The organism is Pseudomonas sp. MSSRFD41, from assembly GCF_014230245.1.
Classification (GTDB): Bacteria; Pseudomonadota; Gammaproteobacteria; order Pseudomonadales; family Pseudomonadaceae; genus Aquipseudomonas; species Aquipseudomonas piscis.
Genome location: NZ_JACKZK010000014.1, coordinates 110,735 through 166,609, shown reverse-complemented (window position 1 = coordinate 166,609; position 55,875 = coordinate 110,735). Strand labels below are relative to the sequence as shown.

The following is a 55,875-nucleotide window of genomic DNA, read 5'->3' as shown; positions in this document are numbered from 1 at the left end:
CGCGACTTCCTGCCCAAGGCCCGCCGCCTGCTGGATGACTTCGACGATTCGATCCTCAACATCCGTGAGCTGGCGGAACGCCAGATCGGTCAGGTGACCCTGGCCTGTATCCCCACGGCGGCCTTCTACTTCCTGCCGTCGGTGATCCGCCTGTACAACCAGCGCTACCCGAAAATTCGCATCCGCCTGCTCGACCTCAGTGCCAACGAGGGCCTTGAAGCGGTGCTGCGCGGCGAAGCGGATTTCGGCATCAACATGATGAGCGGCCAGCACCCGGACATCGAGTTCGTGCCACTGGTCAACGAACCCTTTGTTCTGGCCTGCCGGCGCGACCACGAACTGGCCGGACGCCGTTCGGTGACCTGGTCGCAACTCAGCGACTATCGCTTGATCGGCGTTGGCCGCCTGAGCGGCAACCGCATGCTGCTGGACCATGCCCTGTCCGGCTTGAGCTGGCGGCCCCAGTGGTTCTACGAAGTGCAGCACCTGTCCACGTCGCTGGGCATGGTCGAGGCCGGGCTCGGGGTTTCGGCGATGCCAAGCCTGGCCATGCCCGCCGCCGATCACCCGACCCTGGTCAGCGTTCCGCTGACCGAGCCGGTGGTCAACCGCACCCTGGGCCTGGTGTACCGCCGCGGCGCATCGCTGTCGCCGGCCGCGGAAAAATTCGTGGCGATCCTGCTGGAGCAGTGGCCACATTGACCGGCCGGCGCTCCAGCGTCCCCCATATACTCCGACGTGCCTTGCTGGGCACGCCGCCAGTCTCAGAACACCCATGCCGTTTTTATCCGGGCGCAGGCTGGCGATAGCCATCCGCTCATCGTCATCGACGAGCCTCTATCATCACCTGCGCCCCGTTCTACCAGGAGTCCCCCCGATGCCCCATGAAGGCAACCTGCTACAAGCCGCCGTCGTGTTTCTCTGCGCCGCGGTCGTCACCGTGCCCCTGGCCAAGCGCCTGCAACTGGGGGCCGTGCTCGGCTACCTGCTGGCCGGGGTGCTGATCGGCCCGTCGGTGCTGGGCCTGATCGGCAATCCCCAGAGTGTCAGCCACATCTCCGAGCTGGGGGTGGTGCTGTTGCTGTTCATCATCGGCCTGGAGCTGTCGCCGCGACGCCTGTGGGTGATGCGCAAGGCGGTATTCGGGGTCGGCCTGGCCCAGGTGCTGCTGACCGGGGTCGTGATCGGCAGCGTGGCGCTGTTCCTCTTCGGCCAGACACTCAATAGCGCGGCGGTGCTGGGCCTGGGCCTGGCCCTGTCGTCCACCGCCTTCGGCCTGCAAAGCCTGGCCGAACGCAAGGAGCTGACCAGCCCCCACGGGCGCCTGGCGTTCGCCATCCTGCTGTTCCAGGACATCGCCGCGATCCCGCTGATCGCCATGGTGCCGGTGCTGGCCGGCGTCGATCACCACACCAGCAGCGCCGAGGACCTGCGCCATGGCCTGCAGGTGCTGGGCAGCATCGCCGTGGTGGTGGTCGGTGGCCGCTACCTGCTGCGCCCGGTGTTTCGCATCGTGGCCAAGACCCGCTTGCCGGAGGTCTCCACCGCCACCGCCTTGCTGGTGGTGATCGGCACCGCCTGGCTGATGGACCTGGTGGGCGTATCCATGGCCCTGGGCGCCTTCCTCGCCGGCCTGCTGCTGGCCGACTCGGAATACCGGCATGAGCTGGAAGCCCAGATCGAACCCTTCAAGGGCCTGCTGCTGGGCCTGTTCTTCATCAGCGTCGGCATGGGCGCCAACCTCAGCCTGCTGCTCAGCGCGCCCCTGGCCGTGCTGGGCCTGACCCTGCTGCTGATCGGCCTGAAGCTGCCGCTGTTGTTCGTGGTCGGGCGCCTGGCCGGTGGCCTGGACCGCGAGCATGCGATCCGCCTCGGGGTGGTGCTGGCGGCGGGCGGGGAGTTCGCCTTCGTGGTGTTCAAGATCGGCCGCGACCAGGGCCTGTTCGACGCGCGCCTGCACGACCTGCTGGTGCTGACCATCACCCTGTCCATGGCCCTGACCCCGCTGCTGTTGCTGGCCTGCTCGCGCCTGCTCAAGCCCAAGCCGAAAGCAGTGGAGATGCCCGCCGAATACCGCCGGATCGACTCCGACCACCCGCGGGTGGTGATCGCCGGCATGGGCCGCATGGGCCAGATCGTGGCGCGTATCCTGCGGGCACAGAAGGTGCCGTTCGTGGCCCTGGACACCTCGGTGGAAACCATCGAGCTGATCCGCAGCTTCGGCGGCGGCATCCCGGTGTTCTATGGCGACCCGTTGCGGCCGGAAATCCTCAGTGCGGCCAAGGTCGGCCAGGCGGAGTTCTTCGTCATCGCCACCGACGACCCGGACACCAACATCAAGACCGCCGAGCAGGTGCGCAAGCTCTATCCGCACCTGAAGGTCATCGCCCGCGCACGTAACCGCCAGCACGTGCACCGCCTGGTGGACCTGGGCGCCCAGGCCGTGCGGGAAACCTACTACTCGAGCCTGGAGATGAGCCGCCGGACCCTGATCGGCCTCGGGCTCAGCCAGGTCCAGGCCGACTCGCGGATCCAGCGCTTCACCCAGCACGACCAGCAATTGCTGGCCGCCCAGCATGAGGTCTACGACGACGAGGCCAAGGTCATGCAGACCGCCCAGGAAGCCCGTGCCGAACTGGCCCGCCTGTTCGAGGCCGACGAAGAGGACGAACGCCTGGAAGAGAACCTGCTGCCGCCGATGCGCTGAAGCACTCTCCTGACAGATTCTGTCAGCCGCCCGGTCTAGATTGGGCGGCATCCCTCCCCAGACAGGAACCCTCGATGAGCGACGCTGCCCCTGCCCTCAAGGAAATCTTCAACCAGCAACGCCTAATGCATATCGCCGACGCCATGCGCGAGGTGTATCCGGCGTTCGACCACCCGGGCTTTCTCAAGCGCGCCAGTCAGGGCCTGGCCGAGCTCTCGGTGATGCAGCGCCTGGCGCGGGTCAGCGACAGCCTGCACCAGGTGCTACCCGGGCCCTACGAGCACAGCCTGGAACTGCTGTATGCCCTGGCGCCACGGCTCGACAGCCGCTTCGTCTGCATGTTCCTGCCGCACTTCGTGGCCAGCCATGGCGCCCATGACTTCGCCCGTTCCATGGCGGCACTGAAGTTCTTCACCGGTTTTGGCTCCTCGGAGTTCGCCGTGCGCCCGTTCCTGGTCAACCAGCAGGCGGCGACCCTGGAGCACCTGTACGACTGGGCGCACGATCCGGACGAACACGTGCGCCGCCTGGCCAGCGAAGGCAGCCGCCCGCGCCTGCCCTGGTCGTTCCGCCTGGAACGCCTGCAGGCCGAACCTGGGCTGGCGGCGCCGATCCTCGAGCGACTGCGCAACGACCCGAGCCTGTATGTGCGCAAGTCGGTGGCCAACCACCTCAACGACATCACCAAGGACCATCCGCAGTGGGTGCTGCAACGCCTGCAAGGCTGGCCGCTGGAGCAGCCGCACACCGCCTGGATCGTCCGCCATGGCCTGCGCAGCCTGATCAAGCAGGGCGAGCGCCAGGCCCTGGCCTTGATCGGCGCCGGGGCCCGCGCCGAGGTCCAGGTAACGCACTTCAGCGTCACGCCCGCGGCCTTGCGCCTGGGCGAGCGCCTGGAATTGGCGCTGGAACTGGTTTCCAGCAGCTCGCAGCCCCAGCGCCTGGTGGTGGACTACGCCATCGACTACATCAAGGCCTCGGGCGCCGCCAGCACCAAGGTGTTCAAGCTCAAGACCTTCACCCTGCCCGGCCAGGCGCGCCAGGCACTGGCCCGCCAGCAGCAGATCCGTGAATTCACCACCCGCCGGCACTACCCCGGGCGCCATCTGGTGCACCTGTTGGTCAACGGCGAACGGCTGGCCAGCGCGCATTTCGACCTGCTGCCCTGAGCCCCTCTCAAACCCCACAAGGAAGACCCCATGGCAATCATCAGCAGGTGGGCCAAGTCCATCGCCAAGGTATTGGAAAGCAGCTTTGCGGTGAGCAGCAGCATCGCCGACCACAAGACCATCCTGGGCGACGCCCGGGAGAGTTTCATCCGTGATGTGCTGCAACGCTTCCTGCCGCGCAACATCAGCATCGGCTCGGGGCAGATCGTCGATGCCGAGGGCGGGATCTCCAGGCAGATCGACCTGATCATCTACCGCAACGACTTTCCCATCCTGCGCACCTTCGGCTCGGCCGATGTGTACCTGATCGAAGGCGTGGTGGCCACGGTGGAGGTCAAGTCGCAGCTCAACGAAACGCAGTTGTTCCAGGCCCTGGAGAACGGCAAGTCGGTGCGCAACCTCAAGGTGTCGATCACCCCGGAATCCATGGACCACTACAGCCAGTTCATGTACCGCAAACCGTTCGCCGAACTGCCCCCGGCGCAATCCTTCTCGGTCCGCGACCAGTTGCTGCCGCCAACCTACATCTATGGCTACAACGGCTATACCGCCAGCAGCCTGGACACCTTGCGCCAGAGCCTCAACGCCTGGCATGGCGAGCTTGGCCAGGGCGAGCAGGACGTGACCCTGATGCCGGAGGTGATCGCCACCCAGGGCTGCGTGACCCTGAAGAACCTCAACAACATCCTGGGCCTGCCTCGGGTCGCCGGCGAAGAACTGGAAGCCTGCCGCCAGGCCTTCAACCGGGCGCTGGGATTGAGCCTGAACAAACGCGAGTTCCTCGGCTATTTCCGCGAGCGCGACGACCAGGGCTTCGACTACGGGATCGGCCTGAAAACCTGCGAGGCGCCCTTGCAGTACCTGATCTCCAGCCTGCTGCAGACCCTCACCAGCCGGGTCGGTCATCCGCAGCTGGGCAGCACCGCGATCCAGTACGACCTGAGCCGCTATCACCTGAGCGAAGAGATGGAGGGTCGCTGGTCGGGCGCCGCGGTGAACCTCACGCGCATCAGCGACCCACGGCTGGACTTCGCCCGGGCCAACGGCTTGTGAAACCTGCGCGGCGGCCACGTGCAACTCGGCCGCCGTGCACCGGGCTTCAGTCCTTGGCGGTCGTGGCCGGCAACGCTATCAGGTGGTCGTCGCAGCCAAAGCCCACCACGTGCTCGCTGCCCCAGGACACCTCCACCACCGCAATGCACGGGTCATAAGACTCGCCCACCAGGCTGCCATCGGCCTTGAACACCCGCAGGTAGCCAGCGGTGGAGTAGCGCGAGCTGTCGCCATCGCCGGGCATAGTCATGGTCGCAATCCTGGCGCGCCAGCTGAACAGCCGGTACTTCTGGTAGTAGAAGGCCCGGTCGTCACGGTAGTAGCGATCCTGGTAGGGCGTGCCGTAGTAGAACCAGCCATAACCCTTGTACGCCAGGAATACGGCCAGTACTGCGCCGAGCAGGCGTTTGCTGTGTTTCATCGGGGTTGTACCGAGGAGAACTTCAGGGCGGGGTCACGCCGAGCATCCGCAGGCAGGCCTGGACGATGGCCTCGGCCAGGGCCTGGCCATCTTCCTGGCGGGCGGCGATCACGTCATCGGTGGCGCCGTGCACCCCGGCATAGATCAGCGAGGCGATCACCGTCGGCTGTTCCAGGGGCCAGCAACCGGCTTGCCGCCCTCCTTCGAGGATGCCCTGCAACTGCTGCAGGATCGCATTGCGCTCCGGGTTGCCGCGCTCATGGTGGTGATGGTTGGGGTAGACAATATCGTGCAGGCGGTAGGTGGCCAGGTAGGCCTGGACGCTGGCGCGGATCCAGCTGCCGACCTTCGCCACCCAGTCATCCTCGGCGCAGGCCGCCACCGCCTGTTCCAGGCACTCGAGGAAGTCCCGGGTATAGCGTTCGCCCAGGGCCGCCAGCATGTCGTTCTTGGATTGGAAGTAGTGATAGAAGGTGCCCTTGGCCACTCCGGCGCGCTCGACGATCTGGCTGATGGTGGTGGCCTCCACTCCCTGCTCCAGGAACAGGCTGCGGGCGGCGCCCATCAATTCTTCCAGGCGCACTTCGGCGGGTTTGGTCCGCGGCTGCGGCAGGTCGCTGGCAGGTTCCTGGGCCTTGTGGCGTTTCACGATCATGAACGATTCCGGGCGGTGACAAGGGCCGCCAGTCTAGGGCAATTGCCGGGCAAAAGAGAGTTGAGAATATTTATCATTCTCCATTGACCGACGGTCAGTCGAAATACTAACCTGAGTGCCTCGCCCCTCTCCAGCCCTCCACGGGAGATGTTTCATGGAACGCTATCGTCGCCCGGCCCTGGTGGCCGCCGCCTACCTCGGGACCTTCCTCGCCTCGCTGGACATCAGCATCGTCAACGTCGCCTTGCCGACCCTGCAACAGGCCCTGGCCACCGACCTGGCCGGCCTGCAATGGGTGGTCAACGCCTATGCCATCTGCCTCTCGGCCTTCATGCTCTCGGCCGGCCCCCTGGGCGACCGCTTCGGCCACAAGCGCTGCTGGCTGGCCGGGGTGCTGTTGTTCACCTTGGGTTCGGCGCTCTGTGCCCTGGCCCAGGAGCTCGGGTTGCTGCTGGCCGGACGGGCCGTGCAGGGGCTGGCCGGGGCACTGCTGATTCCCGGGGCGATGCCGATCCTCAGCCACGCCTTCCCCGACCTGCGCCAAAGGGCCCATGTCATCGGCGGCTGGTCGGCGTTCAGTGCCCTGGCGCTGATCCTCGGCCCCCTGGTGGGCGGCCTGCTGCTGGAGTCCGTCGGCTGGCAGAGCATCTTCCTGATCAACCTGCCCATCGGCCTCCTGGCCCTGGTCCTCGGATGCTGGGGCATCAGCGAGCGCAAGCACCCACAACACGCCGCCCTCGACCCACTGGGCCAGGCCCTGAGCGTGTTGTGGCTGGCGGCCCTGACCTATGGCCTGATCCTCGGCGGCGAAGAAGGCTTCGCCAGCCGTGGCCCCCTGCTGACCTTGCTGGTGGCGGCCGTGGGGCTGTTGGCCTTCACCCTGGTGGAGCGGCGGGTGCAGCGACCGCTGGTGCCCCTGGACCTGTTCCGCCAGCGTCCGTTCGCCGTGGCCAACCTGGCCTCGTTCATCCTCGGTTTTTCCAGCTACAGCAGCCTGTTCTTCTTCTCGATCTTCCTGCAGCAGATCCAGGGCTGGTCCGCCGCCGAGACCGGCCTGCGCCTGCTACCGCAATTCACCGTCACCGGCCTGGTAGCCATCGGCTTCGGGCGCATCAACCAGCGCGTGCCCCTGCCCTGGCTGATGGTGGCCGGCTACGGTCTGGTCGGCTTGACGATGACCGCCATGACCCTGTTCGACGCCCACACGCCCTACTGGCTGGTGGGCTCGCTGCTGGGGCTGCTGGGCCTGGGCATGGGCCTGGCGCTGCCGGGCACCGGCCTGACGGTGATGGCCTGCGCACCGCCGGAACGCGCCGGGATCGCCTCGGCCAGCATGAACGCCCTGCGCCAGACCGGCATGAGCATCGGCATCGCCCTGCTCGGCAGCCTGATGGGCGCCCGGGCCATCCAGGTGCTGAGCGAATCGGCCCGGGCCAGCGGCATGGCCGATGCCGGCGAACTGGCCCGCCAAGCAGTGACCGAACACCAATTGCCCCTGGACAACCCGCTGTTCGGCGAGCTGTACCGCACGGCCATGACCAGCGGTTTGCACCTGGCCATGCTGCTGGCGGGTGCCTCCGGCCTGCTGGCCATGGGCTTGCTACTGGCCGTTCGCCGACAAGCCCGCGCGGAGCAGCCCGCTGGGCATGGCAACGCCCTGCCCCAAGGGGTCGAAAACAGGTGAACGATGCCCATTGTTCGGGGCTTTTCTCCTCGTCTAGTATGGTTGCCGGACCGCGCATACCGCTTGGACCCGCGCCTTGCAGAACGATAAGAAAAACGCCATCGCCATGCCTGCATCCCGTCCCGTCGGCGCCTATGTGCGCCGCCTGAAGCTCAGCCCCTTGCTCGAGTACCTGCAAGAGCGGCAGCTGCGCCTGCCATCGCCCTGCCAGGCCCGGTGGCAAGGGCTCAAACCCGCGGACCATATTCCCCTGGATCACTACCTGGGCTTCTTCGAAGAGGCGGCCCGGGCCCTGGACGACCCGCTGCTGGGCGCGCGCATCGGCCTCGCCAGCCGCTCACCGGTGCTCTCGCCGCTGCGCGAGCTGTTCCTCAACGAAGCGACCCTGCACGGCGCACTGCTTGAGCTCAACCTCAGCACCACGGCCTTGCAGGGCGGCACCCGCACCCAACTGCGCATCGACGGCGAGCAGGTGCGGATCAGCTACCAGTTGCCCGCCTACCCGGCCAGTGCCTGCCGCCAGGACGTGGAGTTCAGCCTGGGCATGCTGATCCATGTCTTGCAGTTGCGCCTGGGACAGGACTGGCGAGCCCAGCGGATCGACCTCTGCCATGAACTGACGGCCAAGGACCGCGAGGCCCTGGCCGGGTTGCTGGATTGTCCGGTACGGGATGCCGCGCCGAGCAACGGCATCGTCTTCGCCAGCCATTGGCTGGACCACAGGTGCCCTGGCCAAGGCTGCGATGCCGACGTCCTGCTGTTCTTTCGCGAACACATCCAGGGCCTGTGCGCCGAACAACACAGTGGCAGCTTCCATGAGCGGGTGCGGCGCCTGCTGGAACAGCAATTGGGCGAACAGCCGCCCTCCCTGGAACGCATCGCGCGCCAGCTGCACCTGTCGCCACGCAGCGTGCAGCGCAAGCTGGCCCTGGAACAGCTGGTGTTCTCCGAGCTGCTGGAGCAGGTGCGGCACAGCCTCGCCCTGGAACGCATGCGCCATCCCGGCACGCGGATCGACGAACTCGCCGACAGCCTGGGCTACGCCGACAGCGCGGCGTTCTCCAAGGCTTTCAAGCGCTGGACCGGGGTGCCGCCGCTGCGCTATCGGCGGCAATTCCTCTAGCCGGCCCGGGCCTTCAGAGCGGCGAGATGCCTTCGGGATACGCCGTCTCGCTCAGCAGCCGTACCCGCGCGCCGATGGGCACGTTGAACCAGGTCCCATCCACCTCGCCCAAGGCCATGCCGGTATTGCGCCAGGCATGGGTGTCGAGGACGAAGACGATCGCCACATCCACCGCCTTCTCGCGAAAGGTCACCAGGTACAACTGCTCGCGCAGCTTGAAATAACTGGCCTCGTCGCAATCGCAGTCACCATGGCGCACGCCGCCATGGATCTGATACGCATACCAGCGGCTGTTGAGATAGACATGCTCCACCGCCGTGTCCTGGCTGTAGAGGTTGAGCACGCGCTTGCCGATCAGCTCATCGCTGCGCTCGGGCGGTGCACCGGCCGGCCGGCCATCCAATCCGGCGTGATGCAGCGCCTGGCCGACGTTGGAGGCCAACCCGCGAGCCTTGCGCTCGGTATCCAGCCAGGAATGCACCAACAAGGCCCGGGATCGCTGCTCGTCGATGATCACCACCAGGCTCTGGCGCTGCGCCGCCGGCAATGGCAGGTCGATGAAAAACAGCCCGGCACAGGCCTGCACCACGTTGGCTTGCCCGCCCCCCGCCGCCAGTGCCAACGGCAGGCCCTGCCAATGGGCCTCGCCCTGGTCATCGAACGCCAGCTCGCCCCGCTGCTCGGCGAACCCCAGGACGAAGCGCCGCCCGCGCAGCGCCGGGCTGTCGGGCAGGCGGTTGAGGCGCAACTGCGCGGCAAAGTCATCGAATCCGGGAAGCGCCTGTTCCAGCGGGTTCATGGCCGCACCTCCCGCTGCTCGCCAGCCAGGGCTTGCTGGATCAGCCGCTCGCTGAGCGTCCACAGTTGCCGGGCCTGGGCGACATCACGCACCCGGGGCATGACGCCCAGGTGATCCAGGGGATCGGCGTTGCTCAAAGCCACCTGGCAATCCTCCAGGTAGTAACCGCCACAGCCCTCCAATTGCGGATGCAGCAGGGCCCAGAGAATGCTCGCCGCACCCTCCTCGGTGCTCTTGCGCCGGGTCAACCGGCGCAGCCCGGGCTGGCGTTCGAGCAAGGGCACGAAGTCGGCGTCGGTCAGGTGATGGTGCAGGTTGGTCCCGGCCACTACCCCCGGGGCCACCGCCAGGGCGCGGATGCCCTCCTCGGCCAGGTGCAGGTCCAGGCCCACGGCGAACAGCACGTTGGCCGACTTCGACTGGCCATAGGCCGTCCAGCGGTCATAGGCCCGGTGCTCGAAGTTGGGATCGGCGAAATCGATGCCCGCCAAGCGATGGGCGCCCGAGGTCAGCAGCACCACCCGGGCAGCGGCCGCCTGGCGCAGTAACGGCAACAGCCGGGTGATCAACCGATGGTGGGCGATATGGTTGATGCCGAACTGGCGCTCCAGGCCATCGTCGGTACGAGCGAAATCGGTGGCCATGATCCCCGCACTGGCGATGACGCCGTCCAGGTGCGGCAACTGCTCCAGCAGCCTTGAGGCCAGCCGGTCGACGTCGCGCAATGACTCCAGGCGCACCGCCTCGAAGTGCAGCGACTGGCTGCCGGTGGCGGCCCGCAGCTCGGCCAGCGCGGCGTTGCCGCGTTCGGCGCTGCTGCCCAGCACCAGTACCCGGGCGCCACGGGCAGCGAGGCAGCGGGCGCATTCCTTGCCCAGCCCCGAAGTGCCGCCGGTCACCAGGTAGATCTTGCCGGAGAGGTCCAGGTCCCGGACCAGGTCCCAGGCTCGTGTATGGGTATCGAATGACATGTTGCTACTCCTTCCTTCATTGAATGAACAGGCTGGCATCCAGCTCCAGGGCCGCACCGGGTGCCTCCAGGGCCTTGACCCAGAGCAGCGCCACGGACAGCTGCAACGCCGCCACGGGCCCCAGCTCACGCTGCAATTGATGGCTGAACGCTTCCAGCAAGGGCTGGCTCGCCAGGGGGCCGGCCTCGATGCCGGGACACTTGAGCAACACCTGCAAGGCCGCCGGCTGGCCACCGGTGTCGAGGCGCCTGGCCAGGGCCCCCGCCGCCTGCTCCACGCTCGCCAGCGACAAGCTGCCGGCCTCGCCGCACGCCAGGCTGACCCAGGTTGGCCGCGGGGCTTGCGGGCGCAAGGCCAGGCCATCGATCTCGATCTTGAAATCCTCCAGGACCATGCCGTGGCCACGTAGCACGCACAGTTGCAGCGCCTCGGCCACCCTGGCATCGGCCCGCTGGCGCACAGCCTGCGTTACCAACTGTCGGGCGTGCTGCGGGTCCTGGTCGGCGCGCAGGTACAGGGTCAGGCGGGCCAGGTCGGAGCAGTCGGCGTCCAGGGCCCGGAGGCTGTCCTGGATCTTGTCCAGGATCACCTCCACCTGCTCCGCCAGACCGGGACGGACCTGCAGGTTATCGGCGCTGAAGCCACGCTCCGGCGCCAGCAGTTCCAGGGCCTCGAAACCGGTGAGGAACACCTGGCCGCGATACTCCAGGGCCCGCGCCACATCCATCGGCAGGTCGTCGAACAGGGCCCGCCGTGCCGGCGTGGCATGCCTGGCGAATACCGCCTCGAGCGCCACCAGCGCCCCTTCCCGGGACAGGTGTGGCACCCGGAAAATGGTGCCGACGCTGGGCTCCCGGACCAGCCCGGGGGCCAGGGCATGGCACTGGCGATGGAATGCCTGGATCGCCGCCAGCGGGTCCACGGCGCCATTGCGAATGGCAATGCTGTGCTTGAGCATCGCACCCAAGTTCAGCCCTCGTTCGGCCAGGGCTGCAGCCATGGTTTCGAGCAAGGCGGCAAGTTGCTGTTCCAGGTCACCGTCCACTGCCGCCTGATGCCAGTTGCAGAAGATCAGGTCCTGGGTTTGCACAAGGTTCATCGGGACTCTCCTCAAGGGATCAGTGGCGCCAGCCCAGCAACGGGTCGAGGGCGAAGTTCAGGCCCAGGCCGAACAACCAGCCGCTGGCCGGACGCTGTTCGGCGAAGGGGTTCTGGTAGCGACTGGGTTGCAGCACGTAGTTGATGAAGGGATCCAGGGTCACGCCGCTGCCCAGGACGAAGCGCCCATTGAGCTCGGCGACGAAACTGTCCCGTGGCTGCTCGTAGGCACTGCCCGACAGGCGTCCGGCATCCTTGAGGCGGGCCTGGTAGTCCTTGCTCACGCGAAACCAGCTCAGGCGTGCGCCAAGGCTATCCAGCGGGCGGCCCGGAATGACGTTGAGGGCATTGACCCCGATGAAGCCGAAGGCATCCACCCCACCGGTGACCCCGGGAGTCAGCGACGAGCTGAGCCCGCCTTCCAGGGTCAGGCTGCGCGGGTTGGTATCGAACGGGCGGCTGCCACCGTCGGCGCGGTACACCGTCTTCTGCCAATTGAAGAGAATGCCGTCGGCATGGTCCTGGACCTTGGGCGCGGAGCCTCGGTCGAGCAAGGTCGAGGTACCGGCCACCGTGCGGCTGGGGTTGGGCTGTTTCTTGGTGGAGCGATACAGGGCCAGCTCGAAACGACTGGGATAGAGCGCCTCACCAAAGCGGGTCTGGGTGCCGACCTGGGCCAGGAAGAAGCGCCCGTCGTGGCGTTCCTCGCGCCAGTTCCAGCCGGACTCGAAGGGGATCTGCCCATTGAGCAACCAGCCGCCCACCTGGGCAAAGCGGTTGTCGTCGAAGTTGTAGCGGGCCGTGGCGCTCCAGTAGGCGAACGGATAGGCGAACACCGAGCCGTTCATCAGCGTCAGCGGGTTGAAACAGGTGAACACGAAGGCGCAGGCCGGCTGCATGAACGAGGTCGCGGGGTTGCTCCGGCCCAGCTCCAGCTTCAAGGCATCCTCCAACAGGCGCTGCTCGTAGGACAGCTGTACCAGCCGCGCCTTCTTCGGCACGAAGGGCGCCACCGCGCCATAGATGTCCCCCAGCGCCGGACCGTAGTCGACGTTGCTGGCCACCGGGGCATAGCTCTGCTTGAGGTGCACGCTGGCCCCCTTCACACCCAGCAGCTTGTGCAGGTCGAAGTCGGCCGCCAGCATCAGGAACAGGTTGTTCTGGTCCTGGCGGCGCCCCACCCCGTAGGTGTTGTACAAGCTGTACCAGCTACCGAAACCGTGCACGGCGATGCCCTGGGCATCCAGCTGCTCGCCAAGGCTCGGTGCCCGGGCCGGCGCGACCGGGTTCGCGACCGTGCCGGGCTGATCCGGGCCGGCCAGCGCGCACCCGGCCCACAGGGCACAGCACGCCAGCACAGCCCCACGTTGGACGAAGAATCGATTGTTGTTATTGGAAGGATTCATGGTCGGACCTGTATGGGCGATGGACTCAAGGAGCAGGCACCCGCTGCAGTTGCCGGGCCTGGATTTGCACGCGCTGGCGGTGCAGGCGGTCGAAGTCGTCCGCCAACCGCTGCTGTTCGATGAACTCGATGAAGGGATCGCGGACCGGGGTCTGCAGGCCGGTCAGGGCCTCGATGGCGGCGATCGCGCAGAACGGCACGTAGACCTCCGAGTAGCCGCCCTCATGGACCATCACCAGGCGCCCATGGCCGAGGCGCTCGGCCACCGCCACCATCATCCGGGTCATCTCGCGGAAACTGCCGCTGTGCAATTGCATGTGGCCGAGCGCGTCGTAGGTGCTGGCGTCGTAGCCGCTGCCGATCACCAGCAGGTCCGGGGCGAAGCGCAGCAACGCCGGCACCACCAGCTGCGCCATGGCATGCAGGTACTGCTGGTGGCCGCAACCGGGCAGCAGCGGGATGTTGAGATTGCACCCCTGCCCAGCGCCTCGCCCAAGTTCGTCGGCGCCGCCGGAGCCTGGGGGAAAGCAGTTTTCCTGATGCAGGGAAATGGTCAGCACGTCCCCGCGTTCGTAGAACAGCGACTGGGTACCGTTGCCGTGGTGCACGTCCCAATCGACGATGGCCACGCGCCGTGCACCGAGCTCGGCAATGGCGTGCTCCACGGCGATGGCCGAGTTGGCCAGCAGCGTCGAGCCCATGGCCTGGTCGCGCAAAGCGTGGTGCCCGGCCGGGATGCAGGCGGCATAGGCCCGCTGGTACTCGCCGCGCATCACGCCCTCCACCGCCGCCCTGGCCAACCCGGCGGACAGCGCCGCCAGCTCGAAGCCGCCGGCGGCGAATGGCGCCGCCAATCCCAGTTCTCCCCCTTGCTGCTCGCTCAACCGGCGAAAGCGCTCCAGGTACTCAAGGTCATGGACCCTGGCCATCTGCGCCAGGGAGGCCGGCGCCGCGGACTCCACCCGCAACTGCCGGCTCAGGCCGCTGGCGTCCATCAATGCCTTGAGTCGCCGCAGGCAATCGGCCGAGGCCACGCCCGAGCCGCTGGCCAGCGGCTGGACCCAGCCGCCGACCGGGGCCGCCAGGGCCGAGGCCCGGCCGGAGTGGAACCACAGGCAGCGCTCGTCGAACAGGAACGCACTGGCGCCCGCTGAAGGATGCAATTCAGGCTTCATGGCAAAGACTCTTGGATGGCAGATGGAAGTGCGCGAGGTTGATCGCCGCGGCGGCCAGCAGGGCCAACAGCGCGCCGCAGCCGAACATCGCCTGGTAGGAAAAGGTTTCCAGCAGGTAGCCGCACAGCGCCGGGCCGCAGGCCAGCCCCAGGCCGAGGACCAGGTTGGTCAGGTTGATCAAGCCGCCCTCGCGGTCGTGCAGGCTGATCACCGTGAGCATGAAGGGCACCAGCAGGGTCCAGGTGAACTTGAACACCAGCACCGCGATGAAGGCCGCATCCGCCCGGGGCACCGCCGCCATCACCAGCAAGGCCAGGACCAACGCGGAGAACCCCAGCAGCAGGCATGCCCCGCGATAGCGATCACGCCCCAGCCAGGTGGCGGCGCCGGCGCCGAGGATGCCCAGCGCGCTGGACAGGGTCAGCAACTGGTCCAACTGCCCACGATCCATGGCCGTGGGCGCCTGCAAGGCACTGATGAAGGTCCAGACTCCGCCCAGGCACACATACAGCAGGAAGATCGAGGCCACCCCCAGCAGGCCATGCCTGGAAGCCCCCAAGCGACGGCGCCCACCGCTGGCAGCTAGCTGCGGGACCCGGACGAAGTGCCGGCACAGCGGCACGCAGGCCAGCATCAACAGCGCCTGCAAGGCGAAACACACCCCGGGACCAAAGTGCTGGAAGGCGCCGGGCAACACCGCCAGCCCCAGGGTGCCGAGGATCAATTGGCCGAAGATGATCGAGCCGAACGCCCGCCCGCGCTCGTCCAGGTGCGCGACGCTGCGGGTACACAGGATCAGCAGCGAACCGGCCGCCAGTGCAGTGACGCCCCGAGCCGCCAGGAAGGCGTCGAAATGGCGCTCCAGCAGCAGCGCCGAAGCCAGGTTGCCGCCGATGTACAGGCCCATGAACAGCAAGGCCCAGCGCTGCCAGTGAGCCGAGCGCAGCCAGTAGATGGCCGGCAAGGTGGCCAGGCTGCTGAAGATCAGTTCCAGGGAAAACATCGCGCCGATCCGACTCGGGCTCAGGCCGATCTGCGTGGTCAATTGCATGGACAGGGCCGGGGCCCAGAGGAAGGTCGCCGGTAGCACCGACGCACAGAGGGTGATGGTGATCAGCAGCCAGCGATGACTGGCCTCGCCCGGCAGGGCTGCAGGTTCGGCGGTAGCGCTCACGATAGGCACCTTCGTTATTGATTGTTATGGGTGAGGTGGCACGGCAACGGCTGCCAATCTAGCAACGGCCCTGGCGACGACCGGCTTCAATTGATGACGACTTTTTGTCTTTTCACGCCAATGTCCGCAGGCGCTATCAGGTTGGCCAGGCGCCCCGGCGAGCCGGGGCATTGACAAGCTCGATGGCGGCTTCGACCATCGGCGCCGCAACGGCCGCTGCCGGCCCATGACTCAGAAGATCAAGGATGAAGAGGCTTTCGCTGGCGCTGTGCCTGATGGCAGGCGTGGGCCCGGCTGGCGCGCAGGACCTGGCGGCTGCACGCCAGTCCCTGAAGAACTATGGCCTGGCCTACTGCATGGCCAGGCAGTTTCCCGAGCGCTCGGCCATGGGCGAGGACGTTGGGCATGCCATCGGCATGTATGGCGTCTTGGGCGCTGGCCTGCATCAGGTCCTGCAGGACGAAGACACACTCACGACCCTGCATGACCCCTATGACGCCACCACCGACTACGTCTTCAAGGCTTATGACCAGGTCGCGGCCAACAGCAAGCACCGCCCTGGCAAGGTCGTGCTGCACGCTTGCTTGCAGGTCTACAACTCCAGAGCCTTCGACCGGTTCATCCGGACCCAGGACTCCTACATCCGCCAGCAAGACCTGCAAGCTGCCGGCCCCAACTCCTGACAGCGCTCGATGTGCCAATGGCGACAGACTCGCCCTGGCCTGGCCGCGCACCGACAGCAACCGGTGGCAGGTGTCGCTTAAACACCGGTCGAGGTCGAATCCAGCGCTCGGTCAGCGGTGCCACTGTCCATACTCAGGCACTTGTCCCCGGTAATGGAATACGCCCGTGAACCTGCCGCAGCCGCCCGCCCCTTGCCTGGTCAATCCCCTGCCCCTGGACCCGCAACAGCGGCGGCTGTTCCACGAACAGGGCTACCTCAAGCTGCCGGGATTGCTGACCAGCGCCGCCATCGAAACGTTGCGTCAGCTGGTGGAGCAGCAACTGCGCCCGACCCAGGCCAGCGCTGGCGAGGGGTTCAACCGCCTGACCCACCGCCTGGAGCAGGACGGCATTCTCCGGCAACTCCAAGGCCAGCCGGCATTGGCCCAGGTACTGACTTACCTCACCGACAGCCGGCTGATCCTGTGCGAGGCCCAGGGCTTCGAGCTGGACCAGGGGCGCTCGGGTTTCGCCTGGCACTACGATTCGCTGAACTTTCGCTACATCCGCCCCCAAGACCCGGCCTACAGCCTGTGGCTGCCCCTGCAACCGGTACGCCCAGAGGCACAGGGTGGCGGCATGGCCTGGGTGCCGTTGTCGCTGTGCTCGGCCCTGGGCAACTTCCAGTTTTCGCGAATGCTGGCCCAGCAGTTGGCCCTGGGCGAGTCGATCGCCGAGCTGTCCGAGCTCTTGCGCCAGACCTACGCCAGCCCGGGCCCCTTGACCGAGCGTTTCGAGCGACAGCGCATCGAAGAGGCCTTCGAGCCCGGCGATGCCCTGCTGTTCAGCAAGTACCTGTGGCACCGCTCCAGCCCCTTGCTCGCCGGTGAGCTGCCACGGCGCCAGGCCGTGACCCTGCGCCTGGTGGCTGCCCAGGCACGCCTGGACCCGCTGTTGCAGGACGGCGAGACCCGCACCACCGGCGGCCTGGGCATGGGCCAGGAGCGCGGGGCACTCAAGCCGCTGTCCTATGGCTCGCGCTTCGTCGATATCCAGGCCGGCGACCTGCTCAGCCGCTCGGCCCACTGTGGGCCGCTGTTGTGAATCACATGCTGAAAAGCCGGCGAGAGTCACTAGGTCGATCAGCGGTTTACATGCAGAATGAGCGGCCTCCAAGCAAGAGTTCAAGCAACAACTGTCGCATTGAACCGAATCACCCATCATGGACGACTGGTAACCCACCGGTAGCGCATGGTCCCTACAGGACGCTCATAAGGATATTGAAATGCTCATCAGCTCTGCTTCGCCACAAGCACTCGTCGACTGGTTCCACACCCGGCAAATAGAACAACGATTACTCTGTGTAATGCTTGCCCCGAGCGACGCCGATCAGCAAAAGCTTGCGTCGCTGATTGCCAACCTGGATGAAGCAGATTCCGCCATGGGACGCAAAGTTGCCTTCATCCTGCTGGATCCGACGACTGACAATACCTTGGGTATTCTCGAGCAACCTGGAGGAAATGTTGTCGCGTTCCCGGGCCGCGCCTTTCCTTCACAGCAGACTGGCAACAAGCCCATACACGCCCTGCGAGACGAGCAGGCTTTTCAGGACCTGGGGCCAGGCTGGGAGGACCTGCGCAAGAGGATGGCGAAGAATTCGTCGAAAGCCACTGCACAGTTCGTTCCTGCATTCGCCGAACTCTTTGCCATTTCCCCAAGCGAGCAACCCTGTCTGTGTGTCCTGGTCAAAGGACTCGACAAGTCCGTGGTCCTGCCGCTGGGAAGCGATTGGAGCACGACAAGCCTGCTGGCGTTGATGACCCAGTTGCATGAAATCGCAAACCGCACTCCGGATTTTCGTAGCGCCTATCAGCAACTCGAGATAGGTGACCTCAGATCGCCTCTGCCGCCCATGCAAAAAGCCCTCGAGGAAATCGACGAATCCATTTCGACCTTGACCCAGGTCCTGGAAAAACTCCTGTCGCGCTATCAAGGCACCGACAGTGATCACCACATGGTGGCGAGTTTCATCGCCGACCGATGCCCAGGAACGAAGCGGCTGTTGCAGATCTTCAACGAACTGTCCTTCAACGCCGACCCTGACTTCCAGCAAGACCCTCAAGTACTGCGGGCCGAGAAGCTGATGGCACAGATCGGTAAGATCAGGAACAAGATCAGAGACGATCGCCAACGCCGGGAAACAGCCTTGTCCCTTGCCGATCGAGCGCAAATGATCGTGGAAAGCCGGGAACAGTTGTTTATTTCCCTGAGCAAGCTGCGGCCGTTGCGCGAGGTGTCCACCAGCACCATCAATATCCGATTGCTCGGCGGACTCAAAAACCAGCTGGAATGGATAGACCTGGTAGGTAACACCCAGGAAAAAGTCGTCAGCGCGGTTGAGTGGTGCCTCAAGCTCTTCAGCAAGTAACCGCCTCTCAAGTCCCCAGCAAAACCGGCTGGTGCGTGGCGCACAGCTCCATGAGGTAGTCCCAGACCACCCGCAGGCGCACCGACTTGTGCAGCTCGCGGCGGGTGCTGATCCAGTAGGCGCGCTGGATGCTCTCGGTGGGCAGCAACGGCACCAGCTGCCGATCCGTGGCGGCCATGTAGCACGGCAGCACCGCGATCCCCAGCCCCGAACGGGCCGCCTCCTGCTGGGCGATGACGCTGGTGCTGTGGAACAGCACCTGGGGGTTGCGACAAAAGCTGTTGAGGAACATCAGCTCCTGGCTGAACAGCAGGTCGTTGACGTAGCCGATCCAGGCATGGCGCCCCAGGTCCTCGCGATTGCGCAGCGGCGGCGCGCGGTCCAGGTAGGCCTGGCTGGCGTACAGCGCCAGGCGGTAGTCGGTGAGCTTGCGAGTCACCAGCATGTCGGCACTGGGCCGTTCCAGGTGGATGCTGATTTCCGCCTCGCGGTTGAGGATGCTGACGAACCGCGGCACCGCCACCAGTTCCACCTCCAGCCCCGGGTAACGCTCGAACAAACCGCCCATGCGGCTGGCGAGGAACTTGATCCCCAGGCCCTCGGTGACGCCGACGCGGATCTTGCCCAGCAGCGCGCTGGACTGGGTGATTTCCTCCTGGGCCAGCAGCGCCACGTTCTCCATGGCCTCGGCGTGCTTGAGCAGCGCCTCGCCGGCCGGGGTCAGCTCATAGCCCTGGGCGTGCTGGACGAACAGCGCGGTGCCCAAGGCCTTCTCCACCGCCTCGATATGCCGCGCCACCGTGGCATGGGTGGTGTTCAGCCGCCGCGCCGCGGTGAGCAGGCGCCCGCTGCGTTGCAGTTCGAGAAAAAAGCGCAGGTCGTTCCAGTCGAACATGGGGATTCCTTGCCGATATCTTGAGGCGAACACTGTTAGAAAACGCACAGCAGGTGGGCAAAAACTAACATTCTTTTGACGAAAGCTAACAACTAGGATGAAGCACAAGGCTGCCGCGGATGACGGCCTGCTGCTAACAGGCCCTTGAAAAATGTAGGCGAGGCAGCCAGCGCAAGGCGAAAACAGGCGAAAAAGCGCAATTTACATGTGGTAAATGAGCATTTTGAGCCTGTTTTCAACGCAGCGATGGCAACGCAGGTAGTTTTTCAACGGCCTGCTAATAAGAATCTGCCAACGAGGTCACGAATGCTTCCTGCCTTTGACGCTTTCGACTACATCGTGGTCGGTGCCGGTCCCGCCGGCTGCCTGCTGGCCAATCGCTTGTCCGCCAATCCCGAGCAGCGGGTGCTGCTGCTGGAAGCCGGCGGGCGCGACAACTACCCCTGGATCCACATTCCCGTCGGCTACCTGTTCTGCATCGGCAACCCACGCACCGACTGGTGCTTCAAGACCGAGGCCGAACCGGGCCTGCAAGGTCGCACCTTGAGCTACCCACGGGGCAAGGTGCTGGGCGGCTGCTCATCGATCAACGGCATGATCTACATGCGCGGCCAGGCCGCCGACTACGATGGCTGGGCTGCCGAGGGCAACCCGGGCTGGAGCTGGAACGAGGTCCTGCCGCTGTTCAAGAAGAGCGAGAACCACTTCGCCGGGGCCAGCCCGCTGCACGGCGCCGCCGGTGAGTGGCGGGTGGAGCGCCAGCGCCTGTCGTGGCCGATCCTCGATGCTTTTCGCAGCGCTGCCGAACAGAGCGGCATCCCCCGGATCGACGACTTCAACGGCGGCGACAACGAAGGCTGCGGCTACTTCCAGGTCAACCAGAAGGCCGGGGTGCGCTGGAACGCCGCCAAGGCCTTCCTCAAGCCCATCGCCCAACGCCCCAACCTCACCGTCCTGACCGGCGTCGAGGTCCAGCGGCTGCTCCTCGAAGGCGGCCGCGCCACGGCGGTGCGCGCCATGGCCCAGGGGCGCCAGCAGGACTTCAAGGCCCGTCGGGAGATCATCCTCTGCGCCGGCTCCATCGGCTCGCCGAGCATTCTCCAGCGTTCCGGCATCGGCCCGGTGGCGTTGCTGCAACGCCTGGGCATCGGCGTCGCCCATGCCCTGCCCGGGGTCGGCGGCAACCTCCAGGACCACCTGCAACTGCGGCTGATCTACAAGCTGGACAACGCCCGCACCCTGAATCAGATCGCCGGCAGCCTGTGGGGCAAGATGGGCATGGGCCTGCGCTACCTGTACGACCGCAGCGGCCCGCTGTCCATGGCTCCCAGCCAGCTCGGCGCCTTCGCCCGCTCCAGCCCCGAGCAGGCCACCGCCAACCTCGAATACCACGTGCAGCCGCTCTCCCTGGAACGCTTCGGCGAACCCTTGCACGACTTCCCGGCGTTCACCGCCTCGGTCTGCGACCTGCGCCCGCAAAGCCGTGGCCGGGTCGAGATCCGTTCCGTGGACGCAGGCCAGGCGCCGCTGATCCAACCCAACTACCTGAGCCATCCGCAGGACCTGCAAGTGGCCGCCGACGCTATCCGCCTGACCCGGCGCATCGTCGCCGCCCCGGCCCTGCAAGCATTCCGGCCCAGCGAGTACCTGCCCGGTGCGTCATTGCAAAGCCAGGAGCAATTGCATGAAGCCGCGGCGAAGATCGGCACCACCATCTTCCATCCGGTGGGCACCTGCCGCATGGGCCATGACACCCAGGCCGTGGTGGACGCCCAGTTGCGGGTACACGGCATCGCCGGGCTGCGCATCGCCGACGCGTCGATCATGCCGCGCATCACCTCCGGCAATACCTGTTCGCCGACCCTGATGATCGCCGAGAAGGCCGCCGAACTGATTCTGGCCACGACCACAAGGAGCCCTGCCCCGGAAAAACAAACCGCCTCCCCCGCCTGACCCCACCCTGGCAGGAGCGAGGACTGCGAAAAGATGCAGACAGCGACGCCATGACTGGCGCCGACAGTGGAACAACAAAAACAATCACTGTGAGGGATATCGATATGTCGGAACATGCTCAAGCGATGGACTCCACGGCCGTGGCGCCCACCAGCAAGGAAAGCCAGAAAGTCATCTTCGCCTCGTCCCTCGGTACCGTCTTCGAGTGGTACGACTTCTTTCTCTACGGTGCCCTGGCGGCGGTGATCAGCAAGCAGTTCTTCGCCGGGGTCAACGACACCACGGCCTTCATTTTCGCCCTGATGGCCTTCGCCGCCGGCTTCGTGGTGCGGCCCTTCGGCGCCCTGGTGTTCGGCCGCCTGGGGGACATGATCGGGCGCAAGTACACCTTCCTCGCCACCATCATCCTCATGGGCCTGGCCACCTTCGCCGTGGGCCTGTTGCCCAACTACGCCAGCATCGGCATCGCCGCGCCGATCATCCTGGTGGCCTTGCGCATGCTCCAGGGCCTGGCCCTGGGCGGCGAGTACGGCGGCGCCGCGACCTACGTGGCCGAGCACGCCCCCCAGGGCAAGCGCGGCCTGCACACCAGCTGGATCCAGTCCACCGCGACCCTGGGCCTGCTGCTGTCGCTGCTGGTGATCCTGGCCTGCCGCTACTTCACTGGCGATCAGTTCGACGTCTGGGGCTGGCGCTTGCCGTTCCTGCTGTCGATCGTGCTGCTGGGCATCTCCACCTGGATCCGCATGAGCCTGCACGAATCGCCAGCGTTCCTGAAGATTAAGGAAGAAGGCCAGGCCAGCAAGGCGCCGATCCGCGAGTCCTTCGGCAATTGGGAAAACCTCAAGGTGGTGCTGATCGCCTTGTTCAGCATCAATGCCGGGCAGGCGGTGACCTTCTACGCCGCGCAGTTCTATGTGCTGTTCTTCCTCACCCAGTTCCTCAAGATGGACCCGGCCCTGGCCAACAGCTTGCTGATCGCCAGCGTAGTGATCGGTGCGCCGCTGTTCATCTTCTTCGGCTGGCTCTCGGACAAGGTCGGCCGCAAGCCGGTGCTGATGCTCGGCCTGCTGCTGGCCACGGCGCTGTACTTCCCGATCTTCAAGGGCCTGGCCCACTACGCCAACCCGGCCATCGACCAGGCCAGCCGCCAGGCGCCCATCACCGTCACCGCCGACCCGGCCACCTGCACCTTCCAGTTCGACCCGGTGGGCAAGGCGCGCTTCGACAGCCCCTGCGACAAGGTCAAGACCTTCCTGGTGAAACAGGGCCTGCCCTACTCCAGCATCGCCGCCCCGGCCGGCAGCCCGGTGCAGGTCAGCATCGGCGAGGTGAAGATCGACGGTTTCGACGAGGCGGCCCTGCGTGGCGCGGTGACCCTGGCCGGCTATCCGCAACAGGCCGATAGCCGGAACGTCAACAAGGGCATGGTGGTGGCGCTGATCGTGGCCCTGATCCTGATCGCCGCCATGTGCTATGGCCCGCTGGCGGCGCTGATGGTGGAACTGTTCCCGACCCGCATCCGCTACACCTCGATGTCCCTGCCCTACCACATCGGCAATGGCTGGTTCGGCGGCTTCCTGCCCACCGTGTCCTTCGCCCTGGTGGTGTACACCGGCGATATCTTCTACGGCCTGTGGTACCCGGTGGCGATCACCGGGACCAGCCTATTGGTGGGTTTGCTGTGCCTTAGGGAAACCCGCAAGGTCGACATCAACCGCCACTGATCGCCACGGCTGCCGGCCAGGGCACGGCCCTGGCCGGCAGAACCGTCACTCAGGTGTTGTTGCAGCCCTTGGCGAGGGAGTCCTCATTGGAGGTGTAGGGGCGCGAGGGCTCCAGGTTCCACTGCGGCTTGTCCCGGGCGATGTTGAAGTGGCAGACCAGCTGGCGGCGCATGCTGCCCACCGTACTGTCACGGTTGTCCGGGTTGTTCTTCCACTGGGCGTCCAGGTAGTGGTCGCTGGCCAGCTCGTTGAAGAAGTTGTTGGTCTGGTTGTCCTGGACCTTGCGCCCGCAGTCGGTGGGGGTGACTTCCAGGGTCATGACTTTCTTGCCGAAACCCGGGTCGTCCCGCTCGATCCAGGTGGCGCTCTGCACATAGCGTTCGCAGCTGTTCTTTTCGGTGATGGGGTAGATCACCTGCTTCTTGTTGTCGTAGACGAAGCTCGCCTCCTGCTGGGGTGTCTGCGGCAACTTCATGTTGATCACCGGCAGGTATTGCTGGACCGCCTTGTACCACTGGATCTGGTTCAGGCGCGCGCCTTCCAGGCCGGCCTCCTCGGTGTAGAACAGCGCCAGGATCGACGGCGACTGCGGCGGCTTCTCCTCCCACTTGGCCAGGCGCAGCTCGTTCTGGGTACCGAAGGATTCGGCGGCGATCTGCGCCATGGAACGGATGCTCTGGTAGAACGCCGGACCGGCCGCGGCATTGCGTTCGTCACGCACGTCGAAGGAGCACTGGCGCGAATGGTCGCCACGGTTCTGCCGGTAGTTGGCACCCCATTGCTCGGCGGTGGTCACGCCAATCTCGTGGCAGTACTTCTCGACACTGCCCGGGGTACGCCGCGAGTCGGTGCAGCCTTGCTGCTGGCGATCGTCGGTGGCGGCATCGATGGGGAAGGAACACAGCACGGCGTAGTCCTGGTGATCCTTGGGGTTGCCGAAGATGGTGTCGAAGATGAAGCCGCTCTGCAGGCCGTAGGCCAGCTTGCGGAACTTGGAGTCCTTGCGCAGGTAGGACGCCGAGACACCGCCACTGGCCTGGCTTTTCGGGCTGATGCTGTAGAACTGGTAGTCGGTGGAGGGCCAGGTGGCGCGAAACAGCACCCCCGAGCAGAGGAACGCCGGCTTGGACGGACCGCCACAGTCCTGGCGGGTGTCGTTGTACAGCTGGTTGAGACGGGCCACCGTATCGCTGCCTTGGTCGGCCTGGACGGTGGGCAGCAGGCACAGGCCGGCCAGGCCCATGGCAAGGGAAATGCTGAGTTTCATGACATGACTTCCGTGTGGAGTGAGTTCCCTGGCCGGTCGCCAGCGCGACCGGCGCCTGCCAGAGGATAGAAGCGCGGCCTTGCGCCACAGGGGTTTTTCCGTTGGCTGTCCCTGATCGCCGCGGCCTCGGGTCAGCGCTGCGCGGCTTGAACAACGCGCGACTTTGCGCCACTGTCTCGGCATTTTTGCGCTGGAGACCTTGCATGCTGTTCATCTTTCCTACAGTGGCGGCCCTGGCCTTGGCCCTGTTGTTCTGGCGCCGGCAGAAAGCCCTGGTGGCACTGCGCCGCGAAGCCTTCATCCGCGACTTCAACCTGCCGCCCGGCTTGTTCACGCCCCTGCGGACCCGGCATCCGCAGTTGACCCTCAAGGATTGCCAGCTGGTGGCCCAGGGGTTGCGCCAGTTCTTCCTGGCCTACCTCAAGAGCGGCCAACGCTATGTGTCGATGCCCTCCCAGGTGGTGGACGATCTGTGGCACGAGTTCATCCTCCACACCCGGGAATACCAGGCGTTCTGCCACAAGGCCTTCGGCCAGTTCCTGCACCACACCCCGGCGGCGGCCCTGGGCCAGAATGCCGAGCGCCGGAGCGACGACGGCCTGCGCCGGACCTGGCAGCAGGCGTGCCGCGAGGAAAACATCCACCCCGCCCACCCCAGCCGCCTGCCGCTGCTGTTCGCCCTGGACGCCAAGCTGAAGATCGCCCAGGGCTTTCACTACGTCGCCGATTGCCAGTCCCTGCGGCGCCTGACCGATAGCGGCGCCACCAGCACGGTGATCCATTGCGGCAGCGAGTTGCACAGCAGCGCCTTCGACAACGACTACTCCAGCAGCAGCTCCGACAGTGACAGCTCGCGCTTCGGCGGCGATGGCGGCAGCAGCGATGGCGGCGGCGATAGCAGTGGTTGCGGAGGTGGTGGTTGCGGCGGCGGGGGCGGCGACTGAGCGCCGGGGAAACCTGTGGCGGCCGCGCTGCTACCGAACAGGTGGCGGGCCCTGGCCGACAGAGTGGAGGCGGCGCATCGCGCGCCGCTCCACTGGACCTGATCGATCAGGCGATGATGTCGGTCGTTGCTGCCTGGCCGACGATACCCACGGCGAAGTCCGCCGTGCCGTGACCGGCGAGGTCAACCAGCAGGCTGCTCTGGTGGGTGCCGGCGTTGTAGCTGAGGATCGCGTCGCCCGCATGGCCACTGAAGGCCTTGACGAAGTTCAGGGTTGCGCCGCCGGTGGCGAACTGCGCGATACCAGTGAGGTCGATCTTGTCCTGGCCGCTGGTGAAATCCATGATCCAGTCCGGCGCGCTGACGGTGGAATCCGACGCCGCGCCAAAGACGAAGGTGTCCGCCCCGCTTCCACCCCACAGGGTGTCGGCGCCGCCACCACCGTAGAGGATGTCGTTGCCGGCACCACCCTTGAGGACGTTGGCCGCGGCGTTACCGATCAGCAGGTCGTTGCCGGAACCGCCAATGGCGTTCTCCACGGTCACGCCATAGGCGATGGAGACGTTGCCCACCAGGCCGCCAACGTCGGAGAAGGCACCGGCGTTGAGGTTGATCTTCTGGTTATGGCTGAAGCCGGAGAAGTCCAGGGTGTCGTTGCCACCACCGTCCCACACCGCGAACACCAGCTTGTCGCTGTTGGAGTGGGCGCTGTAGAAGTCCCGGCCGGTGTTGGAGTTGAAGCCGTACACGGTGTCGTCGGCACGGGTCTGGTAGTTGGCGCCGTAGAGCTTCTGCACCGCGACGATATCGTCTACCAGCGGTGCCGAGGCATAGGCGCCACTGCCGTCCTTGCTGAAGTTCTGCCCGGTGTTGCTCTCACTCCAGTAGCTCATCAGGCTGTAGCCACGGGTGTCCTGGGCGTAGCTGGCGTCCTTGTAGGTGGGGTTGCCATTGCCGGCGTTGTAGGTACCCGGATGGGACAGGCCCAGGGTATGGCCGATCTCGTGGGTCAGGGTCTGGCGCCCGTAATTGCCGGTGCCGGGAGTCTCGTTGACCCGGTACTGGCTGTTGATCAGGTACCAGGACTGGCCGTCGTAGCTACCACCGGACGGCAGGTAGGCGAAGGCCGCGCCACCGGTGCTGACGTTGTAGTTGCCGAAGGTCATGTGCCCGTCGCCGCCCTTGGCCGCCTCGGTGAAGCTGAGGTTGGCCACATCCGCCCAGGATTGCATCGACAGCACGGCCTGGGCCTTCTGCAAGGCGCTGAACTGGCTGAAGGTGCCCAGGGACGGGTTGTAGTTGGCGGGTTTCTCGGTGAGGAAGGTGTAGGTCAGGTCGATCTTGCCGTCACCGTTCTTGTCGTGCCAGGACAGGTTCTTGCGCAGGATCGCATCCGCGGCCTGGTCGGCGGTGAACGACGGCTTGCCGTTCACCAGATCGCTGCCACCCCGGTCATAGCGGTGGCTGAAAGCCTGTACCTGTTGGTAGGCGTTACTGGCTTGTGCGGCCTGGTCGGCCCAGTTCCAGGTGATTTCCGACAGTGCTTTTGACAGTGTCTTTGACATTGCTACGTCCTTGTTCCAAACAAGATGATGTTCGATAGAACACAAACGACCCCGCCTGCGAGATCGTCCTATCACTCGCCCAAAGAGGCGTTGGAACGCTGACACACTGATCGGCGGCCAGTCCACGGTTTTCTGCGCCCGACCACGACGTGATGCCTCCACTGGCGCGGAGTCGATATTGCTCGCACGCATCGCCCCGGCGATAGGCCAGGGACTTGTCCGGTGCGGCCTGTGCCGAAGGCGTGCCACTGTCCGACGTCGCCTGCCCGGGCAACCTGGCGGTCGGTGCCGACCAGGACGGGCCGGTCTCCATCAACGGCAAGACGATGCAGAGCAGCGCGAGGATGACCGGCATTTCCAGGCCAGGACCCCACAGGCCAGCCTGTCCATCAGTGTCGAGGACAACGAGTCGGTCACGGTGAAGTACAGCGCCAGGCACGGTCCCCACCTTGTGGGCGAAGCCATCGACGACTGACTCATTCACTGGCCGTTTTGACAGCTCGCAGGGGGTACCGGGTTCTCTCAGAACAAGCCCATCTGCCCGCCCACCAGGGTCGAGAAGTCATCCTGCACGAACGGCAGGATGGCGTCCGCCACTGGCTGCAACTGGCGCGTCAGGTAGTGCTCGTAGTCGATGGCGGCGCGGCGGTTCTCCAAGGGCTCGGGGCCGGCCAGGGTGATCACGTAGCTGATCCAGCCACCGCGCTGGTATTGCAACGGCCGGCCCTGTTCACGGTTGTAGTCATCGGCCAGGCGCGCCGCGCGGACATGGGGTGGGACGTTACGCTCGTAGTCGTCCAGGGGCCGGCGCAGGCGCTTGCGGTAGATCAGCAGATCGTCCTGTTGGCCAGTCAGGGTGCGCTGCACGTAGTCGCGCACATAGTCCTGGTAGGGCTGGCGGTGGAAGATCCGCCGATACAGCTCCTGCTGGAACTCCCGGGCCAGCGGCGACCAATCGGTACGGACGGTCTCCAGGCCCTTGTAGACCATCTCCTGGCTACCATCGGCGCGCTGTACCAGGCCGGCGTAGCGCTTCTTGCTGCCCTCCTCGGCGCCGCGGATGGTGGGCATCAGAAAGCGTTTGTAGTGGGTTTCGAACTGCAACTCCAAGGCGCTTTCCAGGCCGTACTGCTCGCGCAGGTGATCGCGCCACCACTGGTTGACATGGGCCACCAGGGCCCGGCCGATCTGCCCGGCGCGCTCCTCGTCGTGAGTGCTACCGAGCCAGACGAAGGTGGAGTCGGTATCGCCATAGATCACCTGGTGACCCTGGGCCTCGATCAACTGCCGGGTACGGGCCATGATCTCGTGCCCGCGCAAGGTGATGGACGAGGCCAGGCGCGGATCGAAGAAGCGGCAGCCACTGGAGCCCAGCACGCCGTAGAAGGCGTTCATGATGATCTTCAGGGCCTGGGACAGCGGCGCGTTGTGCTCGCGCTTGGCCGCTTCCCGGCCCTCGGCCACCCGCTGGACGATGGCCGGCAGGCAATGCCGGGTACGGGAGAAACGCGCCCCGCGAAAACCCGCCACCGAATGCTGTTCGTCACTCTGGCGCAGGCCTTCCACCAGGCCCACCGGGTCGATCAGGAAGCTGCGGATGATCGAGGGGTACAGGCTCTTGTAGTCCAGCACCAGCACCGATTCATAGAGGCCGGGCCGCGAATCCATGACGAACCCGCCGGGGCTGGCCTGGGGTGGCAGCTCGCCGAGATTGGGGGCGACGAAACCCTGGCGGTGCATCAGCGGCATGTACAGGTGGGTGAAGGCCGCCACCGAGCCGCCACTGCGATCGGCCGGCAAGCCGGTGACGGTGGCGCGCTCCAGGAGGAAGGTCAGCAGCTGGGTCTTGGCGAAGATTCGCGTCACCAATTCGCAGTCCTTGAGGTTGTAGCGGGCCAGGGCCGGCTTGTCCTCGACGAACATGCGGTTGATCTCGTCCATGCGCTGGTAGGGGTTGTCGATCGACTTGCCCTCGCCGAGCAGGGTCTGGGCGACGTTTTCCAGGCTGAAGGACGGGAAGCTCCAGGTGGCCGAGCGCAGGGCCTCGATGCCATCGATGATCAAGCGCCCCGCCGCCGAGGCGAAGTAATGGTTGTGGGTGGCGTGCTCGCGCCAGTGCATCTCCTCGCCCCCCCGGCCCAGGCGCAGCGGCACCGCCAGGCGCCGGGCATGCTCATGCAGCACTCGCAGGTCGAACTGCACCAGGTTCCAGCCGATGATCGCGTCGGGGTCGTGCTCGGCCAACCACTGGTTGAGCTTCTCCAGCAATTGCTCGCGGCTGGCGCAGAACTCGAGGTCGAAGTCCACCGCGCTGTCGTCGGCGCGGGGCTTGCCGAGCATGTATACCTGGCGCTGGCCACAGCCCTCCAGGGCAATGGAATACAACTCGCCGCGCTCGCTGGTCTCGATATCCAGGGACACCAGGCGCAGCTGCGGGCGGTAGTCGGCGGCGGGTTTCATCTGCGCGTCCAGCAGCAGCCCGTCCGGCCCCGGTTGGCCATTGAACTCTACCGGCGCGGTGATGAAGCGCTCCATCAGGTAGCGCTCCGGCGGGCGGATATCGGCTTCGAACACCTCGACCCCGGCCCGACGCAGCGTCTTGTCCAGGCGGATCAACTGGTTGTGCTGCGGGCAATACAACCCCAGTACCGGGCGCTGGTGAAAATCACGCAGTTGCAGGGGGCGCAGCTCGACATCCGGATCGTCGGCCAGCAGGCGCTCGGCCTGGGGCCGCTGCACGGCCGGGATGAACGCCACGGAGGTCTGCAGCGGCAAGCGGAGATGGCGCGGGCCCTGGTCGGTAGCCAGCCAGAATTCGACTTCCGTGCCCGCTGGCGTATCGCGCCAGTGTCGCGTCAGGACGAAGCCTTGTTGTACATCCACCGTTGCAACCTCAGAGCCGATTCAAGGCGCCGATTCTACCTGTCCCGGCCTTGCTTGGGGGCCTGGATGATGGCGTTACGGCTTTTGTCGGACAATATGTAGTGCTTTAAAATTTTCACTACAAAACCGTTGACGAGCGAATTGCGCCCTTGCATGATGCAGGCGTCCCCCCGATCGGGGGATGAGGCAAAGGTGTCATGAGCAAGCTCGTCTGACCGCCGAGCTGTCGACCCGGATGTGTACTGCCCACAAGGCAGATTGATGAAACTGACCTGGCATTGACCGTCCGTGATTCGACGGGAAAGCCGGCGAGAACTCTTCAAGATGCTTGTGGCCGATGGTGGGAATGTCGGCAGCTTCATCCAGGTTCATGCTGCTTTTCTATCGTTGTGACGCTCTGTGCGTAGCAGTTGATCAAGGTGACTACACACATCAGGCTCTGGGCCTTATCTGTATCCGACAGACACCCTCTGTCGCCCTGTTTCCGGTATCAGGGTTCAACTTACCGAAGTAGCAAGATGAATTAGCGAAACAACTTAGATAGATCGATGAATGGTCAAGGGGGCTACAAATGAATCTTAACAACCAACCCACTATTGATGAATTGGCACGTATGTTCGCCGCACGTAAAGACAGCCACGACAGCCACATCCTGTGGATTGCCAAGTCGGGCCAAGTGCATATCGACTGCCTGTCGCCCCATAGCCATGAAGCAGAGTTCGACCGTAACAACCAAGAGCTGGCGGCCCGCCTGAAGATGTATCGCCGTGGCCAGGGCTACGTCGGCAAGAAAGCCGCCGCCGACAAGGACTTCATCGGCCGGGTCCTGGAGACCCTGAAGACCGAATGGCAATCGTTGCGCGGCAACTCGGAAGTTCGGGTCATCGATCGGTTTTGTTGAGACAAGTTTCATCTCGATATGAAACAACAGGGGGCGCTGAACTTTCAGCGCCCCTTTTTATTGGCCGCAATTAATCCGAACAACATCTTCCAACTCACTCATCGCGATTCATGAACACGATCACCCGGCAACTGGACAGCCTGATGGCTAATTAGTAGCATCGCCCCGCTCAAATCGGCCAGGCGGTTGGCAAAGAGGGCTGCCGTATTCACTGAAGCCTTGATGTCACCACCAGGCACGATATTCGAAAGCCAAGTCGAACCTTAAAAAAGGACTTTGTGTGACTGATCGCAGCGGTGTCTTGCGTTACATCATTGAACAGTATTACTCAGGAAGTATTGAAACTGCCTGCTCCCGTACCGGGTACAGCATCAAGCAGATCGAGAACTGGTGCTCAGGCCAATGCCAGCCCCAGCACCTCACCGTCGAGTACTTCATTCAATGCGCCTTCACGCCTGAATTCCAGTCGGTGATCGAATTCGCCGAGTTCAAGCCGGATCAACCGGTGATGAAGCAGTTGAAGGTCCTGTTCAAAGGACACGAAGACCGGGCCGGCATCTATGCGTTCTATGACTCGATGGCCAACCTCATCTATCTCGGCAAAGCCACCAACCTACTCAATGAAACCTATTCGGCCATACGCCGGGATGTGCACATCCAGTTCCCCGCGGGAATCAAGAAGAAGCCCGAGAAACGCTATGAACTGGTGCGCTACATTTCTGCCTACGATGTCGGCAGCTCAGAATGGCGAGACTTTCCAAAGCATGTCGAGTCCCTGATCCTGCGCATTTCCAAGCCAATCCTGAACAAGAACATCGGTCATATCGAACAGGCGTATGCCGCGCCTGGTGAAGGCTGAAACACTTGCCTCCCGCGAATGTCCAGCCAGCAGGCGACAGCACGCCGCAGCGTCCTGCCGCCCTTTTATCGGCTGGGTTCAAAAGGCAAAGCACGAGCAGCCAAACGCGCCCCAGAAGCCCTGGAAATCGCTGACCGGCACCTTGGCCAGGCGAGCCCGCTCGTGCCCGTGGGCATGCACCGCGCAAGGACCGCTGCACTGGTGCAACTGAGCCGACAACGGCGCGGCAGGCTTCCAGTGCCCTGGCACCTTGGCCACCGGCGACCAGTCCGGCGTCACGGGCAAGCTGGGTGGCGCCAGCGAGTGGAAGTCGCCGGCAGCGTGCACCACCTTGCCGTCCACCACCGTCAGCAGCGATTCGATCCACTTGATCGCTTCTTCCTCGACGCTAAAGTAGTCCGCCGACAGGGCCACCAGGTCCGCCAGTTGCCCGACCTTGAGCTGGCCTTTCTTGCCCTGCTCCGAGGAAAACCAGGCGCTGCCGTGGGTATACAGCTCCAGTGCGGTATCGCGGTCCAGGCCCTGGGGGTACAACGCCAGGCCACCGACGGTCTTGCCACTGACCATCCAGTACAACGAGGTCCAGGGGTTGTAGCTCGAGACCCGGGTGGCATCGGTACCGGCGCCCACTGGAATGCCTTCGGCGAGCATGCGCTGGATCGGCGGGGTCATCTCGGCCGCCTTGGCGCCATAGCGGTCGACGAAGTACTCGCCCTGGAAGGCCATGCGGTCCTGGATCGCGATGCCACCGCCCAGGGCCCGGACCCGCTCGATATTGCGCGGGCTGATGGTCTCGGCATGGTCGAAGAACCAGGGCAAGCCGTTGAAGGGGATATCGCGGTCGACCTTTTCGAAAACATCGAGCATGCGCGAAATGGACTCGTCATAGGTCGCATGCAAGCGGAACGGCCAGCGCTGCTCCACCAGATGGCGAACCACCGGTTCCAACTCCTGCTCCATGTCCTGGGGCAGATCGGGGCGCGGCTCGAGGAAGTCCTCGAAATCGGCGGCGGAGAACACCAGCATCTCCCCTGCCCCGTTGTGCCGCAGGAAGTCATCGCCCTGGCCGTAGCGCACACTGCCGGTCCAGTTCTTGAAGTCCGCCAGTTCTTGCTTGGGTTTCTGGGTGAACAGGTTGTAGGCGATGCGCACCGTCAATTGCTGCTGGGCCGCCAGTTGCTCGATCACCTGGTAGTCGTCCGGGTAGTTCTGGAAGCCGCCACCCGCATCGATGGCACTGGTGACCCCAAGGCGATTGAGCTCGCGCATGAACTGGCGGGTGGAGTTGACCTGGTACTCCAGGGGCAGCTTGGGCCCCTTGGCCAGGGTGGCGTAGAGGATCATCGCGTTGGGCCGGGCGATCAGCATGCCGGTGGGGTTGCCATTGCCATCGCGGACGATCTCGCCGCCGGGCGGGTTCGGCGTGTTGCGATCGTAGCCCACCACCCGCAGCGCGGCGCGGTTGAGCAAGGCGCGGTCATACAGGTGCAGGACGAATACCGGGGTATCCGGTGCCGCCTGGTTCAACTCTTCCAGGCTCGGCAGGCGTCTTTCGGCGAACTGGAATTCGTTCCAGCCGCCCACCACCCGCACCCACTGCGGCGCCGGGGTGCGCTGGGCCTGCTCCTTGAGCAGGCGCAGGGCATCGGCCAGCGATGGCACGCCTTCCCAGCGCAGCTCCAGGTTGTAGTTGAGGCCACCGCGGATCAGGTGCAGGTGCGAATCGTTGAGCCCGGGGATCACCGTACGCCCCTTGAGGTCGATGACCTGGGTGCTGCTGCCGCGCAAGGCCATGGCCTGGGCATCGTCGCCCACGGCGATGAAGCGCCCGTCCTTGATCGCCACGGCCGTGGCCCGGGGGTTGGCCCGGTCCACAGTGTGCAGGCGGCCGTTGAACAGGATCAGATCGGCAATTGCGTTGTGGTTCATGGCATGGCTCCGATTGAGGCGAAAAGGTTCAGGCCGCGCCGCGCGGTTGCAGCCAACGGCTGAACAGGCGGGTGACCCGAGGCATGAAAACGTAGACCACCAGCAGCACGATGCTCAGGGTGATCAGCACATTGGCCTGCACGTAACCGCCAAGCCAGGGCAGCCAGGCGAACAGCGGCTTCCACAGCTGTGGCACCAGGAAGGTCAGCGGCAGGATCACCAGGAAGGTCACGCAGGCTTGCTTCCAGCGCGGCGGCGGGGCCGGCGCGGCGCTGTCCTGGGGGGTGAACCAGAACTCGCGCTCGACATTGACCTCGGTCTGGTCGCCATCGGCCAGCAGGTGCTGGGCCTGTTGCACCAGCTGCCGACGGTCGTCGGAGTCCAGCCAGTCTTGCAACTGCTCGGTGCTGGCAAAGCGCAGCACGCTGGTGAAGAGCCCGAGGCCGCCGCTGTGGCCGCGCACCACATCGATCCCCAGGTGCCCCGGATAACTGCGGGCCTTGGCGATGATCTGGCGCAGCCAGGTCTCATAGGCCTGCTCCTGCCCCTTCTTGATGCGGTGGCGCACCAGCAGGGTGACCACGCCGTCGGTAAGTTCAATATTCATCTGCGACTCCGCACTGCCAGCACATTGAGCGACCAGCAGGGGCGCGCCCTGCTGCACGATATCCAGCGAGTGCCCGGGGGCACCGCCTGGCGAGCCATTACAGCCGGCGCTGCCCAGCCTTGTGCACCATGCTGTAGGCATAGTCGACACCCATGCCATAGGCACCGCTGTGCTCCAGCACCAGGGCCATGACCGCGTCGTAGGTATCCTTGCGGGCCCAGTCGCGCTGGTACTCGAGCAGCACCTGCTGCCAGGTCACCGGCACCGCGCCGGCCTGGACCATGCGCTGCACCGCCATGTCGTGGGCTTCCTGGCTGGTGCCGCCGGAGGCATCGGTGACGATGTACACCTCATAGCCCTCGGCCAGCGCCTCCAGGGCCGGGAAGGTCAGGCAGACCTCGGTCCACAGCGCCGCCATCACCAGTTTCTTGCGCCCGGTGGCCTGCACGGCCGCCACCAGGTGGCGATCCTCCCAGGAATTCATCGAGGTCCGTTCGATGGGCTGTTGCTCGGGAAACACCGCCAGCAGCTCCGGCCAGATGTAGCCGCTGAAACTCTCGGTCTCCACCGAGGTGAGGATGCTCGGTACGTTGAAGATCCTGGCGGCCTTGGCCAGGGCCACGGTGTTGTTCTTCAGGGCCTGGCGGTCGATCGATTGCACGCCGAAAGCCATCTGCGGCTGGTGGTCGATCAGGATCAGGGCCGAGTTGTTCGGGGTGAGCAATTCACGAATGGACATGGCGCGTTCCTTTTGCAGTCAGAGTGAGGGGCGAACATGACCGGCTGATGGCGCTGAAGACGCCCTGTGGGGCCGGCTTGGTGGTTAATCTAGGTTCTGGCTGAAACAGGAACAATTCCCTAAAATCGAGAATCATTGATTCTAAAATAGGGACAATCATGGATCGTATCGAATGCATGCGCGCCTTCGTCACCACTGTCGACGAAAGCGGTTTTGCCGCTGCGGCGCGGGCCATGGACGTGCCCCGCTCCAAGGTCAGCAAACAGATCCAGGCCCTGGAGGAAAGCCTCGGTGTGCAACTGCTGCAACGCACCACCCGCAGCCTGCACCTGACCGAGACCGGCGCCGAATACTACGAGTCCGCTCGCGAAGTGCTGGCAGCGGTGGACGAGGCCGAGCAGCGAGCCCGGGACGGTAGCGCCGAGCTGCGCGGAGTCTTGCGGGTCAATGCGCCGATGTCTTTCGGCCTGCGCCGGCTCGGGCCACTGGTGCCGCTGTTCCATGAATTGCATCCGCTGATCGAGTTGCAACTGGTGCTCAGCGACCAGCAAGTGGACCCGGTACGCGGCGGCTTCGACGTGACCCTGCGGATCGCCAGCCTGGCGGATTCCTCCCTGGTGGCCCGCCAATTGGCGCCGGTGCCACGGATCATGGTGGCCTCCCCCGCCTACCTGGAACGCGCCGGCGTGCCGCTCCAGCCCAAGGACCTGGGTAGCCACCGGTTTCTCGGCTACGGCTACCTGCAAAGTGGCGTCAGCCTGCAGTTGAGCCATGGCAGCGATACCCAGCGGGTGCATGTGACCGGCCCCCTGCATGCCAACAATGGCGACCTGCTGGCCCAGGCGGCGGAGGCTGGAATGGGAATCGCCCTGTTGCCGGACTTCATCGTCGAAGAGGCTCTGGAGACAGGACGCCTGGTGTCGGTGCTGTGCCAGTGGCAGGCGCCGCCCATCAGCATCAACGTGGTCTACCCTTCGGCCCGGCGAGTACCGCAGAAGACCCGGGCCTTCATCGACTTCCTGGTGAGCCGGCTGGCCCAGCCCAGCGCCTGAACCGGACCAACGCACACCTGGCCGAGCCAGCACGCTCCTACACTCAAGGGAGGTTCCTGATGCTTGTGCGGTCATCATGAAAATCTCTCCTCGACTGGCCCTCTCCAGCCTGCTGGGTGCCCTGGCCTACCTGAGCCTGGCGATTTGGGGCATGGGCGGTTTCGCCACCTTCTTCGGCCATCCGCAGTTGACCCTGATCACCCTAGCCACCCTGCTGATGGTGGTCGCTTCGCTGTACAGCGAGGTCAACCTCAGCAGCGGCGAACAGGAAGACCGGGACAATCGCTGGGTGCTGCCGGTGTTCGGCCTGATCGGCCTGGCGAGCGGTTTCCTGCCGGCCTATTGCGATCGCCTGGAGCTCTGGACCTTCGGCGGCGAGGCCCTGCGCTGGCTCGGCGCACTGCTGTTCATCGCCGGTGGTGCCCTGCGCCTGTGGCCGGTGTTCATCCTCGGCCGACGCTTCAGCGGCTTGGTGGCGATCCAGCCCGATCACCACCTGGTGACCGACGGCCTGTATCGCCATTTGCGCAACCCCAGCTACCTCGGTTTGCTGATCAACGCGGTGGGTTGGGCCCTGGCCTTTCGTTCCGGGCTGGGGCTGTTGTTGGCGGTGCTGACCCTGGTGCCGCTGATTGCCCGGATCCACGCCGAGGAAGCGCTGCTACGCAAGCATTTCGGCCAGCCCTACGAGGACTACTGCGCCCGTAGCTGGCGCTTGTTGCCCGGCCTCTACTGAAATGCCGTAAAAAAAATTAGACATCTCTGCCACGACCAACGCCGCGCTCTAGCCCGGGACTTGGCAGCGGTTCCATGGCGGCTTGCCGGGGCTGACGAGCCCCACTCCCCCCTTACATTGGCCAAAGGATTCTTGCAGTATGGGTTCGCCTCGGGGCTTGCTGCCCCTGAGACACCCGGAAGAATAAGCACAACGAACTCGACAGCGAGATCACCGGCCGATGTCCCTCACGAACCCGTACCACGGATTCGCCCGCCCCGCCCCCACGGCTTGCAGCCAGGGTCGCACGGGCATGGCCGTCGCACAGGGCTCGCTACCTGTTCGCCACCTTCGCCACTTCGCCCATCCCCCTCATGAGGTCCATGAGGGTCGCGCCGCCGTCATCGGTTATTACCTGCTGGACAGGTCCTGCCCATGAAGCTCCTGGTCAACCTGCCCATGGCCTTGTGCCGTTCCCGCCTGCGCCACTCCTCACGTCCTCCGGATCACTCGCTGCTGGCCTGATCGCACAACGTTGCGCATCACCCTCCAGATCTGTTTTGCGTCCCTGCGAACGCCCCATGCGTGGTGTCGTCGCAGGACCTGAAAACCTGTGCGCCCTGAAGGCGCAAGCGAGAACCCGCATGCATTTTGCCGCCCCCGAAGAGGCCCGTGATTTCCTGGCCGCCAACCCCGATATCGACATGATCGAGCTGTTCATCCTCGACGCCAACGGCGTGCCCCGAGGCAAGCTGCTGCACCGCGAGGAACTGCTGGCGGTGTATGAGAGCGGCCGCCCCCTGCCCAGCACCATCCTCGGCCTGACCCTCAATGGCGACGACGTGGAGAACTCCGGACTGGTGTGGGATGTGGGCGATATCGACTGCCGTGCCTACCCGCTGGCGGGCAGCCTGGTGCGCCTGCCCTGGCGCCAGATCCCCACCGCCGCGGTGCAAGTCAGCATGCACCCGCAGGAAGGCCAGCCGGCCAACATCGCTGACCCGCGCCACCTGTTGATCAAGGTCATCGACCGGCTCAAGGCCGACGGCTACCACCCGGTGATGGCCTGCGAACTGGAGTTCTACCTGCTGGACGCCCGGCGCGACGGCCATGGTCGCCCTCAACCGGCGCTGGATGCCGACGGCGGCCGACCGCGCACCACGCAGGTCTATGGCCTGCGTGAGCTGGAGCAGATCGAGCCCTTCCTCGCCGACCTCTATGCCGCCTGCAAGCTGCAGGGGATTCCGGCGCGCACGGCGATTTCCGAGTACGCCCCAGGCCAGGTGGAGATCACCCTGGAACATGGCGATGCCCTCGCCGCCATGGACCAGGCCGTGCGCTACAAGCGCCTGGTCAAGGCCGTGGCCCACCAGCATGGAATGCAGGCCACCTTCATGGCCAAGCCCTTCGACCACCTGGCCGGCACCGGCATGCACATGCACGTGAGCATCGCCGATGCCGCCGGCCACAACCTGTTCGCCGCCCAGGACCCGGCCGGCACCCCGCTGCTGCGCCATGCGGTGGGCGGCATGCTCGCCTCGCTGCTGGACTCGTTGCTGCTGTTCTGTCCCAACGCCAACTCCTACCGGCGCTTCCAGGCCAACAGCTATGCGCCGCTGGCCCCCACCTGGGGCGTCGACAACCGCACCGTGAGCCTGCGGGTTCCGGGCGGTCCGGCCAATAGCCGGCACATCGAACATCGCATTTGCGGCGCCGATGCCAACCCTTACCTGGCCGCCGCGGCGATCCTCGCCGCGGTCCATCGAGGCCTGGACGAACGACTCGACCCGGGTGATCCGGTGCAGGGCAACGGTTATGCCCAGGCCAAGGAACTGCTGCCCACCGACTGGCTGACCGCGCTCACCGCCCTGGAGCGCTCGACCTGGGCCCGCGAGGCCCTGGGCGACGAATTCCTCGGGGTGTACCTGGCGGTCAAGCGCGCCGAGTACCGCCAGTTCATGGCCGAGGTCGGCGAGCAGGACTGGCGCTGGTACCTGACCCAGGCCTGAGCCCCCCTGCTGGCAACCCGACTTGCTGGCCGCTGCCTACCGGCAGCGGCCCGGTTCATTCTTTTGCGAGGAGTTCCCCCATGACCACCGCCTTCGATCCGCGGACCCCGGCAGCCGAGCGCTGCCCCAGCTACTACAGCGCCACCCTCAACCAGGAAACCCGGTACCCGACCCTGCAAGGCAGCCAGCAGGTGGACGTGGTGATCATCGGTGGCGGCTTCACCGGCGTTGCCAGCGCCGTGGAGCTGGCCGAACGCGGCCTGAAAGTGGCCATCGTCGAGAGCCACAAGATCGGCTGGGGCGCCAGCGGGCGCAACGGTGGCCAGGTCACCGGCAGCCTGTCCGGCGATGCCGCCATGCGCAAGCAGATGCGCCGCAGCCTGGGCGACGAGGTGGATGACTTCATCTGGCACCTGCGCTGGCGCGGGCACCAGATCATCCGCCAGCGGGTAGAGAAATACGCCATTGCCTGCGACCTCAAGCACGGCCACCTGCATGCCGCCTACAAGCCCGGGCACCTGGCCGAGTTGCGCGCCGCCTACGATGAAGCGGTGGAACGTGGCATGGGCGACGAGGTCAGCCTGCTGGACCGCGAGCAGGTCCGCGGCCTGCTGGAAAGCGATCTCTACCACGGCGCGATCAAGAACACCCGCAACCTGCACCTGCACCCGCTGAACCTGTGCATCGGCGAGGCCCGTGCCGCCGAAAGCCTCGGCGCGCTGATCTTCGAACACAGCCCGGTGCTGGAGATCGTCCATGGCCCGCAGCCGGCGGTGGTCACCGCCCAGGGCCGCATCGAGGCCCGCCAGGTGCTGCTGGCCGGCGACGTCTACCACAAACTCGAGCCCGGGCAACTCAAGGGCAAGATCTTCCCGGCCATGGGCGGCATCGTCACCACCGAACCCCTGGGCGACCTGGCCCGGCGCCTGAACCCCGAGGACCTGGCGGTGTACGACTGCCGCTTCGTCCTCGACTACTACCGGATGACCGCCGACGGCCGCCTGCTGTTCGGCGGCGGCGCCAACTACAGCGGCAAGGATTCGCGGGATATCGCCGGCGAACTGCGACCGTGCATCGAGCGTACCTTCCCGGCGCTCAAGGGCGTGGCCATCGACTTCCAGTGGAGCTGTGCCATGGGCATCGTGATCAACCGCATTCCGCAACTGGGCAAGCTCTCGGACAACGTCTGGTACTGCCAGGGCTACTCCGGGCATGGCGTGGCCACCAGCCACATCATGGGCGAGATCATGGCCGAAGCCCTGACCGGCCACCTGGGCCGCTATGACACCTTCGCCGCCTGCCAGCACATCCGCGTACCGTTCGGCGACCAGCTGGGCAACCCGATGCTGGCCGCCGGCATGTGGTACTACCAGATGCTGGAAAAACTGCGCTGAAGCCAGTTGGAGGGCATGCTAGATTCGCCCTCCAGCCACTACGGCACACACCCTGGAGAGAGACCAGCATGAGCGCAGAGATGTACCAGGGCGGCTGCCTGTGCGGGCAGATTCGCTTCCAAGCCCAGGGGCCTGCCGCCAATCCCCATACCTGCTCGTGCAAGCTGTGCCAGCGCCATAGCGGCGCCTTGACCCTGGCCTGGGTCGAGTTCCCCCGCGAGCGAGTGCGCTGGACGGGCCCGGGCGGCGCCCCTAGTACGTTCAGGTCGTCGGACTATTCCAGCCGGGCGTTCTGCGCCCAGTGCGGCAGCTCCCTGGGCGCCATCGACGACGCACCCACGGTCGCCCTCCTGCTGGGGACGTTCGACAGCAACAACCGCAAGGCCCTGATGCCCACCCACCACTCCTACAAGAGCCAGCGACCGCGCTGGTGGCACGCCGGAGAAACGCCATGAACCCAGGCAGCGGCCACGAAAAACTGGCGACGAATATCTGGACCTGGTACGGCCAGGACCAGTACCGCTGGCTCATCCTCCTGGGCGAACTGGGACCGGCCCTGGAGTTCCTGGCCATGGATGCGGACCGGCAACGGGTGGAGATCGGTTGCTGTGCGGAATGCAACCTGTGGTCCGATCAGCTGGATTACCTGGAGCGTTTCGTGCGGGATTTCCCGGCGCGGCTGGACCCGGCCCTGCACCAGCACCTGCAAGCCTTGCTGACGGCCTGTGAAGGGCTGAGCCCGGAAGCCTACGGCATGACCCTGGAGGACAATGGTTTCGAACACCGGCAATGGCAGCCATTGCGCCAGGCGGCCCAGCAAGCGCTGGAGGACCTGGGCTGGCCCGAGGCAAGGGAGCACATGCCCGAGCTAGTCGCCGATTGCCGTGCGGCCCTGGACAAGTGGCGCGATGGTTGAAACCGCCTGTAGCCGCTGCCGCAGGCTGCGCATGGCTCGGCACGAGCCACATCTGGGATATCCGCGATTGGCCTGATGTACCCATCGCCAGGCTTGGCGGGCGCTGCGCACCCGGTCGCAGTCTCGCCCGCTCGACAGCGGCTACAGAGGCTGGGTACGCGGAGCCGGAATGCGGGGCAAGGCGCGCTTGTGGGCGGTGCGCTGGTAGGCGTTTTCGATCAGTTGGCGCACGGTGTCGGATACCGGCTGGCCCATCAGGTAGGCGTCGATTTCCTCGTAGCTGCACCCATAGGCGTCCTCGTCCAGCTTGCCCGGGGCCAGTTCCTCCAGGTCGGCAGTGGGCGCCTTGCGCACCAGGTGCCCGGGGGCGCCAAGGGCATCGGCCAGCAGCCGCACCTGGGTCTTGGTCAGGCTCGACAACGGCGCCAGGTCGCAAGCGCCGTCGCCGTACTTGGTGAAGAAACCCATCAACGCCTCGGCGCCATGATCGGTGCCCACCACCAGGCCATTGCTCAGGTTGGCCACCGCGTACTGGGCCAGCATCCGGGCCCGGGCCTTGACATTGCCCTTGGTGAAATCCGTGAGGGCCGCCGAAGGTTGCAGGCCGTCGAGCTGCACCTCACGCATCAGGCCATCGACGCTGTCGGCGATATTGCAGGTGCTGATCTCATCGGGACGGATGAACGCCAGGGACGCCTGGGCGTCCTGTTCATCCGCCTGGTGGCGATACGGCAGGCGCATGGCGATGAAACGCACCTCATGGCCGGCCTCGCGCATCTGCTCCACCGCCAGTTGGCACAGGCGCCCGGCCACCAGGGAATCAACGCCGCCGCTGATGCCCAGCACCAGGCTGTGGCAACCGGAGTCACCCAGGACCTGCTGGATGAATGCCACGCGGCGGGCAATCTCGGCAGGCTCGCCACCAGCGACCAGTTGCCGGTCGATGCCCAGTTCCCGGGCGATACGTTCTTGGGTCGGATGGGTCATGTCAGGCCTCCAGGGGCGAGTGGGCAAGATCGACGTTGAATACCTGCGCCGCATAGCGAAGGAAGGAGGGGTCTTCACAGACGTTCTTCACCGGGTCGTCGGAGAACTTCACCACCGGCTCGCCATGCACCCGCACCAGCTTCATCACGATGCTCAGCGGCTCCACGCCCTCCACATCGCAGGCCAGGCTGGTGCCCATGCCAAAACCGAAGCGAGCCTGGCCGCGCACATGACGCAGGATCGGCAGGCATTTCTCGAAGTTCAGGCCATCGGAGAACATCAGGTCCTTGCTCCGCGGATCGATGCCCAGTTCCCGGTAGCGGGCCAGGACCTTGTCGGCCCAGACCAGCGGGTCACCGGAATCCTGGCGCAGGCCGTCATACAGCTTGGCGAAATACAGGTCGAAGTCCTTGAGGAAGAAGTCGGTGCTGATGCAGTCGGTCAAGGCAATGCCCAGGCGTCCGCGATATTCATGCACCCAGTTCTCCAGCGCGGCGTTCTGGCTTTCCCGCAGCCGTCCCAGTTGCTGGTGCACCATCAGCCACTGGTGGGCCATGGTGCCGATCAGCGGCAGGTCGAACTCGTAGGCCAGGTGCGCATTGCTGGTGCCGACGAACACCCCGGGAAAATCACTGTGCATGATCTTCACCACTTCACGCTGGGCCTTGAACGACAGGCGCCGGCGGGTGGAGAAGTCCGAGACCCGCAGCTCGGCCAGCTCTTCGCGGCTGGCGTTTTTCTCCAGCCATTCGAACTTCTGGTAGAGCCGGCGGGTGACGTCCGCCAGTTCGACATCCGGGTATTTGTCGCGATTGCGCAGCTCGCTGACCATCGCCAGCACCGGCTGCTCGAACATGATGCAGTGCAACATCGGGCCACGGACGCGGATGCTCAACTGACCCTCGACGGCGGCCACATGGATGTAGCGCAGGTTGAAGCGGAACAGCCCGAGGAACTGCTCGAAATCAGGGGTCAGGTATTCGCGAAAACGCTTGTTGAACAAAAAGCGCTGCTCGCCTTCGCGCATCTGCAGATCGGCCAGTTTCTCCAGCTCCTGGCGGATCTCGGGGATCAGGTGCACCAGGGACTCCTTGGAGCGAACGATGAACTGGTACTCGACCTCGACATTGGGGTGCTGGTGCAGCACCGCCTGCATCATGGTGAAGGTGTAGTAGTCGGTGTCCAGCAGGCTCTGGATCACGCCGTTGTCGCGGTCAAATGCACTTTCCATGGTGACTCCTCAAACGCTGGCCAGGCTGGCGGTTTCTTCGCGGGTCGCGGCTATCGCGATACCGGCTTGCTGCATGTCGGCGATGGCCTGGGTGGCGCCCTCGGCGCTGATGGCCCGGCACGCAGGCAGGTGGATGATCACCTTGAAACCGGCGGCGGCCAGTTGCAGGGCGGTGGTCTTGACGCAGAAGTCCAGGGCCAGGCCGCCAACGATGACCCGTTGCACGCCCTGGCTCTTGAGGTACTCGATGACCCCGGTGGACAGCTTGCCGTGCAGGTCGTGGTAGCAGGCGCCATAGGGGTGCAGGTCCGGCTCCACGCCCTTCCATACGAAGTAGTCGTAGTCATAGGGGCTGGGCAATTCGTCCAGCAGGGTGAAGCCCTCGGTGCCTGGAACGCAGTGGCTGACCCAGGTCAGGTCGGCATGTTCCAGGCCGGTGGGCTGGAGCATCTGCGCGTGCCCGGCCACCACCCAGGGCGCCTGGGGACTGTGGGCGTCCTTGCTGCCAACGCGCAGGCTGGCCAGGGTCGCCATGAAGTTGAGCTCGCCACCGATGCGGTCGCCCTCGGCCACCGGCAACTCGTCCGGGCACAGTGGGGTGAAGCTCTTTTGCGCATCGACATCGAAAGAAGCGGTCTTCATCGTTTGGCTGTTCATGCTGGGTCTCTCCTCTGCATGGAGCACAAAGTACACGTCATGTACTTTTATGGCAATCCCCCCTGCTTCAGTTTTTTTCAGTCTCGCCAAATCGATAATAAGTTTAATGACAGCCTCAAACAGCAGTTGCAGCAGGACAAAGCGGTGGTAAAGTACACGTCATGTACCTATTGAGGATAAAGCGATGTTCGAACTGGCCCTGTATGGCGGCGCTTTCAATCCGCCCCACGCCGGACATGCCCAAGTGATGCTCGAGGCCGCGCGCCATGCCCGGCGCGTCCTGGTGGTGCCCAGCTTCCGCCACCCCGATGGCAAGCGCATGGCCGATTTCGAGCAACGCGCGCTCTGGTTGCAGGCCATCACCACGCACCTGCAAGCACAATGCCCGGCCGAGCTGGCGGTGAGCCGCCTGGAGCGAACACTGGCGCTGGCCGATCCCGGCCCGGTGTACAGCATCACCCTGCTCGAGCGCCTGGCCGACGACCTGGCCCTGGAGGGCAAGCGCATCGCCCTGGTGGTCGGTGAGGATGTGGCGCGGCAGTTGCCCAGGTTCCATCGCGGCCAGGAGTTGCTGCAGCGCTTTTCCATCCTGCGCATCGAGGAACAGCCCGGCGTGCGCAGCACCGTCCTGCGCCAATGCCTGGCTCGTGGCGAAACACCACCCAGCCAGTGGCTGGCTCCGGGGATGAATCCGCTAAACTACGGCCTCTACGCCGTCCACGGAAGTTGATATGCACGACCGCCCCACCCTCGCCAACGCCTACCTGCACACCATCGACCTGTGCCTGTTGCGCTACAACCGTGACAGCGGCGAACTGGACATCCTCCTGCACCAGCGGGACAGCGAGCCCTTCGCCGGGCACTGGGCACTGCCCGGGATCGTGGTCAACGGCGATGTCGAGGACCGCAGCCTGAACGACGCGGTGGAACGCTTGCGCCGCTCGAGCAAGGTGGACATGCCCCTGGCCTGGCTGGAACAGGTGGGCACGGTGGGCGATGCCTTTCGCGATCCGCGCTGCTGGTCGTCCTCGACCTTCTACCTGGGGATCGCCAGCGAACCCGTGCAGCCTGGCCCGCAGCAAGGTTTCTTCGGCTTGCGGCAGGTGGCCAGCGGCGCCTTCAAGCTGCCCTTCGACCACAACAGCCTGGTGGCCCAGGCCCATGAACGGCTGCTGTCCAAGTCCCTGTACAGCAGCCTGCCGCTGATGTTCCTCGGCAACGAATTCAGTGCCCCCGAGGCCGTGGCGATCTTTTCCACCGTGCTGCAGCGCCCGGTGCTCAAGACCAGCATCCGCCAACGCCTGCTGAAGATGAGCGAAGCCGGCTACCTGCGCGACACCGGGCGCAAAAAGAGCGGCGATGGCGGCCGCCCCCAGGCGACCCTGGACAACCTCAAACCCGAGCAGGTGTACCTGTTCGATCGCTGCTTCCTGGAGTGACCCACATGAGTTCGAACCCCGATAACCAGTGCCTGCTGGAAACCCCCTATTTCAGGGTGGTCCGTGAGCAGGGCTACTTCATCATCAAGGAGGCCCAGGCAGTGAACGGCGTGGTCGCCGTACCGACCCTGGCCGATGGCCGGCTGATGCTGGTCGACCTCAGGCGCCGGGCCATCGGCGGCCAGTCCATCGAGTTTCCACGGGGGGCCATCGATGCCGGCGAAAGCCCCTGCGACGCCGCCGCCCGCGAGTTGCTGGAGGAAACCGGCTGGCAGGCATCGCAGGTGCGCCAGCTGGGACTGCTGCACAGCAATACCTCGCTGATCGCCAGTGCCGTTGCCGTGTGCCAGGTGGAAATCGCCGAGCAGCAGGCCGGCGCCACCGATGGCGAAGTGGACAAGGTGCTGTGGGTCAGCCGCCAGGAACTGCTGGCGATGATCGCCGCCGGGCGCATCACCGACGGCCATACCCTGTCGGCGGCGATGATGCTGCTGGCCCACGAGGCGAGCTAGGGCCGCCCCCACTTCTCCAGGGCGAACTCGACGAAACTGCGCAGCTTGGGCAACCGGTAGCGGTCCTGGGCATAGAGCAGGTGCATCGCCCGCAGCGGCAGCTGGTAGTCCTGCAACACGGCCACCAGCCGCCCCTGGCGCAAGTCTTCCTCCACCAGCGCATCGGGCATCATCACGATCCCCAACCCGCCCCGCGCCGCGCGATGCAGGCCGGAGGAGGTGTTGGCCAGCAATGAGCCGGACACGGGTATCAGCACATCCCCCTCGGGCCCGTGCAAGGGCCACTGGGTCGCGGTGGAACTCCACTCGTCTCCCGCCGGAAAGGCGAAGGCCAGGCAGTTGTGCTGCGCCAGGTCCTCGGGCACCTGCGGCGTGCCATGGCGTTCCAGGTATTGCGGGGCGGCGCAGATGGTCAGGGTGTAGTCCTGCAGCGGCCGGGCGATCAGCGCGTTGGTGTCCAGGTTACCCAGGCGGATGGCCACGTCGAAGGCCCCGTCGGTGAGGTCGAAGCGCTGGTTGGCCAGGTTCAGCTCAACCTTGACCTCGGGGCAGCGCTGGCGGAATTCACTCAGGGCCGGCGCCAGGCGCTCGGTGCCGAACGTCACCGGCGCGGTGATGCGCAAGGTCCCGGACGGCGTGCCCTGGGCCTGCTCCGCCAAGTGCTCGGAGTCGGCCACCAGGCCCAGCACCGCCAGGCAACGCTGGTAGTACTCGGTGCCGAACTCGGTCGGTCGCTGGCGGCGGGTGGTGCGGTGGAGCAGGCGCACCCCCAGGCGTTGCTCCAGGGCCCGCAGGTGATTGCCCACCATGGTGGTGGACAGGCCGCACTCCCGGGCGGCAGCGGTCATGTTCCCCGCTTCCACCACCTTGACGTACACCGACATCGCCTGGAACAGATCCATTATCAAGTCCTGCTTCAAGATCATTAAAGATCTACCGAGTTTATCTAGCCTGGCTGGCTAACGATACTGGCGACACCCCCACCCGTGATGGAAGTGAACCGCCATGAGCGCCGCCTTGATGAGTACCTACCAGCCTTTGTCCCTGAACTTCAGCAAGGGCCTGGGCACCCGCCTCTGGGACCAGGCCGGCCGCGAGTACCTGGACGCCATCGCCGGCGTGGCCGTGACCGGTGTCGGCCATTCCCACCCGCGCCTGGTCAGCGCCATCAGCGAGCAGGCCGGACTGCTGCTGCATACCTCCAACCTGTACAGCATCGACTGGCAGCAGCGACTGGCCGGCCGGCTGACGGCGCTGGCCGGCATGGACCGGGCGTTCTTCAACAACTCCGGGGCCGAGGCCAACGAGACCGCGCTGAAGCTGGCGCGCCTGCATGGTTGGTACAAGGGCATCGAGCAACCGCTGGTGGTGGTGATGGAGAACGCCTTCCACGGCCGCACCCTGGGCACCCTGTCGGCCAGCGACGGGCCGGCGGTACGCCTGGGCTACGGACAACTGCCCGGGGATTACCTCAAGGTGCCCTTCGGTGACCTGGCGGCCCTGGAACAGGCGGCCAGCCGCCATGGCGCACGCATCTGCGCGGTGCTGCTGGAACCGATCCAGGGCGAAAGCGGCATCCAGCTGGCACCAGCGGGTTATCTGAAGGCGCTTCGCGAGCTGTGCTCCCGGCGCAACTGGCTATTGATGCTCGACGAGATCCAGAGCGGTATCGGTCGCACCGGCCGCTGGTTCGCCTGCCAGCACGAAGGCGTGGTGCCGGACGTGATGACCCTGGCCAAGGGCCTGGGCAACGGCATTCCCATCGGCGCTTGCCTGGCCCGGGGCAAGGCCGCGCAGCTGTTCACCCCCGGCAGCCATGGCAGCACCTTCGGCGGCAATCCCCTGGCCTGCCGGGTGGCCTGCACGGTCTTGGAGATCATCGAGGAACAGGGCCTGCTGGCCAACGCCGAACGCCAGGGAGCGTTGCTGCTCAAGCTGTTGCGCGAGGAACTGTCGGGGCATCGGCAGGTGCTGGAGATTCGTGGCCTGGGCTTGATGATTGGCATCGAACTGCGGCATCCGGCGCCGGACCTGGTGCAGGCTGCCGCCCGGGATCATGGGCTGCTGATCAACGTCACCCGGGGCAAGACCATCCGCCTGCTGCCACCGCTGGTGATCGATGAGGACGAGGTACGGACGATCGTCCAGGCATTGCGCCAGTTGCTGGATCGCCCTTGAGCGCCTGCGGGAAACATCCCGCTGCGCGGAGCAATGCCGGGGGCTAGCGCAGCCAGCTCCCGGCAGCTCCCGAAAGCATGCTCAGTCGTCCAGGGCCTGGGGCGCCGCCGCGGGCTTGGCCTGCTTGCCGGCCTTGGCATTCTTGGCCTGGGGTTCCGGCGCCGGCGCCGGGGCGGCCGCCTGCTTCTCGGCTGCCGGCAATTGGTCGATGGCGCTGAACACGTCCTTGAGTTCGATGGCCCCGGAATGCTCCAGCTTCTTCTCCCCATCCTTGCCCACCAGGATCACCTTGGTCTGGGCGCCGGCACCCAGCTTGAGGCTGCGGATCAGGGCCATGGTGGATTGCGGGTCGATGTCCTTGCCATCGCGCTGGCCGATGGTATTGAGCACCGTGTACAGGACCATGTTGCGCTCGTTGAAGGCCTGGCGATTGGCCGGCTCCTCCAGGGACTTCTTCAAGCTCACCAGGGTCGGGTCGACGCTGCTGGGGGCGATCACGATCAATGGCCGTGATTTGCCCAGGTCCTGGGTCAGTGGGCCATCGTTGTCGGCAGCCAGGACGGGGCCTGCGACAGCGAGCAGAGTTGCGAGGGTCAATGACCGAATGAACATGCGTCTCTCCTTATATTTTCCACGCAGTAATGATTGCGCATTGCGGGAAAAGGTCCAGGCCGCTACTCAAAATCTGATATTTTTTTGGCCGCTCGCCCACGCTTGCCTACAGGCTTTCTACAGGTCGCGCAAATCAAGGAACCCGGCGATCCGGCAAGCCCCTGCAGCAGGCTGCGCGGTTAGTTCTTGTTGCATATTGGCAGGCTGGTGGTGACAGGGAAGCAACTCGGCCCATTAACTTTCATGCTCCACACCTGACCGACCGAGCATTCAAACACTGACTCGTTCCACATCGGTCTATCCGAACGCGAAGCCGCCACAAATAATAAAAAGTTATTTAACGATCAATTGAAAGTTATTTACAAAGTGTCATTTTTCAAACGCCAGAAAACAGTCGAAAGACCCTCTGAAAACCGAGCAAACCCCCGCCCTGACTAGCCCTCCCCACATCCCCTGAAAGTTGAACCAGCATCTTGAGTTGCCATCCCAGACACTGGAATTGCATTGAACAATGACTTGGAACAAACAACCCGATTACCCACTGCTTGTTCTTTGATTATCCGTCGCTCTATAGTTCGGCGCGGCACGGACAGCCTGTAACAAACACAATACAAACGGCAACTCGTTACATTCTCCAACACTATCCACTTGCGGATTTATGCGAATGAGCGTCCGATCCCGATGATTCCCCTCCTCGTCTGCGACGATTCGAGCATGGCCAGGAAGCAGGTGCTGCGTACCCTGCCCGGCGAATGGCGAGTGTCCGTGACCCAGGCCTGCAATGGCCGCGAAGGGCTGGAGGCATTGCGCAAGGGACTGGGCAAGGTGGCCCTGCTGGACCTGACGATGCCGGTGATGGACGGCTACCAGGTCTTGAGCGCCGTGCAGGAAGAAGGCATCGACACGCAGATCATCGTCATCTCCGGCGACATCCAGGAAGAAGCCATACGTCGTACCCGCGAGCTGGGCGCCCGGGCTTTCCTCAAGAAACCTTTCGACCCCCAGCAATTACGCAGCCTGCTCCACGAGCTGGAGCTCTTGGACAACGGGCGCGGCAGGCCGGTGCCCGATCCATCGCCGGCACCGGTGGTGACCTTCCGCGATGCCTTTCGCGAGACCGTGAACGTCTCCATGGGCTACGCCGCAGCGCTGATCGCCAAGGTCCTGGATGTGTTCGTGCACCTGCCGATTCCCCACGTCAACATCCTGGAGGCCGGGGAACTGCAGATGCTGCTGACGGACGCCAACCGCTCGCGGCAACTGACGGCCATCTGCCAGAGCTACATCGGCAGCGGCATCGCCGGCGAGGCGCTGCTGATATTCCATGACTCCTCGGTGGCCGACATCGCCCAGCTGATCGAACAGGGCACCGACCCCTACCTGGAAATGGAAGTGCTGATCGACCTCTCCAGCGTGCTGATCGGTGCCTGCCTGAGCAGCATCGCCGACCAGCTGGACGTGTTCTTTTCCGTGGGCCATCCCCAGGTACTGGGCGAGCAGACCAGCATCGACGAACTGATCGTGCTCAACCAGCAACGCTGGAAAAACACCCAGGCGGTGGAGATCAGCTACAGCCTGGATGAGCAGAACATCCACTTCGACCTGCTACTGCTGTTCACCGAGGACTCCCTGGCCCTGCTGGAACAGAAACTCGCCTACCTGATGAGTTGAACCATGCCCAAACGAATGGATTTCAGTGAACTGCACTGGCTGCTGGCGGTGGTCCACGGCATCGACGTGGGAATCGTCGTGCTGGACCTCGAATGCCGGGTCCAAGTGTGGAACAGCTTCATGGAGAACCGCTCCGGCGTGGCCTCCAGGCAGGCCATCGATCGCTCGTTCTTCGAGCTGTTCCCGGAAGTCGAGAAACCCTGGTTCACCCGCAAGATGGGACGAGTCGTGGCCCTTGGAACACCCGCTTTCACCATCTGGAAACAGCGGCCGTACCTGGTGCGCTTCAAGAACTACCAGCCAATCACCGGCCAGGGCGAGTTCATGTACCAGAACACCACGCTGCTGCCCCTGCGCTCGTCCAACAGCGAGATCCACCACGTGTGCCTGGTGATCTACGACCTGACCGACGTGGCGATCAACAACCAGGGGCTGCACAAGGCCAACCAGCAACTGCAACAGCTGTCGCGCACCGACCACCTGACCCAGCTCTACAACCGTGGCCACTGGGAACAGCGCCTGCAATTGGAATATGCCCGTCACGACCAGGCCATCGCCCTGCTGATGCTGGATATCGACCACTTCAAGTCGATCAACGATCGCTACGGCCACCAGGCCGGCGACGCGGTGATCAAGCGCCTCTCGGAGCTGATCCACCAGCATCTGCGCGACAGCGACGTGGCCGGGCGCTATGGCGGCGAGGAGTTCGCCATCCTGCTGCCGCGCACCGAGCTGAGCGGCGCCCAGAGCCTCGCCGAACGCCTGCGCCAGGCGGCGGAGAACCAGACGGTGCTGCACAACGGCCAGGTCATTGCCTTCACCATCAGCCTGGGCATCGCCTGCCTCGACCGCCCGGCCCGGGATCACCGCTGCCTGATCGAATGGGCCGACCAGGCGCTGTATGCCTCCAAACATGCAGGACGCAATCGGATCAGTACCTACACGCCTTGAGCAGCACTTCACGCCCTTGAAAAAAAACCATCTGCAACGGATAAACTGCGCGTTTTTCCAGTCCATCTCCGGTCTGCTACGCCTTTTCCAGCGCCACAAGGAGTCCTGCGCGCATGTCCCTGTCGAATTCGAATCTCTCCCCGCAACAGCAGTGGCACCAAGCTGTATTGATGTACGCCAAGCGCATCAACCGCTATGTCGAGACCGGCACGCGGGAAGGCTTCGACGGCCTGCCCGAACCACGCATGCCGGACAGCACCCACCTGTTGCCGCACTGGCAAGCGGCCCTGGAAACGAGCAACCAGGGCCCCCACGATGAAGCCGCGCGCCAGGCCTTTCGCCAGGACTGGCCGCCGGCGCACTTCCCGCTGTTGCCGCGCCTGGAAAGCCAGGGGCGAATGATTCCCGCCCTGGCGCTGCTGCCGGACGGCAGTTTGCTGGCGCGCATCGGCGCGCCCTACGAGGCCGGCTCCGTGGTGCATATCGTCAATGACCAGGTCGAGACCCTGGAACACGTGGAATTCTTCGGCATGTGCCCGCGGCGGCGCTATGTCGCTTGGGCGCGGACCGAGGGCGTGCAGGTGACCGACGGCTGGAATGGCCCGCAGGTGGCGAGCTTTCCCTGGCCCGATGGCCATGCCGACCTGCCCCAGGGCCTGGACCAGCAGGACACCGGGCGTCCCAGCCCCAGCCGCCTGATTCCATTCCCGGACGGGCGCAGGGTGCTGCTGGTGAGCGCCGACGGCATCTTCGTCCTGGCGGCCGATGGCGCCACCCGCCTGCTGCGCCGGCTGGAAGACATCCAGCAAGACCTGGCCGATGGCGTGGCGCCCGATGACCTGACCGTCGGCCTGTGCATGGAACATGGCGCAGTGTCGCCGGACGGCCAGTGGATCGCCGTGGGCGAACAATGCGGTTCCCATCTGGTGTTCGATGCCCGCCTGCAGCCTGTGGCCGAGATCGGCCCTGCCAGCGAGTACCCGCACTTCGCCTGCTTCAACCAGCGCGGCGATCGCCTGCTGCTCAATGCCTGCCACTTCTACAGTGGCGCCAGCCTGGGCGTCGCCGTGACCGACCTGCCGGGGCTGGCCACCGATTTCTACAGCGACGACCCGCGCACCCCGGTACTGCAGGATGGCGCCCGGGTATACGCCGCGGCCTCGCGGGGCGACGAATTCATCATCGGCGATGCCTACGGTTACCTGCGGGCCTTCAGCGAAGCGGGCGAAGAGCGCTGGCAGCACTACGTCGGCTCGACCCTGTGCGCCATGGACATCAGCCCCGATGGCCAGACCCTGGTGGCCGCTACCTACGCCGGGATCATCGTGCGCATCGAGCTGGACCGTGGCCGTCCGGACTGGCAGATCGGCACGGGCGAGCACCATGAAGTGCAGCGCTGGCTGTTCTGGAAGGACCTGGCCAAGCCACTCCTATGGTGAAAAAGCTCAACCCGGCTAACGCGAGAACTCAACCTGCATCTGCAAGTGGAGCGGATCGTCGATGGCCCGCAGGTACTGCTCAAGGCTGACCTCGCCGGCGCAGGCGCGGGCTCCCGGGAGCAGCGACTGGCCATCGAGGACCTTGAGGATCACCGCTACCGCCGCGCAGCTGGGAATCTCCGGACCATGATCATGGGTGGCCGTCAGTTGCGCGGCCATCGACAGCGGCTGGCCATCCTGGCCCAGGCCATGGACATCGACATACATGGCGCTCAGGCCATCGCCCAGCCACTCGAACCAGGTCCCGCAGCGATGCAACCGTACGGCCCAGGGCGCCGGATCGCGCACCAGCCCCAGCCTCACCGCCTGGGCCAGCAAGGCGTTGGCCAGCCCGGCGACCTTGAGCCCGGCACCCGCCTTGAACGACAGGGTATGGGCGCCATAACGGGCAGCGAACAGATCCAGGTCCGGCACATCGACATTGGCCACCAGCCGCGTGCCCAGCCTTGGCAGCTTGCGCAAGGTCAGGCCCTGCCAGCCGATCACCGGGTGCGGCTGGCCGTCCTTGAGCTGCAGGATCGGCCGGCCGGCATAGGCCAGCACCCCGAGGATGGTGGACAGCCCGGGCATCTTCGCCGAGGAGGAAATACCGTGCTCGATACGATCGATCCGGGAGAAGCGCTGGCGATGCTCATCGATGATCGCCGTCGACAGGGTCGGCACCGAGCTGCAGCCGCTGAGTACCGTCACCCCGGCGGCCCGGGCCTGGGCATCGAGGCCGCCGATACCTCCCACGAATTGCCGGCAGTCGGCCAGGTCACAGTAGTTCACCCCGGCCTCGATGCATCCCTGGGCCACGACATAGGACTGGCCCTGGAAGGGCCCACCGGTGTGGATCACCCAATCGATGCCCAGGGTCTTGAGCGCCGGCGCCCACTCCTCGCCCATGGCATCGCCGCACCAGCCTTCGCAGGGCTGGCCGCCCTCGGCGCGCAAGGCCTCGACCTTGGCCGCCAGGCGGGCCGGGTCACGTCCGGAAATCACCAGGTGCACGCCCGGACGGTGGATGAGGTAGCGGCAGATGATGCTGCCAAAATTGCCATAACCACCGACCACCAACACTCTGAGCGTCATTACCTGCATCCCTGAAATAAATACGTTGCGCCGCTGAATGAGCGGACCTTGCGGCGCGGCAGCTTCCGCGATTTGCCCTGGAGCGACAAGTGCCGGCAGCCGCCGGATAGCTTCCGGCGAGGGTCCGGCAGGGCTGCGCGGAGCACTTGTAACATTAAGTTGCTAAAAAATTGCCAATGCCAGTCCGGCATAATGCTATGCAAATTCCTCATCCTCTACGGCCCGGGAGCGTGTTAGCCTCGTCCTGCTATGTCGGCCTCGCATAACAAACCCGCCGCTTCATCCAATCAAGCGGGATAAAGACGCCTTGCTACCCCCCTGCTTCACCTTCATCTGCCCCACTAACGTTTCGCTGCGAGCCTTTCGATCATCGGCTCGCCAAGGGAACTGATTGCAAAATTCGATTCGACCCGAAGGTCGATCTCTCGATCCTATCTCGGAGCTGTTATGTCCAGGCTTTCCCATCAAGATTTGCGCCGCGGTTTCCGTGAACTGATCGCCTCTTCTTCCTGCTATCACACCGCTTCCGTGTTTGACCCGATGTCCGCCCGGATCGCCGCCGACCTGGGTTTCGAAGTGGGCATCCTCGGTGGTTCCGTGGCCTCGCTGCAGGTCCTGGCGGCCCCCGACTTCGCCCTGATCACCCTGAGCGAGTTCGCCGAGCAGGCCACCCGCATCGGCCGCGTGGCCCAGTTGCCAGTGATCGCCGACGCCGACCATGGCTACGGCAACGCCCTCAATGTGATGCGCACCGTGGTCGAGCTGGAACGCGCCGGCGTCGCCGCGCTGACCATCGAGGACACCCTGCTGCCGGCGCAATTCGGCCGCAAGTCCACCGACCTGATATCCGTCGCCGAAGGCGTGGGCAAGATCCGCGCGGCCCTGGAGGCCCGGGTCGATCCGGAACTGGCGATCATCGCCCGGACCAACGCCGGGATCCTGCCGGTGCAGGAAATCATCAGCCGCACCCAGCAGTACGAACGCGCCGGCGCCGATGCCATCTGCATGGTCGGCATCCGCGATTTCGAACAACTGGAGCAGATCTCCGAGCACCTGAGCGTACCGCTGATGCTGGTGACCTACGGCAACCCGGCGCTGCGCGACGACGCACGTCTGGCCCAGCTGGGCGTGAAGATCGCGGTGGACGGCCACGCCGCCTATTTCGCGGCGATCAAGGCCACCTACGATTGCCTGCGCGAACAGCGGCAGATCTTCACCCAGGCCTCGGACCTGAGCGCCACCGAACTGGCGCACACCTACACCCAGCCCGAGGAGTACATCGTCTGGGCGCGGGAGTTCATGAGCGTCAAGGAGTAACGCCGGCAATTGGCCGGGGTGAGGCGCAATGCCTCAACCCTGGGCCGATTTCAACGCGCCTTCCACGCAATCCAGGATCTGCCCGATGGTCCAGGGCTTGCGGATGAAGGACACCGGATAACGCACCCCGGAACTCTCGGGAGTCTCGTATCCCGACATCACCACGATCGGCATTCCCGGCCAGTGTTCGCCGCACAGGTTGCTCAGGCTTGCACCATTGAGCCGGCCAGGCATGGTGATATCGGTCAGCAGCAGCGCCACGTCCGCGGCCCGTTCATGGAGGAATTCCCAGGCCTGGTCGGCACTGTCCAGGGCCTGGGTGGCGTAGCCCTCGTCCTCGAGGATCTCGCACAGGAACTCCAGCACCGTCGGCTCGTCCTCCACCACCAGGATCAAGCGCCCGCAGGCGTCGCTATCGATGGGCGAAGCTGAATACATGGATGACACTCCCTGGCAGGTTGGATGGGCGAGCCAAGCCGCCGACACACTTATGAGCGAAGGCGCGAAGATAAATTCACTTGCCGCGACCGTCGGCGGATAATGCCAGCCCCGCAAGCGCCACCCAAGTGGTGCCGTGATTGAAAACGGAGGTGGTTCTTTTCATGGAGTTCGATCCCAAGCGACTGGCCCAGTCCAGGCACCTGGTGGTATTCAGCGGCGCCGGAGTCTCGGCGGAAAGTGGCATCCCGACCTTTCGCGATGCCCTGACCGGCCTCTGGGAACACTTCGATCCGGCGCGCCTGGCCACGGTCCAGGCCTTTCGCGACGACCCGGCGCTGGTCTGGGGCTGGTACGAATGGCGGCGCCAGAAGGTACTCGCGGCCCAGCCCAATCCGGCCCACCTGGCGATCGCCGAACTGGGCCGGCG

At 65.0% G+C, this 55,875-nt stretch carries 52 protein-coding genes (2 of these 52 only partly in view); 29 read left to right on the top strand and 23 right to left on the bottom strand.

Annotated elements, in window-relative coordinates; translation table 11 throughout:
• The 4 genes from H7A76_RS20995 to H7A76_RS20980 form a co-directional block, all read left to right on the top strand.
• Nucleotides 1-702 carry the 3' portion of a LysR family transcriptional regulator gene (locus H7A76_RS20995; RefSeq protein ID WP_185700273.1) on the top strand. It extends 189 nt beyond the left edge of the window, so 702 of the gene's 891 nt are visible here — the last part of the coding sequence; its start codon lies beyond the left edge, outside the window; it ends in the stop codon at nt 700-702.
• A 175-nt stretch (nt 703-877) separates the two neighbouring features.
• On the top strand, nt 878-2,707 hold the full coding sequence (locus H7A76_RS20990; protein ID WP_185700272.1) for a monovalent cation:proton antiporter-2 (CPA2) family protein: 1,830 nt from the start codon (nt 878-880) through the stop codon (nt 2,705-2,707).
• 74 nt (nt 2,708-2,781) lie between these two features.
• Entirely contained in the window at nt 2,782-3,876 is a 1,095-nt protein-coding gene (locus tag H7A76_RS20985) for a DNA alkylation repair protein (protein WP_185700271.1), read from the top strand.
• A gap of 30 nt (nt 3,877-3,906) precedes the next feature.
• Nucleotides 3,907-4,929: a DUF6602 domain-containing protein gene (locus tag H7A76_RS20980; protein WP_185700270.1), complete on the top strand. Its 1,023-nt coding sequence runs from the start codon at nt 3,907-3,909 to the stop codon at nt 4,927-4,929.
• Nucleotides 4,930-4,975: 46 nt separating this feature from the next.
• On the opposite strand, the gene H7A76_RS20975 is transcribed toward H7A76_RS20980, so the two are convergent.
• Nucleotides 4,976-5,350 carry a hypothetical protein gene (locus tag H7A76_RS20975; RefSeq protein WP_185700269.1) on the bottom strand — a complete coding sequence of 125 codons (375 nt, stop codon included), beginning with the start codon at nt 5,348-5,350 and terminating at the stop codon, nt 4,976-4,978.
• A gap of 22 nt (nt 5,351-5,372) precedes the next feature.
• Nucleotides 5,373-6,005, bottom strand: coding sequence for a TetR/AcrR family transcriptional regulator (locus H7A76_RS20970; protein WP_185700268.1), 633 nt, complete (start codon nt 6,003-6,005; stop codon nt 5,373-5,375).
• Between the two features lie 154 nt (nt 6,006-6,159).
• Between H7A76_RS20970 and H7A76_RS20965 the strand changes: the two genes are divergently transcribed.
• Nucleotides 6,160-7,689 (top strand): MFS transporter, encoded by a 1,530-nt coding sequence (locus H7A76_RS20965; protein ID WP_185700267.1) that lies wholly within the window; start codon nt 6,160-6,162, stop codon nt 7,687-7,689.
• Nucleotides 7,690-7,795: 106 nt separating this feature from the next.
• Nucleotides 7,796-8,812, top strand: coding sequence for an AraC family transcriptional regulator (locus tag H7A76_RS20960; RefSeq protein ID WP_185700266.1), 1,017 nt, complete (start codon nt 7,796-7,798; stop codon nt 8,810-8,812).
• A gap of 13 nt (nt 8,813-8,825) precedes the next feature.
• Here the strand turns inward: H7A76_RS20960 and H7A76_RS20955 are convergent, their stop codons facing one another.
• The 6 genes from H7A76_RS20955 to H7A76_RS20930 are packed head-to-tail and all read right to left on the bottom strand — an operon-like array spanning nt 8,826 to nt 15,434.
• Nucleotides 8,826-9,611 (bottom strand): MoaF C-terminal domain-containing protein, encoded by a 786-nt coding sequence (locus H7A76_RS20955; RefSeq protein ID WP_185700265.1) that lies wholly within the window; start codon nt 9,609-9,611, stop codon nt 8,826-8,828.
• Nucleotides 9,608-10,582, bottom strand: coding sequence for an SDR family NAD(P)-dependent oxidoreductase (locus H7A76_RS20950; RefSeq protein WP_185700264.1), 975 nt, complete (start codon nt 10,580-10,582; stop codon nt 9,608-9,610). The genes H7A76_RS20955 and H7A76_RS20950 overlap by 4 nt, the downstream gene beginning before the upstream one ends.
• 16 nt (nt 10,583-10,598) lie before the next feature.
• Complete coding sequence (locus H7A76_RS20945) at nt 10,599-11,681, bottom strand: hypothetical protein (protein ID WP_185700263.1); 1,083 nt, start codon at nt 11,679-11,681, stop codon at nt 10,599-10,601.
• Between the two features lie 19 nt (nt 11,682-11,700).
• Nucleotides 11,701-13,086 carry a carbohydrate porin gene (locus tag H7A76_RS20940; protein WP_185700262.1) on the bottom strand — a complete coding sequence of 462 codons (1,386 nt, stop codon included), beginning with the start codon at nt 13,084-13,086 and terminating at the stop codon, nt 11,701-11,703.
• 25 nt (nt 13,087-13,111) lie between these two features.
• Nucleotides 13,112-14,260: a class II histone deacetylase gene (locus H7A76_RS20935; RefSeq protein ID WP_185700261.1), complete on the bottom strand. Its 1,149-nt coding sequence runs from the start codon at nt 14,258-14,260 to the stop codon at nt 13,112-13,114.
• Complete coding sequence (locus tag H7A76_RS20930) at nt 14,250-15,434, bottom strand: MFS transporter (protein ID WP_185700260.1); 1,185 nt, start codon at nt 15,432-15,434, stop codon at nt 14,250-14,252. Before H7A76_RS20930 ends, H7A76_RS20935 begins: the two co-directional genes overlap by 11 nt.
• Before the next feature lie 245 nt (nt 15,435-15,679).
• Between H7A76_RS20930 and H7A76_RS20925 the strand changes: the two genes are divergently transcribed.
• The 3 genes from H7A76_RS20925 to H7A76_RS20915 all read left to right on the top strand — a co-directional run bounded on the left by H7A76_RS20925 (nt 15,680) and on the right by H7A76_RS20915 (nt 18,525).
• On the top strand, nt 15,680-16,117 hold the full coding sequence (locus H7A76_RS20925) for a hypothetical protein (protein ID WP_185700259.1): 438 nt from the start codon (nt 15,680-15,682) through the stop codon (nt 16,115-16,117).
• 166 nt (nt 16,118-16,283) lie between these two features.
• Nucleotides 16,284-17,201 carry a phytanoyl-CoA dioxygenase family protein gene (locus tag H7A76_RS20920; protein WP_185700258.1) on the top strand — a complete coding sequence of 306 codons (918 nt, stop codon included), beginning with the start codon at nt 16,284-16,286 and terminating at the stop codon, nt 17,199-17,201.
• A gap of 181 nt (nt 17,202-17,382) precedes the next feature.
• Nucleotides 17,383-18,525 carry a hypothetical protein gene (locus H7A76_RS20915; protein ID WP_185700257.1) on the top strand — a complete coding sequence of 381 codons (1,143 nt, stop codon included), beginning with the start codon at nt 17,383-17,385 and terminating at the stop codon, nt 18,523-18,525.
• A 7-nt stretch (nt 18,526-18,532) separates the two neighbouring features.
• Here the strand turns inward: H7A76_RS20915 and H7A76_RS20910 are convergent, their stop codons facing one another.
• Nucleotides 18,533-19,420, bottom strand: coding sequence for a LysR family transcriptional regulator (locus H7A76_RS20910; RefSeq protein ID WP_185700256.1), 888 nt, complete (start codon nt 19,418-19,420; stop codon nt 18,533-18,535).
• 306 nt (nt 19,421-19,726) lie between these two features.
• Between H7A76_RS20910 and H7A76_RS20905 the strand changes: the two genes are divergently transcribed.
• Both H7A76_RS20905 and H7A76_RS20900 read left to right on the top strand, forming a co-directional pair.
• Nucleotides 19,727-21,373 (top strand): GMC family oxidoreductase, encoded by a 1,647-nt coding sequence (locus tag H7A76_RS20905; protein WP_185700255.1) that lies wholly within the window; start codon nt 19,727-19,729, stop codon nt 21,371-21,373.
• 104 nt (nt 21,374-21,477) lie between these two features.
• The gene (locus H7A76_RS20900) at nt 21,478-23,100 is read left to right on the top strand and encodes an MFS transporter (protein ID WP_185700254.1); all 1,623 of its coding nucleotides are present in this window, start codon (nt 21,478-21,480) and stop codon (nt 23,098-23,100) included.
• Nucleotides 23,101-23,149: 49 nt separating this feature from the next.
• Here H7A76_RS20900 and H7A76_RS20895 read toward each other — a convergent pair whose 3' ends face one another.
• The gene (locus H7A76_RS20895) at nt 23,150-24,367 is read right to left on the bottom strand and encodes a DUF2599 domain-containing protein (protein WP_260498036.1); all 1,218 of its coding nucleotides are present in this window, start codon (nt 24,365-24,367) and stop codon (nt 23,150-23,152) included.
• A gap of 203 nt (nt 24,368-24,570) precedes the next feature.
• Here H7A76_RS20895 and H7A76_RS20890 point away from each other — a divergent pair, with 203 nt between their 5' ends.
• Entirely contained in the window at nt 24,571-25,311 is a 741-nt protein-coding gene (locus tag H7A76_RS20890) for a hypothetical protein (RefSeq protein WP_185700253.1), read from the top strand.
• 106 nt (nt 25,312-25,417) lie between these two features.
• Here H7A76_RS20890 and H7A76_RS20885 read toward each other — a convergent pair whose 3' ends face one another.
• From H7A76_RS20885 to H7A76_RS20875, 3 genes are all read right to left on the bottom strand, one after another.
• A complete protein-coding gene (locus H7A76_RS20885; protein WP_185700252.1) occupies nt 25,418-26,875 on the bottom strand; it encodes a serralysin family metalloprotease in 1,458 nt (485 codons plus the stop codon).
• Between the two features lie 522 nt (nt 26,876-27,397).
• The gene (locus tag H7A76_RS20880; protein ID WP_185700251.1) at nt 27,398-29,758 is read right to left on the bottom strand and encodes a DNA polymerase II; all 2,361 of its coding nucleotides are present in this window, start codon (nt 29,756-29,758) and stop codon (nt 27,398-27,400) included.
• 195 nt (nt 29,759-29,953) lie between these two features.
• The gene (locus H7A76_RS20875; protein WP_185700250.1) at nt 29,954-30,130 is read right to left on the bottom strand and encodes a hypothetical protein; all 177 of its coding nucleotides are present in this window, start codon (nt 30,128-30,130) and stop codon (nt 29,954-29,956) included.
• A gap of 199 nt (nt 30,131-30,329) precedes the next feature.
• On the opposite strand from H7A76_RS20875, the gene H7A76_RS20870 reads away from it, so the two are divergent.
• Entirely contained in the window at nt 30,330-30,659 is a 330-nt protein-coding gene (locus H7A76_RS20870; protein WP_185700249.1) for a hypothetical protein, read from the top strand.
• Between the two features lie 280 nt (nt 30,660-30,939).
• On the top strand, nt 30,940-31,518 hold the full coding sequence (locus H7A76_RS20865) for a hypothetical protein (RefSeq protein ID WP_185700248.1): 579 nt from the start codon (nt 30,940-30,942) through the stop codon (nt 31,516-31,518).
• Nucleotides 31,519-31,596: 78 nt separating this feature from the next.
• Here H7A76_RS20865 and H7A76_RS20860 read toward each other — a convergent pair whose 3' ends face one another.
• The 3 genes from H7A76_RS20860 to H7A76_RS20850 form a co-directional block, all read right to left on the bottom strand.
• A complete protein-coding gene (locus H7A76_RS20860; protein WP_185700247.1) occupies nt 31,597-33,447 on the bottom strand; it encodes an amidohydrolase in 1,851 nt (616 codons plus the stop codon).
• Between the two features lie 28 nt (nt 33,448-33,475).
• Nucleotides 33,476-34,054, bottom strand: a complete 579-nt coding sequence (locus H7A76_RS20855) for an antibiotic biosynthesis monooxygenase (protein ID WP_068586832.1) — start codon at nt 34,052-34,054, stop codon at nt 33,476-33,478.
• 97 nt (nt 34,055-34,151) lie between these two features.
• Nucleotides 34,152-34,793, bottom strand: a complete 642-nt coding sequence (locus tag H7A76_RS20850; protein WP_068586830.1) for a hydrolase — start codon at nt 34,791-34,793, stop codon at nt 34,152-34,154.
• A gap of 158 nt (nt 34,794-34,951) precedes the next feature.
• On the opposite strand from H7A76_RS20850, the gene H7A76_RS20845 reads away from it, so the two are divergent.
• From H7A76_RS20845 to H7A76_RS20820, 6 genes are all read left to right on the top strand, one after another.
• Nucleotides 34,952-35,845 (top strand): LysR family transcriptional regulator, encoded by an 894-nt coding sequence (locus H7A76_RS20845; protein ID WP_185700246.1) that lies wholly within the window; start codon nt 34,952-34,954, stop codon nt 35,843-35,845.
• A gap of 76 nt (nt 35,846-35,921) precedes the next feature.
• Complete coding sequence (locus H7A76_RS20840) at nt 35,922-36,581, top strand: isoprenylcysteine carboxylmethyltransferase family protein (RefSeq protein WP_185700245.1); 660 nt, start codon at nt 35,922-35,924, stop codon at nt 36,579-36,581.
• Between the two features lie 623 nt (nt 36,582-37,204).
• Entirely contained in the window at nt 37,205-38,569 is a 1,365-nt protein-coding gene (locus tag H7A76_RS20835) for a glutamine synthetase family protein (protein WP_185700244.1), read from the top strand.
• 80 nt (nt 38,570-38,649) lie between these two features.
• Entirely contained in the window at nt 38,650-39,963 is a 1,314-nt protein-coding gene (locus tag H7A76_RS20830; RefSeq protein WP_185700243.1) for an FAD-binding oxidoreductase, read from the top strand.
• 68 nt (nt 39,964-40,031) lie between these two features.
• On the top strand, nt 40,032-40,418 hold the full coding sequence (locus H7A76_RS20825) for a GFA family protein (protein ID WP_185700242.1): 387 nt from the start codon (nt 40,032-40,034) through the stop codon (nt 40,416-40,418).
• A complete protein-coding gene (locus tag H7A76_RS20820) occupies nt 40,415-40,879 on the top strand; it encodes a hypothetical protein (protein WP_185700241.1) in 465 nt (154 codons plus the stop codon). The genes H7A76_RS20825 and H7A76_RS20820 overlap by 4 nt, the downstream gene beginning before the upstream one ends.
• Nucleotides 40,880-41,020: 141 nt before the next feature.
• Here H7A76_RS20820 and nadE read toward each other — a convergent pair whose 3' ends face one another.
• From nadE to H7A76_RS20805, 3 genes are read right to left on the bottom strand one after another with little or no spacing between them, the layout of a single operon-like run.
• Nucleotides 41,021-41,866 carry an ammonia-dependent NAD(+) synthetase gene (gene nadE, locus H7A76_RS20815; RefSeq protein ID WP_185700240.1) on the bottom strand — a complete coding sequence of 282 codons (846 nt, stop codon included), beginning with the start codon at nt 41,864-41,866 and terminating at the stop codon, nt 41,021-41,023.
• Between the two features lies 1 nt (nt 41,867).
• A complete protein-coding gene (gene pncB, locus H7A76_RS20810; protein ID WP_185700239.1) occupies nt 41,868-43,097 on the bottom strand; it encodes a nicotinate phosphoribosyltransferase in 1,230 nt (409 codons plus the stop codon).
• A gap of 9 nt (nt 43,098-43,106) precedes the next feature.
• Complete coding sequence (locus H7A76_RS20805) at nt 43,107-43,754, bottom strand: nicotinamidase (RefSeq protein WP_185700238.1); 648 nt, start codon at nt 43,752-43,754, stop codon at nt 43,107-43,109.
• Nucleotides 43,755-43,938: 184 nt separating this feature from the next.
• On the opposite strand from H7A76_RS20805, the gene H7A76_RS20800 reads away from it, so the two are divergent.
• The 3 genes from H7A76_RS20800 to H7A76_RS20790 are packed head-to-tail and all read left to right on the top strand — an operon-like array spanning nt 43,939 to nt 45,705.
• Nucleotides 43,939-44,484 (top strand): adenylyltransferase/cytidyltransferase family protein, encoded by a 546-nt coding sequence (locus H7A76_RS20800; protein ID WP_185700237.1) that lies wholly within the window; start codon nt 43,939-43,941, stop codon nt 44,482-44,484.
• A gap of 1 nt (nt 44,485) precedes the next feature.
• Nucleotides 44,486-45,193, top strand: a complete 708-nt coding sequence (locus H7A76_RS20795) for an NUDIX hydrolase (RefSeq protein WP_185700236.1) — start codon at nt 44,486-44,488, stop codon at nt 45,191-45,193.
• A 5-nt stretch (nt 45,194-45,198) separates the two neighbouring features.
• Entirely contained in the window at nt 45,199-45,705 is a 507-nt protein-coding gene (locus tag H7A76_RS20790; RefSeq protein WP_185700235.1) for an NUDIX hydrolase, read from the top strand.
• Here the strand turns inward: H7A76_RS20790 and H7A76_RS20785 are convergent.
• Entirely contained in the window at nt 45,702-46,607 is a 906-nt protein-coding gene (locus tag H7A76_RS20785) for a LysR family transcriptional regulator (protein WP_185700234.1), read from the bottom strand. The two genes, H7A76_RS20790 and H7A76_RS20785, sit on opposite strands and share 4 nt — an antisense overlap.
• A gap of 103 nt (nt 46,608-46,710) precedes the next feature.
• Between H7A76_RS20785 and H7A76_RS20780 the strand changes: the two genes are divergently transcribed.
• Nucleotides 46,711-47,883, top strand: a complete 1,173-nt coding sequence (locus H7A76_RS20780; RefSeq protein WP_185700233.1) for an aspartate aminotransferase family protein — start codon at nt 46,711-46,713, stop codon at nt 47,881-47,883.
• An 81-nt stretch (nt 47,884-47,964) separates the two neighbouring features.
• Here H7A76_RS20780 and H7A76_RS20775 read toward each other — a convergent pair whose 3' ends face one another.
• Nucleotides 47,965-48,495, bottom strand: coding sequence for a DUF4174 domain-containing protein (locus H7A76_RS20775; protein WP_185700232.1), 531 nt, complete (start codon nt 48,493-48,495; stop codon nt 47,965-47,967).
• 681 nt (nt 48,496-49,176) lie between these two features.
• Between H7A76_RS20775 and H7A76_RS20770 the strand changes: the two genes are divergently transcribed.
• From H7A76_RS20770 to H7A76_RS20760, 3 genes are all read left to right on the top strand, one after another.
• Nucleotides 49,177-50,166, top strand: a complete 990-nt coding sequence (locus H7A76_RS20770) for a response regulator (protein ID WP_185700231.1) — start codon at nt 49,177-49,179, stop codon at nt 50,164-50,166.
• Between the two features lie 3 nt (nt 50,167-50,169).
• On the top strand, nt 50,170-51,117 hold the full coding sequence (locus H7A76_RS20765) for a sensor domain-containing diguanylate cyclase (RefSeq protein ID WP_185700230.1): 948 nt from the start codon (nt 50,170-50,172) through the stop codon (nt 51,115-51,117).
• Between the two features lie 113 nt (nt 51,118-51,230).
• The gene (locus tag H7A76_RS20760) at nt 51,231-52,556 is read left to right on the top strand and encodes a hypothetical protein (protein WP_185700229.1); all 1,326 of its coding nucleotides are present in this window, start codon (nt 51,231-51,233) and stop codon (nt 52,554-52,556) included.
• 15 nt (nt 52,557-52,571) lie between these two features.
• Here the strand turns inward: H7A76_RS20760 and H7A76_RS20755 are convergent, their stop codons facing one another.
• Entirely contained in the window at nt 52,572-53,690 is a 1,119-nt protein-coding gene (locus H7A76_RS20755; protein ID WP_185700228.1) for a saccharopine dehydrogenase family protein, read from the bottom strand.
• Between the two features lie 447 nt (nt 53,691-54,137).
• On the opposite strand from H7A76_RS20755, the gene H7A76_RS20750 reads away from it, so the two are divergent.
• Nucleotides 54,138-55,007 (top strand): oxaloacetate decarboxylase, encoded by an 870-nt coding sequence (locus H7A76_RS20750; protein ID WP_185700227.1) that lies wholly within the window; start codon nt 54,138-54,140, stop codon nt 55,005-55,007.
• Nucleotides 55,008-55,040: 33 nt separating this feature from the next.
• Here H7A76_RS20750 and H7A76_RS20745 read toward each other — a convergent pair whose 3' ends face one another.
• A complete protein-coding gene (locus H7A76_RS20745; protein ID WP_185700226.1) occupies nt 55,041-55,445 on the bottom strand; it encodes a response regulator in 405 nt (134 codons plus the stop codon).
• Nucleotides 55,446-55,609: 164 nt separating this feature from the next.
• Between H7A76_RS20745 and H7A76_RS20740 the strand changes: the two genes are divergently transcribed.
• On the top strand, nt 55,610-55,875 hold the start of the coding sequence (locus H7A76_RS20740) for an NAD-dependent deacylase (protein ID WP_185700225.1). The gene runs 484 nt beyond the window's last position; only the first 266 of its 750 coding nucleotides appear in the window; its start codon is at nt 55,610-55,612; its stop codon lies off the right edge, out of view.

What these genes read in the sequence shown, in the direction of transcription:
- H7A76_RS20845 (WP_185700246.1), top strand. Translation starts at nt 34,952, where the DNA reads ATGGATCGTATCGAATGCATGCGCGCCTTCGTCACCACTGTCGACGAA.
- H7A76_RS20895 (WP_260498036.1), bottom strand. Translation starts at nt 24,367, where the DNA reads ATGAAACTCAGCATTTCCCTTGCCATGGGCCTGGCCGGCCTGTGCCTG.
- H7A76_RS20765 (WP_185700230.1), top strand. Translation starts at nt 50,170, where the DNA reads ATGCCCAAACGAATGGATTTCAGTGAACTGCACTGGCTGCTGGCGGTG.
- H7A76_RS20910 (WP_185700256.1), bottom strand. Translation starts at nt 19,420, where the DNA reads ATGTTCGACTGGAACGACCTGCGCTTTTTTCTCGAACTGCAACGCAGC.
- H7A76_RS20795 (WP_185700236.1), top strand. Translation starts at nt 44,486, where the DNA reads ATGCACGACCGCCCCACCCTCGCCAACGCCTACCTGCACACCATCGAC.
- H7A76_RS20745 (WP_185700226.1), bottom strand. Translation starts at nt 55,445, where the DNA reads ATGTATTCAGCTTCGCCCATCGATAGCGACGCCTGCGGGCGCTTGATC.
- H7A76_RS20840 (WP_185700245.1), top strand. Translation starts at nt 35,922, where the DNA reads ATGAAAATCTCTCCTCGACTGGCCCTCTCCAGCCTGCTGGGTGCCCTG.
- H7A76_RS20980 (WP_185700270.1), top strand. Translation starts at nt 3,907, where the DNA reads ATGGCAATCATCAGCAGGTGGGCCAAGTCCATCGCCAAGGTATTGGAA.
- H7A76_RS20950 (WP_185700264.1), bottom strand. Translation starts at nt 10,582, where the DNA reads ATGTCATTCGATACCCATACACGAGCCTGGGACCTGGTCCGGGACCTG.
- H7A76_RS20770 (WP_185700231.1), top strand. Translation starts at nt 49,177, where the DNA reads ATGATTCCCCTCCTCGTCTGCGACGATTCGAGCATGGCCAGGAAGCAG.
- H7A76_RS20925 (WP_185700259.1), top strand. Translation starts at nt 15,680, where the DNA reads ATGAAGAGGCTTTCGCTGGCGCTGTGCCTGATGGCAGGCGTGGGCCCG.
- H7A76_RS20885 (WP_185700252.1), bottom strand. Translation starts at nt 26,875, where the DNA reads ATGTCAAAGACACTGTCAAAAGCACTGTCGGAAATCACCTGGAACTGG.
- H7A76_RS20855 (WP_068586832.1), bottom strand. Translation starts at nt 34,054, where the DNA reads ATGAATATTGAACTTACCGACGGCGTGGTCACCCTGCTGGTGCGCCAC.
- H7A76_RS20790 (WP_185700235.1), top strand. Translation starts at nt 45,199, where the DNA reads ATGAGTTCGAACCCCGATAACCAGTGCCTGCTGGAAACCCCCTATTTC.
- H7A76_RS20975 (WP_185700269.1), bottom strand. Translation starts at nt 5,350, where the DNA reads ATGAAACACAGCAAACGCCTGCTCGGCGCAGTACTGGCCGTATTCCTG.
- H7A76_RS20780 (WP_185700233.1), top strand. Translation starts at nt 46,711, where the DNA reads ATGAGCGCCGCCTTGATGAGTACCTACCAGCCTTTGTCCCTGAACTTC.
- H7A76_RS20965 (WP_185700267.1), top strand. Translation starts at nt 6,160, where the DNA reads ATGGAACGCTATCGTCGCCCGGCCCTGGTGGCCGCCGCCTACCTCGGG.
- H7A76_RS20860 (WP_185700247.1), bottom strand. Translation starts at nt 33,447, where the DNA reads ATGAACCACAACGCAATTGCCGATCTGATCCTGTTCAACGGCCGCCTG.
- H7A76_RS20835 (WP_185700244.1), top strand. Translation starts at nt 37,205, where the DNA reads ATGCATTTTGCCGCCCCCGAAGAGGCCCGTGATTTCCTGGCCGCCAAC.
- H7A76_RS20820 (WP_185700241.1), top strand. Translation starts at nt 40,415, where the DNA reads ATGAACCCAGGCAGCGGCCACGAAAAACTGGCGACGAATATCTGGACC.
- H7A76_RS20775 (WP_185700232.1), bottom strand. Translation starts at nt 48,495, where the DNA reads ATGTTCATTCGGTCATTGACCCTCGCAACTCTGCTCGCTGTCGCAGGC.
- H7A76_RS20955 (WP_185700265.1), bottom strand. Translation starts at nt 9,611, where the DNA reads ATGAACCCGCTGGAACAGGCGCTTCCCGGATTCGATGACTTTGCCGCG.
- H7A76_RS20900 (WP_185700254.1), top strand. Translation starts at nt 21,478, where the DNA reads ATGTCGGAACATGCTCAAGCGATGGACTCCACGGCCGTGGCGCCCACC.
- H7A76_RS20785 (WP_185700234.1), bottom strand. Translation starts at nt 46,607, where the DNA reads ATGGATCTGTTCCAGGCGATGTCGGTGTACGTCAAGGTGGTGGAAGCG.
- H7A76_RS20760 (WP_185700229.1), top strand. Translation starts at nt 51,231, where the DNA reads ATGTCCCTGTCGAATTCGAATCTCTCCCCGCAACAGCAGTGGCACCAA.
- H7A76_RS20830 (WP_185700243.1), top strand. Translation starts at nt 38,650, where the DNA reads ATGACCACCGCCTTCGATCCGCGGACCCCGGCAGCCGAGCGCTGCCCC.
- pncB (WP_185700239.1), bottom strand. Translation starts at nt 43,097, where the DNA reads ATGGAAAGTGCATTTGACCGCGACAACGGCGTGATCCAGAGCCTGCTG.
- H7A76_RS20985 (WP_185700271.1), top strand. Translation starts at nt 2,782, where the DNA reads ATGAGCGACGCTGCCCCTGCCCTCAAGGAAATCTTCAACCAGCAACGC.
- H7A76_RS20800 (WP_185700237.1), top strand. Translation starts at nt 43,939, where the DNA reads ATGTTCGAACTGGCCCTGTATGGCGGCGCTTTCAATCCGCCCCACGCC.
- H7A76_RS20870 (WP_185700249.1), top strand. Translation starts at nt 30,330, where the DNA reads ATGAATCTTAACAACCAACCCACTATTGATGAATTGGCACGTATGTTC.
- H7A76_RS20990 (WP_185700272.1), top strand. Translation starts at nt 878, where the DNA reads ATGCCCCATGAAGGCAACCTGCTACAAGCCGCCGTCGTGTTTCTCTGC.
- H7A76_RS20890 (WP_185700253.1), top strand. Translation starts at nt 24,571, where the DNA reads ATGCTGTTCATCTTTCCTACAGTGGCGGCCCTGGCCTTGGCCCTGTTG.
- H7A76_RS20755 (WP_185700228.1), bottom strand. Translation starts at nt 53,690, where the DNA reads ATGACGCTCAGAGTGTTGGTGGTCGGTGGTTATGGCAATTTTGGCAGC.
- H7A76_RS20935 (WP_185700261.1), bottom strand. Translation starts at nt 14,260, where the DNA reads ATGAAGCCTGAATTGCATCCTTCAGCGGGCGCCAGTGCGTTCCTGTTC.
- H7A76_RS20805 (WP_185700238.1), bottom strand. Translation starts at nt 43,754, where the DNA reads ATGAACAGCCAAACGATGAAGACCGCTTCTTTCGATGTCGATGCGCAA.
- H7A76_RS20970 (WP_185700268.1), bottom strand. Translation starts at nt 6,005, where the DNA reads ATGATCGTGAAACGCCACAAGGCCCAGGAACCTGCCAGCGACCTGCCG.
- H7A76_RS20875 (WP_185700250.1), bottom strand. Translation starts at nt 30,130, where the DNA reads ATGAACCTGGATGAAGCTGCCGACATTCCCACCATCGGCCACAAGCAT.
- H7A76_RS20905 (WP_185700255.1), top strand. Translation starts at nt 19,727, where the DNA reads ATGCTTCCTGCCTTTGACGCTTTCGACTACATCGTGGTCGGTGCCGGT.
- H7A76_RS20850 (WP_068586830.1), bottom strand. Translation starts at nt 34,793, where the DNA reads ATGTCCATTCGTGAATTGCTCACCCCGAACAACTCGGCCCTGATCCTG.
- H7A76_RS20940 (WP_185700262.1), bottom strand. Translation starts at nt 13,086, where the DNA reads ATGAATCCTTCCAATAACAACAATCGATTCTTCGTCCAACGTGGGGCT.
- H7A76_RS20960 (WP_185700266.1), top strand. Translation starts at nt 7,796, where the DNA reads ATGCCTGCATCCCGTCCCGTCGGCGCCTATGTGCGCCGCCTGAAGCTC.
- H7A76_RS20915 (WP_185700257.1), top strand. Translation starts at nt 17,383, where the DNA reads ATGCTCATCAGCTCTGCTTCGCCACAAGCACTCGTCGACTGGTTCCAC.
- H7A76_RS20750 (WP_185700227.1), top strand. Translation starts at nt 54,138, where the DNA reads ATGTCCAGGCTTTCCCATCAAGATTTGCGCCGCGGTTTCCGTGAACTG.
- H7A76_RS20945 (WP_185700263.1), bottom strand. Translation starts at nt 11,681, where the DNA reads ATGAACCTTGTGCAAACCCAGGACCTGATCTTCTGCAACTGGCATCAG.
- H7A76_RS20825 (WP_185700242.1), top strand. Translation starts at nt 40,032, where the DNA reads ATGAGCGCAGAGATGTACCAGGGCGGCTGCCTGTGCGGGCAGATTCGC.
- nadE (WP_185700240.1), bottom strand. Translation starts at nt 41,866, where the DNA reads ATGACCCATCCGACCCAAGAACGTATCGCCCGGGAACTGGGCATCGAC.